General features: G+C 63.9%; 56 protein-coding genes (1 of these 56 running past the window's edge). 39 read left to right on the top strand and 17 right to left on the bottom strand.

Going from position 1 to position 56,311, the window contains the following annotated elements; all coding sequences use genetic code 11:
* Nucleotides 1–80: 80 nt before the first annotated feature.
* On the bottom strand, nt 81–434 hold the full coding sequence (locus BA190_RS05195) for a lysozyme inhibitor LprI family protein (protein WP_068283602.1): 354 nt from the start codon (nt 432–434) through the stop codon (nt 81–83).
* Between the two features lie 89 nt (nt 435–523).
* On the opposite strand from BA190_RS05195, the gene BA190_RS05190 reads away from it, so the two are divergent.
* Together BA190_RS05190 and BA190_RS05185 are read left to right on the top strand one after the other, a co-directional pair.
* Nucleotides 524–1,012: a GFA family protein gene (locus tag BA190_RS05190; protein ID WP_068283598.1), complete on the top strand. Its 489-nt coding sequence runs from the start codon at nt 524–526 to the stop codon at nt 1,010–1,012.
* Between the two features lie 324 nt (nt 1,013–1,336).
* Nucleotides 1,337–2,143: an alpha/beta fold hydrolase gene (locus BA190_RS05185; protein ID WP_068283595.1), complete on the top strand. Its 807-nt coding sequence runs from the start codon at nt 1,337–1,339 to the stop codon at nt 2,141–2,143.
* A 9-nt stretch (nt 2,144–2,152) separates the two neighbouring features.
* On the opposite strand, the gene BA190_RS05180 is transcribed toward BA190_RS05185, so the two are convergent.
* Complete coding sequence (locus BA190_RS05180) at nt 2,153–2,794, bottom strand: alpha/beta family hydrolase (RefSeq protein WP_068283592.1); 642 nt, start codon at nt 2,792–2,794, stop codon at nt 2,153–2,155.
* 555 nt (nt 2,795–3,349) lie between these two features.
* Here BA190_RS05180 and BA190_RS05175 point away from each other — a divergent pair.
* The 5 genes from BA190_RS05175 to BA190_RS05155 all read left to right on the top strand — a co-directional run bounded on the left by BA190_RS05175 (nt 3,350) and on the right by BA190_RS05155 (nt 8,570).
* Nucleotides 3,350–3,694 (top strand): helix-turn-helix transcriptional regulator, encoded by a 345-nt coding sequence (locus tag BA190_RS05175; protein ID WP_068283583.1) that lies wholly within the window; start codon nt 3,350–3,352, stop codon nt 3,692–3,694.
* Nucleotides 3,691–4,167, top strand: a complete 477-nt coding sequence (locus tag BA190_RS05170; protein ID WP_068283580.1) for an SRPBCC family protein — start codon at nt 3,691–3,693, stop codon at nt 4,165–4,167. Before BA190_RS05175 ends, BA190_RS05170 begins: the two co-directional genes overlap by 4 nt.
* A 274-nt stretch (nt 4,168–4,441) precedes the next feature.
* A complete protein-coding gene (locus tag BA190_RS05165) occupies nt 4,442–6,043 on the top strand; it encodes an amidase (RefSeq protein WP_082979464.1) in 1,602 nt (533 codons plus the stop codon).
* 101 nt (nt 6,044–6,144) lie between these two features.
* On the top strand, nt 6,145–6,810 hold the full coding sequence (locus tag BA190_RS05160) for a GntR family transcriptional regulator (RefSeq protein ID WP_068283577.1): 666 nt from the start codon (nt 6,145–6,147) through the stop codon (nt 6,808–6,810).
* 209 nt (nt 6,811–7,019) lie between these two features.
* Nucleotides 7,020–8,570 carry an ankyrin repeat domain-containing protein gene (locus BA190_RS05155; RefSeq protein WP_068283575.1) on the top strand — a complete coding sequence of 517 codons (1,551 nt, stop codon included), beginning with the start codon at nt 7,020–7,022 and terminating at the stop codon, nt 8,568–8,570.
* 5 nt (nt 8,571–8,575) lie between these two features.
* On the opposite strand, the gene BA190_RS05150 is transcribed toward BA190_RS05155, so the two are convergent.
* The gene (locus tag BA190_RS05150; RefSeq protein ID WP_068283572.1) at nt 8,576–9,139 is read right to left on the bottom strand and encodes an SIS domain-containing protein; all 564 of its coding nucleotides are present in this window, start codon (nt 9,137–9,139) and stop codon (nt 8,576–8,578) included.
* 115 nt (nt 9,140–9,254) lie between these two features.
* Here BA190_RS05150 and BA190_RS05145 point away from each other — a divergent pair, with 115 nt between their 5' ends.
* From BA190_RS05145 to BA190_RS05135, 3 genes are read left to right on the top strand one after another with little or no spacing between them, the layout of a single operon-like run.
* A complete protein-coding gene (locus BA190_RS05145) occupies nt 9,255–9,836 on the top strand; it encodes a helix-turn-helix domain-containing protein (RefSeq protein ID WP_156771365.1) in 582 nt (193 codons plus the stop codon).
* On the top strand, nt 9,833–10,360 hold the full coding sequence (locus BA190_RS05140) for a GNAT family N-acetyltransferase (protein ID WP_068283569.1): 528 nt from the start codon (nt 9,833–9,835) through the stop codon (nt 10,358–10,360). Before BA190_RS05145 ends, BA190_RS05140 begins: the two co-directional genes overlap by 4 nt.
* Nucleotides 10,357–10,851 (top strand): GNAT family N-acetyltransferase, encoded by a 495-nt coding sequence (locus BA190_RS05135; protein WP_068283565.1) that lies wholly within the window; start codon nt 10,357–10,359, stop codon nt 10,849–10,851. The genes BA190_RS05140 and BA190_RS05135 overlap by 4 nt, the downstream gene beginning before the upstream one ends.
* Nucleotides 10,852–10,876: 25 nt before the next feature.
* On the opposite strand, the gene aspA is transcribed toward BA190_RS05135, so the two are convergent.
* Together aspA and BA190_RS05125 are read right to left on the bottom strand one after the other, a co-directional pair.
* Nucleotides 10,877–12,295, bottom strand: coding sequence for an aspartate ammonia-lyase (aspA, locus tag BA190_RS05130; protein WP_068283562.1), 1,419 nt, complete (start codon nt 12,293–12,295; stop codon nt 10,877–10,879).
* Between the two features lie 216 nt (nt 12,296–12,511).
* Nucleotides 12,512–13,399, bottom strand: coding sequence for a LysR substrate-binding domain-containing protein (locus BA190_RS05125; RefSeq protein ID WP_068283560.1), 888 nt, complete (start codon nt 13,397–13,399; stop codon nt 12,512–12,514).
* Between the two features lie 155 nt (nt 13,400–13,554).
* Here BA190_RS05125 and BA190_RS05120 point away from each other — a divergent pair, with 155 nt between their 5' ends.
* Nucleotides 13,555–15,030, top strand: a complete 1,476-nt coding sequence (locus tag BA190_RS05120; RefSeq protein WP_156771364.1) for a mechanosensitive ion channel family protein — start codon at nt 13,555–13,557, stop codon at nt 15,028–15,030.
* A 148-nt stretch (nt 15,031–15,178) separates the two neighbouring features.
* Nucleotides 15,179–16,432: an MFS transporter gene (locus BA190_RS05115; protein ID WP_068283553.1), complete on the top strand. Its 1,254-nt coding sequence runs from the start codon at nt 15,179–15,181 to the stop codon at nt 16,430–16,432.
* Nucleotides 16,433–16,684: 252 nt separating this feature from the next.
* Here BA190_RS05115 and dapF read toward each other — a convergent pair whose 3' ends face one another.
* Entirely contained in the window at nt 16,685–17,560 is an 876-nt protein-coding gene (dapF, locus tag BA190_RS05110; RefSeq protein ID WP_068283550.1) for a diaminopimelate epimerase, read from the bottom strand.
* A gap of 127 nt (nt 17,561–17,687) precedes the next feature.
* Here dapF and BA190_RS05105 point away from each other — a divergent pair, with 127 nt between their 5' ends.
* The 10 genes from BA190_RS05105 (at nt 17,688) to BA190_RS35700 (ending at nt 29,491) form a co-directional block, all read left to right on the top strand.
* On the top strand, nt 17,688–18,572 hold the full coding sequence (locus tag BA190_RS05105) for an ABC transporter permease (protein WP_245314559.1): 885 nt from the start codon (nt 17,688–17,690) through the stop codon (nt 18,570–18,572).
* Nucleotides 18,569–19,381 carry an ABC transporter permease gene (locus BA190_RS05100; RefSeq protein WP_068283547.1) on the top strand — a complete coding sequence of 271 codons (813 nt, stop codon included), beginning with the start codon at nt 18,569–18,571 and terminating at the stop codon, nt 19,379–19,381. Before BA190_RS05105 ends, BA190_RS05100 begins: the two co-directional genes overlap by 4 nt.
* A 37-nt stretch (nt 19,382–19,418) precedes the next feature.
* A complete protein-coding gene (locus BA190_RS05095; RefSeq protein ID WP_082979463.1) occupies nt 19,419–20,561 on the top strand; it encodes an extracellular solute-binding protein in 1,143 nt (380 codons plus the stop codon).
* A gap of 351 nt (nt 20,562–20,912) precedes the next feature.
* Nucleotides 20,913–22,001, top strand: coding sequence for an ABC transporter ATP-binding protein (locus BA190_RS05090; RefSeq protein WP_068283544.1), 1,089 nt, complete (start codon nt 20,913–20,915; stop codon nt 21,999–22,001).
* A gap of 66 nt (nt 22,002–22,067) precedes the next feature.
* The gene (locus BA190_RS05085; RefSeq protein ID WP_068283542.1) at nt 22,068–23,309 is read left to right on the top strand and encodes an FAD-binding oxidoreductase; all 1,242 of its coding nucleotides are present in this window, start codon (nt 22,068–22,070) and stop codon (nt 23,307–23,309) included.
* A gap of 114 nt (nt 23,310–23,423) precedes the next feature.
* Complete coding sequence (locus tag BA190_RS05080; protein ID WP_068283538.1) at nt 23,424–24,749, top strand: NAD(P)H-dependent oxidoreductase; 1,326 nt, start codon at nt 23,424–23,426, stop codon at nt 24,747–24,749.
* A gap of 132 nt (nt 24,750–24,881) precedes the next feature.
* Entirely contained in the window at nt 24,882–25,691 is an 810-nt protein-coding gene (locus tag BA190_RS05075; RefSeq protein ID WP_068283536.1) for a YdcF family protein, read from the top strand.
* Nucleotides 25,692–25,701: 10 nt separating this feature from the next.
* Nucleotides 25,702–27,093 (top strand): M17 family metallopeptidase, encoded by a 1,392-nt coding sequence (locus tag BA190_RS05070; protein ID WP_068283533.1) that lies wholly within the window; start codon nt 25,702–25,704, stop codon nt 27,091–27,093.
* Between the two features lie 103 nt (nt 27,094–27,196).
* A complete protein-coding gene (locus BA190_RS05065) occupies nt 27,197–28,633 on the top strand; it encodes an amidase (RefSeq protein WP_068283530.1) in 1,437 nt (478 codons plus the stop codon).
* 126 nt (nt 28,634–28,759) lie between these two features.
* Nucleotides 28,760–29,491, top strand: coding sequence for a class I SAM-dependent methyltransferase (locus BA190_RS35700; RefSeq protein ID WP_162275046.1), 732 nt, complete (start codon nt 28,760–28,762; stop codon nt 29,489–29,491).
* Between the two features lie 131 nt (nt 29,492–29,622).
* On the opposite strand, the gene BA190_RS05060 is transcribed toward BA190_RS35700, so the two are convergent.
* Together BA190_RS05060 and BA190_RS05055 are read right to left on the bottom strand one after the other, a co-directional pair.
* Nucleotides 29,623–30,672 carry a DUF563 domain-containing protein gene (locus BA190_RS05060; RefSeq protein ID WP_082979462.1) on the bottom strand — a complete coding sequence of 350 codons (1,050 nt, stop codon included), beginning with the start codon at nt 30,670–30,672 and terminating at the stop codon, nt 29,623–29,625.
* 84 nt (nt 30,673–30,756) lie between these two features.
* The gene (locus BA190_RS05055) at nt 30,757–31,563 is read right to left on the bottom strand and encodes an ABC transporter permease (RefSeq protein WP_156771362.1); all 807 of its coding nucleotides are present in this window, start codon (nt 31,561–31,563) and stop codon (nt 30,757–30,759) included.
* Nucleotides 31,564–32,060: 497 nt separating this feature from the next.
* Between BA190_RS05055 and BA190_RS05050 the strand changes: the two genes are divergently transcribed.
* From BA190_RS05050 to BA190_RS05040, 3 genes are all read left to right on the top strand, one after another.
* Nucleotides 32,061–32,411, top strand: coding sequence for a MarR family transcriptional regulator (locus BA190_RS05050; RefSeq protein ID WP_068283524.1), 351 nt, complete (start codon nt 32,061–32,063; stop codon nt 32,409–32,411).
* 81 nt (nt 32,412–32,492) lie between these two features.
* On the top strand, nt 32,493–33,344 hold the full coding sequence (locus BA190_RS05045) for an NlpC/P60 family protein (protein WP_068283522.1): 852 nt from the start codon (nt 32,493–32,495) through the stop codon (nt 33,342–33,344).
* Between the two features lie 39 nt (nt 33,345–33,383).
* Nucleotides 33,384–34,433, top strand: a complete 1,050-nt coding sequence (locus tag BA190_RS05040; RefSeq protein ID WP_202908424.1) for a serine hydrolase — start codon at nt 33,384–33,386, stop codon at nt 34,431–34,433.
* A gap of 9 nt (nt 34,434–34,442) precedes the next feature.
* Here BA190_RS05040 and BA190_RS05035 read toward each other — a convergent pair whose 3' ends face one another.
* On the bottom strand, nt 34,443–35,768 hold the full coding sequence (locus BA190_RS05035) for a folylpolyglutamate synthase/dihydrofolate synthase family protein (RefSeq protein ID WP_068283520.1): 1,326 nt from the start codon (nt 35,766–35,768) through the stop codon (nt 34,443–34,445).
* Nucleotides 35,769–36,006: 238 nt separating this feature from the next.
* Nucleotides 36,007–36,885, bottom strand: coding sequence for an acetyl-CoA carboxylase, carboxyltransferase subunit beta (accD, locus tag BA190_RS05030; RefSeq protein WP_068283517.1), 879 nt, complete (start codon nt 36,883–36,885; stop codon nt 36,007–36,009).
* A gap of 246 nt (nt 36,886–37,131) precedes the next feature.
* On the opposite strand from accD, the gene BA190_RS05025 reads away from it, so the two are divergent.
* The 7 genes from BA190_RS05025 (at nt 37,132) to BA190_RS04995 (ending at nt 43,673) form a co-directional block, all read left to right on the top strand.
* On the top strand, nt 37,132–37,893 hold the full coding sequence (locus tag BA190_RS05025; RefSeq protein ID WP_068283513.1) for an SDR family NAD(P)-dependent oxidoreductase: 762 nt from the start codon (nt 37,132–37,134) through the stop codon (nt 37,891–37,893).
* Between the two features lie 142 nt (nt 37,894–38,035).
* Nucleotides 38,036–38,908 (top strand): 2-dehydro-3-deoxygalactonokinase, encoded by an 873-nt coding sequence (locus BA190_RS05020; RefSeq protein ID WP_082979460.1) that lies wholly within the window; start codon nt 38,036–38,038, stop codon nt 38,906–38,908.
* Between the two features lie 36 nt (nt 38,909–38,944).
* A complete protein-coding gene (locus BA190_RS05015) occupies nt 38,945–39,589 on the top strand; it encodes a 2-dehydro-3-deoxy-6-phosphogalactonate aldolase (RefSeq protein WP_068283507.1) in 645 nt (214 codons plus the stop codon).
* A gap of 179 nt (nt 39,590–39,768) precedes the next feature.
* The gene (locus tag BA190_RS05010; protein WP_068283504.1) at nt 39,769–40,671 is read left to right on the top strand and encodes a ribokinase; all 903 of its coding nucleotides are present in this window, start codon (nt 39,769–39,771) and stop codon (nt 40,669–40,671) included.
* 289 nt (nt 40,672–40,960) lie between these two features.
* Entirely contained in the window at nt 40,961–41,443 is a 483-nt protein-coding gene (gene secB, locus BA190_RS05005; protein ID WP_068283502.1) for a protein-export chaperone SecB, read from the top strand.
* 165 nt (nt 41,444–41,608) lie between these two features.
* Nucleotides 41,609–42,625, top strand: a complete 1,017-nt coding sequence (locus BA190_RS05000; RefSeq protein WP_068283499.1) for a hypothetical protein — start codon at nt 41,609–41,611, stop codon at nt 42,623–42,625.
* 121 nt (nt 42,626–42,746) lie between these two features.
* Nucleotides 42,747–43,673 (top strand): DMT family transporter, encoded by a 927-nt coding sequence (locus BA190_RS04995; RefSeq protein ID WP_068283496.1) that lies wholly within the window; start codon nt 42,747–42,749, stop codon nt 43,671–43,673.
* A gap of 32 nt (nt 43,674–43,705) precedes the next feature.
* Here BA190_RS04995 and dnaQ read toward each other — a convergent pair whose 3' ends face one another.
* From dnaQ to BA190_RS04975, 4 genes are all read right to left on the bottom strand, one after another.
* Nucleotides 43,706–44,395, bottom strand: coding sequence for a DNA polymerase III subunit epsilon (dnaQ, locus tag BA190_RS04990; RefSeq protein WP_068283493.1), 690 nt, complete (start codon nt 44,393–44,395; stop codon nt 43,706–43,708).
* Between the two features lie 135 nt (nt 44,396–44,530).
* Nucleotides 44,531–45,121: a dephospho-CoA kinase gene (gene coaE / locus BA190_RS04985; RefSeq protein WP_068283490.1), complete on the bottom strand. Its 591-nt coding sequence runs from the start codon at nt 45,119–45,121 to the stop codon at nt 44,531–44,533.
* 106 nt (nt 45,122–45,227) lie between these two features.
* Nucleotides 45,228–46,061, bottom strand: a complete 834-nt coding sequence (locus BA190_RS04980; protein WP_068283485.1) for a shikimate dehydrogenase — start codon at nt 46,059–46,061, stop codon at nt 45,228–45,230.
* Between the two features lie 18 nt (nt 46,062–46,079).
* Nucleotides 46,080–46,721: a Maf family protein gene (locus tag BA190_RS04975; protein ID WP_068283482.1), complete on the bottom strand. Its 642-nt coding sequence runs from the start codon at nt 46,719–46,721 to the stop codon at nt 46,080–46,082.
* Nucleotides 46,722–46,940: 219 nt separating this feature from the next.
* Between BA190_RS04975 and BA190_RS04970 the strand changes: the two genes are divergently transcribed.
* The 5 genes from BA190_RS04970 to BA190_RS04950 all read left to right on the top strand — a co-directional run bounded on the left by BA190_RS04970 (nt 46,941) and on the right by BA190_RS04950 (nt 52,362).
* Nucleotides 46,941–48,053 (top strand): ABC transporter ATP-binding protein, encoded by a 1,113-nt coding sequence (locus tag BA190_RS04970; protein ID WP_068283479.1) that lies wholly within the window; start codon nt 46,941–46,943, stop codon nt 48,051–48,053.
* A complete protein-coding gene (locus BA190_RS04965) occupies nt 48,053–48,973 on the top strand; it encodes an ABC transporter permease (RefSeq protein ID WP_068283476.1) in 921 nt (306 codons plus the stop codon). The genes BA190_RS04970 and BA190_RS04965 overlap by 1 nt, the downstream gene beginning before the upstream one ends.
* Nucleotides 48,966–49,766 (top strand): ABC transporter permease, encoded by an 801-nt coding sequence (locus BA190_RS04960; RefSeq protein ID WP_068283473.1) that lies wholly within the window; start codon nt 48,966–48,968, stop codon nt 49,764–49,766. The genes BA190_RS04965 and BA190_RS04960 overlap by 8 nt, the downstream gene beginning before the upstream one ends.
* A gap of 109 nt (nt 49,767–49,875) precedes the next feature.
* The gene (locus tag BA190_RS04955) at nt 49,876–50,910 is read left to right on the top strand and encodes an extracellular solute-binding protein (protein ID WP_068283470.1); all 1,035 of its coding nucleotides are present in this window, start codon (nt 49,876–49,878) and stop codon (nt 50,908–50,910) included.
* A gap of 267 nt (nt 50,911–51,177) precedes the next feature.
* Complete coding sequence (locus BA190_RS04950) at nt 51,178–52,362, top strand: serine hydrolase (protein ID WP_068283465.1); 1,185 nt, start codon at nt 51,178–51,180, stop codon at nt 52,360–52,362.
* Here the strand turns inward: BA190_RS04950 and BA190_RS04945 are convergent.
* The gene (locus BA190_RS04945) at nt 52,322–52,819 is read right to left on the bottom strand and encodes a hypothetical protein (RefSeq protein ID WP_068283463.1); all 498 of its coding nucleotides are present in this window, start codon (nt 52,817–52,819) and stop codon (nt 52,322–52,324) included. The two genes, BA190_RS04950 and BA190_RS04945, sit on opposite strands and share 41 nt — an antisense overlap.
* Before the next feature lie 94 nt (nt 52,820–52,913).
* Nucleotides 52,914–53,078, bottom strand: a complete 165-nt coding sequence (locus BA190_RS35695; RefSeq protein WP_156771361.1) for a hypothetical protein — start codon at nt 53,076–53,078, stop codon at nt 52,914–52,916.
* Nucleotides 53,079–53,141: 63 nt separating this feature from the next.
* On the opposite strand from BA190_RS35695, the gene BA190_RS04940 reads away from it, so the two are divergent.
* Both BA190_RS04940 and BA190_RS04935 read left to right on the top strand, forming a co-directional pair.
* On the top strand, nt 53,142–53,921 hold the full coding sequence (locus tag BA190_RS04940; RefSeq protein ID WP_068283459.1) for a transporter substrate-binding domain-containing protein: 780 nt from the start codon (nt 53,142–53,144) through the stop codon (nt 53,919–53,921).
* 36 nt (nt 53,922–53,957) lie between these two features.
* Entirely contained in the window at nt 53,958–54,620 is a 663-nt protein-coding gene (locus tag BA190_RS04935) for a TetR/AcrR family transcriptional regulator (RefSeq protein WP_068283455.1), read from the top strand.
* Nucleotides 54,621–54,631: 11 nt separating this feature from the next.
* Here BA190_RS04935 and BA190_RS04930 read toward each other — a convergent pair whose 3' ends face one another.
* Nucleotides 54,632–56,311, bottom strand: the 3' portion of a protein-coding gene (locus BA190_RS04930) for an FAD-dependent oxidoreductase (RefSeq protein ID WP_068283452.1). 378 nt of this gene lie beyond the right edge of the window; only the last 1,680 of its 2,058 coding nucleotides appear in the window; the start codon falls outside the window, past its right edge — the gene reads right to left on this strand; it ends in the stop codon at nt 54,632–54,634.

The raw sequence follows: 56,311 nt of genomic DNA, 5'->3' as shown, positions 1-56,311 counted from the left end.
GAAGGGATTGCAACGCCAAGGGCAAATGGGGATTCCGGGCCGCCGCAGGCCCCGGTTTACGGGGCCTGCCGGCTCTCCGTCTAGAACGGACCGTGCGAAGCGATGTTGCGAATGACCTCGTCCAGCACGCCGATCCTTTCGCCATAGACCTTGTCGAGGCAGGCGGTGTCGGCGCCGCAAGCCTCGCGCGTCTTGATCCAGGCCTGCTGGGCCTCGCCGATATTGCCGCGCTGGCCCATCGCCACCAGCGACATCGAGACGCCGTACAGCGTCGCCATGCGGGCTTCGGCCTGGCCGAGGGCGTAACTGTCGCAGACGGCCTTTTCGGCCGGCGAGGCCGCCTTGGCGCAATCGAGCGGTGCATACTCGCCAGCCTGCGCGGCGGAGGAGGACAGCAGGGCTGCAGCGGCGATGATGACAAATCTGCCTTTCAAGGGTCATCCTTTCCGGATTGGATGGCGAGGAGGCTCCGGCCGAAAGCCGGCCATCTCGTCCACTGGACCAAAACTATAGGGAAACGCACATGCTGCTGAAAGGATCCTGCCATTGCCGCGCCGTGACATTCAGCGTCGAGGCAATGAGCCCCGCCCCCTTTATGCATTGCCACTGCTCGATCTGCCGCAAGACGGCGGGATCGGGCGGCTATGCCATCAATCTCGGCGCCCACGCCGACAGCCTGAAGGTGGAGGGGCGCGAGCATCTGCGCGTCTATCACGCCGTGTTGCGCGAAGAGGGACAGCCCGACCAGCGCTCGCCCGCCGGGCGGCATTTCTGCGGGGAGTGCGGCAGCGCGCTCTGGCTGTGGGATCCGCGCTGGCCGGAGCTCATCCATCCCCATGCCTCGGCGATCGACACGCCCTTGCCGAAGCCGCCGGAAATCGTGGAGATGATGCTGGCCGATGCCCCCGGCTGGGTCGATGTACCTGACGGTCCGGGCCATCTGCATTTCGACACCTATCCCGAGGAATCGCTGGAGGACTGGCACCGGCGCCACGGCCTGTTGAGCGAATGAAGCAGGCAGGCTGGACAGCGCCGCATGCCTGCGCAAGGGTGCTTGCTGTTTGCAATTGGTCCGGATGTGGTAAACCGACGCCTCGAGCAAAGTACGATTTCCTTGAATCGCACTTTCTCTCTATCTCTTTGTTTTGACGCGTTTTCTTAACCGAAAAGTCTACCAGACTTTCTGGAAAACGCTTTAGAGCAAAGCGCGTTTAGACGGAAACGCCTGTTTGCTCCGGTTCTTTGGTTGGACGTGTCTTTGCGATTCTTGGCGATTCCGCCAAATCGCAAAACGCTCCGGGACCTTCGGATTGCATCGGGACGGAAAGGGACGGCGATGAGCACGCAAGACGATGATCTCAGCCATTTCCACGCCTATGGCGCACCACCGCTGCCGCCGGCCGATGTGGAGGGCTGGCTGGAGCATGACGGCGCCCGCATCTGGCACGCGTCCTATGGCGACGGGCCGCCGGTGGTCCTGCTGCATGGCGGCCTCGGCCATGCCGGCAACTGGGGCTACCAATTGCAGGATCTGCGGGCCGCCGGCTATCGCGTGGTGCTGGTCGACAGCCGCGGCCATGGCCGCAGCACGCGGGACGACCGGCCCTATTCCTATGAACTGATGGCCTCGGACGTGCGGGCGGTGATGGATCGGCTCGGTCTCGACAAGGCCCGCTTCGTCGGCTGGAGCGACGGCGCCTGTGTTGCCCTGGTACTGGCCTCCGAGCACCCGGAACGCGCGGCAGGCGTGTTTTTCTTCGCCTGCAACATGGATCCCAGCGGCACCAAGGCGATGGAGCCCAGCCCGGCGCTCGATCGCTGCTTTGCCCGGCACCGCCAGGACTATGCCTCGCTCTCAGCCACGCCCGATGGATTCGAGCCTTTCGTCGCCGCCGTCAGCGAGATGATGCGCACCCAGCCCAATTACAGCGCGAGCGACCTAGGCGCGATCGATGTGCCGGTCGAAATCGTGCTGGGCGAGCATGACGAGTTCATCCGCCCCGACCATGCCGCCTATCTCGCCCGCACCATTCCCGGTGCGAGGCTGACCATTCTGCCGGGCGTGAGCCACTTCGCACCGCTGCAGCGGCCGGCGCTCTTCAACCGGGCGGTGCTCGACTTTCTTGGAAAGCTGCCGTCCTGATCGGGCAGATCAGGCGGTGAGACGCGAGGCCCACGCCGCGACGGCCGTCGCCATGGTCTTGAGATGGTCGGCGGCCGAAAAGCCGGAAACGGCCTTGCGCGGCCTGAGGTCGTGGTCGCCATCCTCCAGCCACAGGATTTCGATGCGGGGTGACAGGGCGTAGGACGCAACCTCTTCCTTCGTGCCGAAAAGATCGCGCGTCCCCTGGGCGATCAGAGCCGGCGTGCGCAAACCGGCGAGATGCGCCGTACGCAACTGCCCCGGCTTGCCGATGGGATGGAAGGGATAACCGAGGCACAGCAGGCCCGCGATGCGGCCTTTGGCATGGAGGTCGTCGGCGATCATGCTGGCGACCCGGCCACCCATCGATTTGCCGCCGATGACAAGCGGCCTTTCCGCCCCGAAGGCCTCGATGGCAGCGCGATATTCGCCTTCGAGCGTCTCGGCGCGCGGCGGCGGCTTGCGGACGCCCGATTGGCGCCGGGCCGCCATATAGTCGAATTCGAACCGGGCAACGCACAATCCGGCCGCAGCGAGTGCCTCGGCGCTGGCGGACATGGCAGCCGAATCCATCGGTGCACCAGCGCCATGCGCGAGCAAGAGGGTGATCCCTGCATCCTCGGGGCCGTTCGTGAGGAAGCGCAGCGCCATGTCGATACCTGAAGGCTGTTATGGACCGTGGGCGGGTGATGCCGTGCCGAGGGCACGCCCCGTCACCATCAAAGGCCGGCGCGTTGATTCATGCAATTGCGATGGAGGGGTTGGCTTCTGCCTTCAAGAAGGAAAGAAATTCTTGGAATGCGTTCACATTCAGGACACGCGTTCTTCACGCAGCAATTGCCCAAGCAAAGAAGCCATGATCGAGGAAGATAAGCAATATAGGAGGATGCAAACCAACCAGGACATTATTTCCTCCAATTCAGTCTGGTACCAGCCTGCCCAGTTACCAACACGTCGCTTGTTTCGGTTGAGACGGTTAACACATTGATCGATCCGCTTGGGCCCTCGACACGCAACTACCTTCCGTCACTCATACCTTCATATTATCGAGACTGAAGGTCATGGCAATCGTCAATACGCTTGTGCGCTCGATTTCGAGTCACAATTATTATTCAAATTGTTTGAATTGCATATTTGGCAGCCGGGTTCGGAGCCATGGCCGGACGAGGTCCTTGCAGGTCGGACACCGATCTGATACTTAGCCTAATGGCTTATCGTACCGAGCAGCTCGACGAGATCTTCCTGGCCCTGGCGGATCCAACTCGTCGTGCCGTGCTCGGGCGCCTGGGGCAGGGACCGGCCAGCATCAGCGACCTCGCCGAGCCCTTCGACATGGCCCTGCCCTCCTTCATGAAGCATATCCGCATGCTCGAAGGTACCGGCCTGATCAGCACCCGCAAGCACGGACGCGTACGAACCTGCACCATCGAAAAACAGGCTTTTGCCGCCGTCGAGGGCTGGCTGGCCGCGCAACACGCCGTGTGGGAAGGCCGAACCGACAGGCTGGAACGCGTCGTCGCTTCCATGCGCGACAAGGAACAGCCGACATGAGCCGCCGCTTCGATCCCGAACGCGACCTCCAGATCACCCGGATCATCAAGGCTCCGCGGGCCACCGTGTGGCAGGCCTGGACCCAACGCGCCCTTTTCGAGCAATGGTGGGTGCCGGCCCCAGCCCGATGCCGGGTCGTCGAGATGGACCTGTCGCCCGGCGGCGCCTTCGTGACCCGGATCAGCGAGGATGGCGGCGCCTTCCAGCCCCATCTCGACGCCTGCTTCCTGACCGTCGACGATCAGCGGCGCATCGTGTTCACCAATGCGCTCACCGGCGGTTGGCGCCCTGCCGAACAGCCTTTCATCACGGCGATCATCGATTTCGCCGACCACCCGGACGGGACCGACTACAGCGCCCATGTCATGCACAAGAGCAACGCCGATCGCGCTTTGCATGAAAAGATGGGCTTCCATGACGGTTGGGGTACGGTGATTGGGCAGTTGGCGGCACTGGTCGAAGACCGGGGATAACCGCGCCGCCAGGGCAGGCCTTCGGGATCCCCGGCATCAACCCGACATTGCGGCCGCAATTCAGTTGTCCTGCCGCATCATTCACGCCACGCAGCAATCATGCTCTTACGCGTAGCGCGCGCATCGCAAAATCTTGGTTTGCTTACTGCATAAGTAAATGCCATTTATGTATTATTGATTGATATTTTTGTATACAACTTAATTGATAAGAGACACATAGTCTGACAATGTGTGGACACAACCTCATCCAGAAGGTTGATCGAGGAGGTGTCCCATGGCCAGCAAGCAACGCGGCGGCACGTCGCAACCCACGCAGGAGCGTGGCTTCAGCAGACGCGGTTTCCTGAATCTGAGCGCGAAGGGTTTGACCGGCGCGGCATCGGCCGCTCTTGTCGGCCAGGCGGCCCGGCCTGGCCCGGCCCTGGCGAAAACAGCGCCCTCAGACATCGTGATGATGGATGCCATCCCGCTCTCGCAAGCGATCAAGTCGAAATCCATCTCCTGCGTGGAGGTGATGACGGCCTATCTCGATCACATCGACCGCTTCAATCCCACCGTCAACGCCATCGTTTCACGGCAGGAGCGCGGCGACCTCATCAAGCAGGCCGGAGAGCGCGACGCCCAGCTCGCCCGTGGCGACTATGCCGGCTGGATGCATGGCTTCCCGCAGGCGATCAAGGACCTGGCCGACACCAAGGGCATCCGCACCACGCAGGGCTCGCCCCTGTTCAAGGACCGCATTCCCAAGGCCGACGCGATCTTCGTCGACCGCATGAAGCGCGCGGGCAGCATCATCGTCGGCAAGACCAACACGCCGGAGTTCGGGCTGGGATCGCAGACCTACAACCAGGTCTTCGGTACTACCCTGAACGCCTATGATCACAGCAAGACTTCCGGCGGCAGCAGCGGCGGGGCCGCCGTGTCCCTCGCGATGCGCATGCTGCCGGTCGCCGATGGCAGCGACCATGCCGGCTCGCTGCGCAATCCGTCGGCCTTCAACAATGTGCTGGGCTTCCGCACCTCCTTCGGGCGGGTGCCCTCGCCGGGCGCCGACGTGTTCGACGCCGCGCTGGGCGTGAACGGACCGATGGCACGCAATGTCTCGGACCTCGCCCTGCTGCTCGCGGTGCAGTCGGGCTATCACGCTGCCGCACCGCTTTCGCTCCATGAGGATCCCACGCGTTTCACCGAGCCCCTGAAGCGCGATCTCAAGGGCATGCGCATCGCCTGGCTCGGTGATTGTGGCGGCTATCTGCCCTTCGAGCCGGGCGTGCTCGAGCTGTGCAAGACGGCGCTCAAGACCTTCGAAACGCTCGGCTGCACCGTCGAGGAAGCCAGGCCCGATTATCCGATCGAGAATGTCTGGCGCAATTGGCTGCCGCTGCGCGCCTGGCAGACCGGCTCCGGCCTGAAGGTGCTCTATGACGATCCGGCCAAGCGCGCCTTGCTCAAGCCCGAGGCACAATGGGAGATCGAGAACTATCTCAAGCTCAGTGCCGTCCAGCTCTCCGATGCCGCCGCCGCACGCACGCAATGGTATCAAGCGGTCCGCAATTTCATGGAGCGCTACGACTATTTCATCCTGCCGTCGGCGCAGGTGTTCCCCTTCGACGCCACCACGCATTGGCCCAAGGAAGTCAACGGCCGCGCGATGGATACCTATCATCGCTGGATGGAGGTGGTGATCCCGGTGACCATGTCCGGCTGTCCGGCGATGAGCGTGCCTGTCGGCTTCAACGAACGCGGCCTGCCCATGGGCATGCAGCTCGTCGGCCGCAACCATGCCGAGATGTCCGTGCTGCAGCTCGCCTACGCCTATGAGCAGGCCACCGGCTGGCCACAGAACAGGCTGCCGCCGGCGCTCAAGCCGGCATGACGCCAACAGGCGAGGCGGCCGAACCGGCATGCCTCGCCCTTCGCGGCGCCGTGAAGGCAATCACGGCTTGCCGGCATCGGCAGAAGGCGCGATATGGGCCTATGACCGAGCGCCGAGCCACCCAATTGCGGGATTCGATCGAGGACGAGATTGCCACCGGCCAGTTGAAGCCGGGTGAGCGTCTCGACGAAGTGTCCCTTGCCGAGCGTTTCGGCGTGTCGCGCACACCGATCCGAGAAGCGCTCCAGCAACTCGCCGCCGCCGGTCTGGTGGAATTGCGGGCGCGGCGCGGCGCCGTCGTGAGTGCGCCCGACCCCAGCCAGCTCATGGAAATGTTCGAGGTCATGGCCGAATTGGAGGCGATGTGCGGCCGCCTTGCCGCCCGCCGTCTTCTCGCCGAGGACGAAAAAGCACTCGTCGCGGCCTTGGCTGCCTGCCAGGAGGCAGCCGCCAGGGGCGATCCCGACGCCTATTACTATGAGAACGAGATCTTTCACCGCATCATCTATCGCGCCGGCGGCAACACGTTCCTCGCAGGCCAGGCCCTGGCCCTCAACAAGCGCCTGGCGCCCTTCCGCCGCCTGCAACTGCGCGTGCGCAACCGCATGAAGACCTCGCAGGAGGAGCATGAAGCGGTCGTCGCCGCCATCCGCGCGGGCGAAACCCAGCGCGCCGCGGACCATCTGCGCGCCCATGTCGCCATCCAGGGCGAACGCTTCGGCGATCTCATGGCGTCGCTCGGCAAATCCCGCCTCGCCGGAGCATAGCGACCACCGATCTTCCCGAAGAAAGCCGATCGCTGCACGGCTGGTCGGGACTTCCCTCCGGACAAGAAACGCCCTAAGCTCCGCTTCGGCGCTGCGAGACGCCTCCGGACCCGCGGGAAGGGCTCAGCCCCCTCACATACCGAATATCAGGACGACCTGCCCCTGTGCAGCCGATTGCGGGTCTTCGGCTCTGCGCACATGGAGGCACCATGAAGACCCTTCCGGTTTCGCCCGACCTTTCGCACCTCAAGAACCAGGCCAAGCAGCTCCTGCGCGCCGCCCGCAATGGCGAGAGCGAGGCCCTTCGCCATTTTGCCGAAAGCCTGCCCTCGGCCCGCAGCGTCGATCCGGCAAGGCTCGCTGGCCGCGAGCTCGCTCTGCATGACGCCCAGTCCGTCATCGCGCGTGATTACGGCTTCCGGTCCTGGAGCGAGCTCAAGCACTATGTCGAGTGGACGCGCAGCGCCACGGCCGAAAGACTGCGAACCTGGCTCGCCTGGGTGCTGGAGGGCAATGCGGCCCAGCGTCATCTGGCGCACCGCACCCTCACCGAACAGCCGGCCCTGTTCGCGCAGGACCCCTGGCTCGCCTGCATCACCGGTGACGAGGTTCGGCTCAGGGCCCTCATCGCCGAGGATCCTGCCTTCGCGAACCGCAGCGGCGGCCCGCTCGCCATGCCTCCCCTGATCGGCGTCAGCCATTCCGGCCTCATCCGCGAGCCGGGCTTCAAGATGAAGCTGCTCGCCTGCGCCCGCGTGCTGCTCGCCCATGGCGCGGACGTCAACGCGACCTGGACGGACCCGCGCTGGCCGGATTCGCCGCTTTCCGTGCTCTATGGCGCGGCCGGGCGCACCCATGACGAGGCGATGATCCGGCTGCTGATCGAGGCTGGCGCCGATCCCAACGACAACGAATCCCTCTATCATTCCGTCGAAAGTTCCGACGACGTCGGTACCCGCCTGCTGCTCGCGGCCGGCGCGCGCGTCACCGGCACCAATGCGCTGGGCCGCGTGCTCGATTTCGACAAGCTCGACACGCTCCGGCTGCTGCTCGCCCATGGCGGCGATGCCAGGGAACGGTCCTGGATCCACCATGCCATCCTGCGGGGGCGCTCCGCCGCCCATATCCGAACCTTGCTGGATGCCGGCGCCGACCTGCGCGCGACCAGCGATGACGGCATGAGCCTTTATCGCTTTGCCCAGGAGCAGGGCCGCACCGACGTGATCGAGATGCTCAAGGCGCTGGGTGTCGAGGAAGACCTCACGCGGGAAGAGGCCTTCGTCGCGGCCTGCACGAGGGCAGACCGGGCGACCGCGGCTGAAATCCTCGCCAATGAGCCGGACATTTTCGGCCGCCTCAGCGAGAGGCAGTTGCGAACCCTGCCCTTGCTGGCCGGCAATGGTGCGATCGAGGCCGTCCGCGTCATGCTCGCTTTGGGCTGGCCCCGCGAGGTGAAGGAGCATGAATGGTCGGCGACCGCCCTGAACAAGGCGATGTTCCAGGGCGATGCTGCCATGCTGCGGCTGCTCCTGGAGGAGGGAGCCGATTGGCGCACCGAGCACGGCTTCGGCAACAATGTCCTCGGCACGCTTTCCTATGCCAGCCAGGCGGAGGATATCGCCGGCATCGTGCCGCAGGACTATGTCGGCTGTGCGCGGGCCCTGGTCGAGCACGGCGTGCCGCTTTCGGCCTTCGACGGCTATGATTTTTCAGACGCCGTCTCGGCCTTTCTCAAAGATCAGGCCTCGCCGGCGGCCTGACGGCATCACTCCAGATTGGTGTGGCGCGCCCGCATCGTCTCGGCGGTTTCGCCGAGACGATCGCGCAGCTTCAGCACGATGATCTCGAAGACCAGCATCTGCGCCGTCTCGAACAGCGAGCCCATCGGCAGCACCGAAACCCCGCCGCCCCGGTCATCCGCCATAGTCTGGGCCGGAACGGTGAAGACGATGTCGGCGAGCTTGGGCGTGCGCGCCTCGGGCTGGGCCGTGACCACCGCAACCTTGGCTCCGGCCTTGCGGGCGACGCCGATCAAGGCATCGCCGATATTGGAAGCCCCCGGGCCGGACGACACGAAGAGGAGGTCGCCCTGACCGATCGGCGGCACCGTCATGTCGGCGACGACATGGATGTCGAGCCCGAGATGGAACAGGCGCATGGCCAGGCCCCGCATCTGCAGCCCCTCGCGCCCGGCGCCGTAGATGGCGATGCGTCCTGCCGTGGCGAGGGCTTCGATCAAGCCGTCGGCCGCATCGTCAGGGAGGGCCTTCACCACCGCGGCAAGATCATCGAGTGCACGCAGGCTGAGGGCGGGAATGGTCTCCGACATGGCAGGTCCAATTTGTTGCTTAAGAAAACGAACTAGGTTCTAGGCTCATGCCAGCCGATCTGCAACAGGGCTCTGCGAACTTGACTCCACTATAGTGGATAAATATTCTTACATTATGGAATCAAGCGATATCACCATCGATAGGGAGTTGGGCGGTCGCATCAAGGCCCTGCGTGGCCAGATGCATCTGACGATCGATCAGCTCGCTGCTGCCAGCGGGGTCAGCCGCGCCATGATCTCGCGCATCGAGCGCGGCGAGTCGAGCGCCACCGCCCAATTGCTGGCCCGCCTCGCCGGCGGCCTCGGCGTCAGCCTGTCGACCCTGTTCGCCGCCGTGGAACCGGCGGCTTCCCCCCTGGCCCGGCGGGCCGAGCAGTCGCTCTGGCGCGATCCGGCCACCGGCTATCTGCGCCGCTCGGTTTCGCCCGCCACGGCCAATGGCATCCTCGATCTTGTCGAGGTCGAGCTGCCAGCCGGCGCCCTGATCCCCTTCGAACCGCAGGCAACCTCCTTCGACCAGTTGGTCTGGTTGCAATCGGGCAGCCTCGCCATGACGGTCGATGGCGCGGCCTTTCCGTTGGAGCCGGGCGATTGCCTGCATATGCGGCTCGACAAGCTGGTGATGTTCCACAATCCAGGCGATGAGCCGGCGCGCTACTTCGTCATGCTCTGCCCCTCGCGACAGGTTTCCCGATGACCGACCTTACCATCGCCATTGCAACGCCGGAGCAGGCGCAGGCACTCGTGCCCGCTTTGGCAGAGATCCTGATCGACTGCGTCGAGGGGGAAGCCTCCATCGGCTTCATGCTGCCGCTTGCCCGCGAGGAGGCCGAAGCCTTCTGGCGCGGCGTCGCCACACGCGTGGCCGAGGGCAGCACCCTGCTGCATGTCGCCTATCTCGACGGCCAGCCGGTCGGTACCGTGCTGCTCAGCCCGGAAAATCGCGCGAACCAGCCCCATCGCGCCGACGTGCAGAAACTGATGGTGCATCGGCGCGGCCGCAATCTCGGCATCGCCGGCGCGCTGATGGCAGCCCTGGAGGAGAGCGCCCGGGCCGAAGGGCGCATCGTGCTCTGCCTCGACACAGCGACCGGCTCGTCTGCCGAGCGGCTTTATCAAAATCTTGGCTGGCAGAAGGCCGGCGTCATTCCGCGCTATGCGCTCTGGCCACAGGGCGGCTATTGCGACACCACCTTGTTCTGGAAAGATTTGGATCGATGATCATCCGTCCCGCCACCCCTGACGACCTGCCTGATATCCTCGCGATCTACAATGATGCCGTGCTGAACTCGACGGCGATCTGGAACTGGAACACGGTCGACCTCGCCAACCGCCAGGCCTGGTTCGATCTGCGCAGGAGCCAGGGCTATCCCATCCTCGTTGCGGACGCCGAGGGCACGGCGATCGGCTATGCCAGCTATGGCGACTGGCGGCCCTTCGACGGTTATTGCCATACGGTGGAGCACTCGATCTATGTCGCCGGGTCGGCGCGCCGCCGGGGGGCGGGCGCTGCCCTGCTGGATGCCCTGATCGGCACGGCCCGCGATACCGGCAAGCATGTCATGCTGGGCGGCATCGAGGCCGGCAACGAATCCTCACTCGCGTTGCATCGGCGCTTCGGTTTCACCGAGACGGCACGCATGCCCGAAGTCGGCCAGAAATTCGGGCGCTGGCTCGATCTGGTCTTCATGCAGAAGACCCTGAACGGCTGATGCCGAGAGGCATTCACAATCGCGCCTACAGCTTCATCTCGAAGGGCTGCGGTCGGGTGAGGTTTTCCGGCCGCAGCACCGCGTCGAGCTGTTCGCGCGGCATCAGCCCTTTCTCCAGCACGAGCTCGTAGACACCGCGCCCGGTGGCATGGGCTTCCATCGCCACTTCGGTGGCATGGCGGTAGCCGATATAGGGATTGAGGGCGGTAACGATACCGATCGACTGCTCGACGCTGGCACGCAGGCGTTCGCGATTGGCGGTGATGCCGGTGATGCAGTTCTTCTCCAGCGTCAGGCAGGCGGCGCGCAGATGCTCGACACTGCGGAACAGGCTGTAGGCGATGATCGGCTCGAAGGCGTTGAGCTGCAGCTGCCCGGCTTCGGCCGCGAAGGTGATGGTGACGTCATTGCCGATCACCTCGAAGGCAACCTGGTTGACCACCTCCGGGATCACCGGATTGACCTTGCCCGGCATGATCGAGGAGCCGGCCTGGCGTGCCGGCAGGTTGATCTCGTTGAGCCCGGCCCGCGGCCCGCTGGAGAGCAGGCGCAGATCGTTGCAGGTCTTGGAGAGCTTCACGGCGACGCGCTTGAGCACACCGGAAAGCTGCACGAAGGCGCCGCAATCCTGGGTGGCCTCCACCAGGTTGGGCGCGGTGATCAGGTCGATGCCGGTGATCTCGGCCAGGCGCTTGCAGACGATGCCGGCATAGAGCGGGTGGGCGGTGATGCCGGTGCCGATCGCGGTGGCGCCCATGTTGATCTCGCGGATCAGCCCGGCCGCCTCGGCGAGCCGAGCCTCGTCCTCGGCCAGCATCAGCCCATAGGTGCCGAATTCCTGGCCCAGCGTCATCGGCACGGCGTCCTGCAGCTGGGTACGGCCCATCTTAAGGATGTCGGCGAATTCCTCCGCCTTGGCCTCGAAGGCCCGACGCAGCACGCCCATCGCCTCGATCAGCCGGTGAATGCCGAACCAGGCCGCAATCTTGAGCGAAGTCGGATAGACGTCGTTGGTGCTCTGCCCCATATTGACGTGCTCGTTGGGGTGCAGCTGGCCGTACTCGCCGCGCCGATGGCCGAGGAGTTCCAGCGCCCGGTTGGCGATCACCTCATTGGCATTCATGTTGGTGGACGTGCCGGCGCCGCCCTGGATGAGGTCGACCACGAACTGGTCGTGCAGCGCTCCGGCCCTGATCTCCTCGCAGGCCGCCACGATGGCGGCGGTGCGCGCCTCATCGAGCAGGCCAAGCTCGCGATTGGCCAGCGCCGCCGCCTGCTTGATCGAAGCGAGGGCCCGGATCAGGTCCGGGCAGGTCGCGAGGGTCTGGCCGCTGATCGGGAAGTTCTCCACGGCCCGCAAGGTGTGGACGCCGTAATAGGCATCGACGGGCACCTCGCGGTCACCCAAGAGGTCGTGCTCGAGGCGGAAGGCGATCTCGGACAAGGCAGGTTTCCTCCGGCCAAGCGCCAGGGTCTCCCCAGGCGATGGCGAGTTGCAGCGTCGCGCGCAAGCGCGCTGGTGGATCGTGAAATAGCGGGCGGAACGAGGCAGGTCTTGCTTTGCCGGCTCCGTTCCGCCGCGCTGGGAAGGCTCATACGCCCGACCGGAACTCCCCGCCAATGCTATCGCGGCAAAGCCTATTCCAAATCTGCATAACCTTCAGCCGGAAGCCTCCCGCGCCGCGCTCCAGACCCGGTCGACGAAGGGCCGGGAGCGGTCCGCGCTTCGGTAGAGCCGGATATCCATCGGCATTTCCGGCGCGACCACGGCCAGGGATCCCTCGGCGATCTCGTCGGCGACCAGGCTGCGCGGCAGCCAGGCCACGCCATGGCCGTCCAGCGCCATGAACTTCAGGGCCTCGGCCATGGAGCCTTCATTGGTATGGGCAAGATAGGTCGCCGGCGCACCTTCGCGGGCCTGGGCAATGGCGGCCAGCAACCCCAGGAAGGAACCGCGGGAATAATGCAGCAGCGGCACACGCTCGTCGCCGGCCTGCCAGCTGCGGCGTTCGGGCCGTGCCGCCACCGCAACCAGGCTGTCTCGCCCGACGGTGATAAAGGCAAAGCGCTCAGGATCGAGCGGCACCGAGATATTGGGATGATGGAAGGTGAGCAGGAAATCATAGCCGCCTTCCACCAGGGCCTGGATGCAGGTGTGGAAATTCTCCGGCAGCACGCGGCTCGTTACCGGGCCGACCTTGCGCCGGATCTGCGTGAGCCAGCCTGGCAGGAAGGTCAGGCAGAGGGCATGCAGCGCGGTGACGGCCAACACCGGCAGCTTGCTGCCCTCCTGGCGGCTGCGGAACTGCGAACGGGCCAGGGTGAGCAAGCGCACCGTTTCCTCCGCCGTTTCGCGGAACTGCCGGCCATCGGCGGTCAGGGTGATCGGAAAGGTGCTGCGATCCAGCAGTTCGGTGCCCAGCCAGACTTCGAGCGCCCGAATGCGCCGGCTGAAGGCCGATTGGGTGATGTTGCGGTCCGTCGCCGAGCGCGAGAAGCTGCGCGTCTCGGCCAAGCTCAGGAAATCCTCAAGCCATTTCAGTTCCAAGACCGTTCCTTCCTGTGTGACGAGACGGACAGGTGCTGAGAGGCTGGATCGTTTGCCATGTTTGGTTTCGTCTTGGGCCCTGCCGCATTCCCGCTCTGGCATGCAGCGCGGAGTGATGCAATCATGCCGCCCTTTCGTCCTGCTGCGTGGCCCCGGTGTCGCTGCTCTCCGAACTGATCCTCGCCACGGCCCTCGCGGCCGTGATCATCCTCAACTGGCGGATCGGCTGGCAACCGGCCTGGCTGCGAATCGGTGTCGCGGCTGGCCTTTTCTGCCTCTTCACCCTGCTGGTCCTGCGGGTCGGCGGCATGCCGGCAGCACCCGTGCTCGACGCCGACACGCGGATCGCCACCTGGCAGCGCGGCCTGATCGCCCTGTGGTGGCTGCTCGGCGCAAGGCTGGCGGTGGGCATCCTGCCCCTGATCCTCTGGCAGAAGCGCGAATCGAACCAGCCCAAGATCGCTTCGGACCTCCTGGCCGGCCTGACTTATCTCACCGCCGTGCTGGCGATCGTCAATTTCGTGTTCGACCTGCCCGTCCGCGCCCTCCTGGCCACCTCGGGCATCATCGCCGTGGTGCTGGCCCTGGCGCTGCAGAACACGCTGGCCGACGTCTTCGCCGGCATCGCGGTGGGCATCGAGCATCCCTATGTGGTCGGCGACCGCATCGGCATAGACGGTTCCTTCGAGGGCGTGATCGTCCAGATCAACTGGCGTTCCATCCATGTGCGCACCGATGGCAACGACATCGTCACCATTCCCAACAGCCTGATCTCCAAGTCGCGGGTGATCAACCGCAGCCGGCCGAGCACCCGGCGCGACGATTCGGTCCAGGTTGCCTGCGATTCCACGGCCCGGCCGGATCTCGTGCTGGAATATCTGCGCCATGCGGCCCTGCTGACGGCGCAGGTTCTCTCCAGCCCCGCTCCCGGAACCTCGCTGGCTCGGATCGGCGCCCGCACCAACAGCTACGACATCAGCTTTTCAGTCGCGCACACGGACCATCTCGGCAAGGTCAAGAGCGCCCTGCTCGGACAGGTGCTGCGGCAATTCCACTATCACGGCATCCGGCTGGTCAATCCAGGTGCCATGTCGACGCCGATCGGCCCGGTCCAGGTCAATCTCGGTCCGCTGGAAACCCTGCCGCCCGAACAGCTTCTTGCCGATATTCCCCTGTTCCGCGAGCTCTCGCCGAAGCAGCGGGCGGATCTTTCCAGCAAGATGATCAAGCGCCACCTCGAGGCAACGGCGACGCTGGTGTCGCAAGGCGGAACGCTCGCCTCCCTCCTGGTGGTCGCCTCCGGCGTGCTGGAAGCGAGCCGTACCATCCGCGACCACTCGCATGTGGTGGGCCGGCTGGGGCCGGGCGATCATTTCGGCGAGCTGGGCGTGATTACCGGCGCCCCCAATCCAGGCACGATCCTGGCCCTGACCCGTTGCATCGTCTTCGAACTGCGCAAGGAGGATCTCGATCCCGTCCTCGCTGCCGAACCCGGGCTGGCCGAGGCGTTCGAGGCTTCGGTCCGCCGGGGCCAGGCCTTTCTCGCCCGCGACGAGGCGGCCGCTCTCTATGCGCAGCCCGGCCCGCCCGCGCAGTTCCTGGCGCAGATCCGTGCCTTCTTCAAGACGTGACCCCTGGGACCGCAAGCGCCCTGCCGGCACTTGGAAATGGCGCGTTTGCTGAATGGAAGAGCCTGCAAGATGCTGGCGGTCCCGGGAAGGAAGTGGTGAAGCCGAGCACGCCATAGTAAAGGGTCGCAATCCCGCCCGGAATCAGACGATGAACCCCGATTCGCGCCGCCTTCGTTTCGTTTATTTCCTGATCGCCGGATCGGGCCTCGTCAGTGTGGCCCGCGCGATGAGCCTGTCCTTTCTCGCGGTGAAACTGCAGAAATCCTTCGGGCTGGGACCTGCCGCCATTGGTATCCTGCTCGGCACCGGACCGCTTCTGGGTGCCATCGCGGCTCCCTTCGCCGGCTCGCTGTCGGACAGGGTCGGCCGGGTCCTCATGCTGGTGTTGATGCTGTCGCTGACGGCCCTGGCCCTGATCGGCATGGGATTTGCGCAATCGGTCACGGCCTTCTGCGCGGCCCAGATCGTCGCGGCCGTATCGATCGCCGTCTACGAGCCGATATCGCGTGCCTTGATGAGCGATATCTGCCCTCCCGAGCGACGCCTGAAATATTTCTCCTGGCGCTACATGGTTGCGAATGCAGGATGGGCCGTCGGGCCCCTGATCGGCGTTGCCGCCGGGACAGCGCTCAGCGCGATGTTCATCGTGGCCGGATGCATCTACGCGGTCTTCGCCATCGCGCTGCATCTGCTCGGCACACCCGAAACCGTCGATGCCGAAAAGAGCGAAAGCCATCGGCAACCTTCCGTCATCGAGAGCATTCGCTCGGCCGCACGGGATCCGCGGCTCGCCTTCTTCGTTGGCGGCGGCACTCTCCTGCTCGCCGTCTACGGCCAGTGGTCGGCCACCCTTGCTCCCTATCTCGGCGCCACGATGGAAGGCGGCGTCGACATCTTCGCCTATCTCCTCTCCATCAACGGGCTGGTGGTGCTCGTCGGCAATCTGTTCGCGCGCCGCCTGATCGAAAAGGTCGGCGCCCTGCATGCCATGGTGATGGGCTGCGTGCTCATCCTCGCCAGCGAGCTCGGCTTCCTGACCTCGAATGACTTCACCGGCTTCGCCCTCTTCATGGTGCTGTTCACCATCGGCGAGATCCTGGTGGTGCCCTCCGAATATCTCCTGGTGGACGGCATCTGCAATGCCCGCAACCGGGGCAGCTATTTCGGTGCCCACTCCTTCTCGACCATCGGCAATTTCTTCGGCCCGGCACTCGGCGGCCTGATGCTCGGCGCTTTCGGGGGTACCGGCATGTTCCTGACCTTCGCAGCCTTTGCCGCAGCCAGCGCCGTGATGTTCACCATCGGCACGCGCATGCCGCCACCCCGCCCGCGCGTACAAGGCGCCCCGGCGGCCACCGTCATCGAGATTTCAGGCCTCAGCTCGCGCCTGCGCCATGCCTGATGCTTGCGGACAGCGCACATCATAATTCCGACCAAGCCGAATAAAGCACGACAATCCCTCCCCGGTTTCGGGGAGGGTGGCCCGGCAAAGTCGGGTCGGGTGGGGGAGAGTGATGATTCTCGGGCCAAAATTGGCATCGTCGCGCCACACTCCCCCTTCCGTCATTTCTACAAAATGACACCTTCCCCGAAGTCGGGGAAGGATGATCCGCGCCTCATCCTGGGAGAAAGAACAAGCGCGGCCAGCTCTCTCTCAGGCATAGCCGAGGCAGCATATGGCCACCGGCCCGGTCATGATCGCGTAGCCCTCCGGCAGCAATTCGATGGAGAGGGTTCCGCCCGGCAAATGTATGGCGACGTGGTCGCCATCGATGAGACCACGCAGGCGGGCGGCATAGGCGGCGACGCAGGCGCCGGTGCCGCACGCCTGCGTCAGGATGCCCGGCCGCTCCCAGACCTTCAGCCGCAGCGTGGCCGAATCCACCACCTCGGCCATGCCGACATTGACGCCTTCCGGGAACAGCGGATCGTTCTGGATAGCCGGCGCCACGGCCCGGGCATCGACGGCATCGAGGTCCTCGACGAAGAACACCGCATGCGGATTGCCGATATTCAGGGCAAGGCCATCGCGAAGCGGGCCGCTGGTGAGCGGCAGGCGGGTGGTGTCGGCCTCGCGGGCGAGCGGAATCTGTTCCCACCCCATCACGATCGGCCCCAGCGTCACCGCCACGGCCATCGACCCGGCGCGGCGACAAGCCAGCAGGCCACCGCCCGTCTCCAGCACCAGTTCGTCCCGCCCGCTTTCTTCCAGCAGGATATAGGCGACGCAGCGCGTGGCGTTACCGCAAGCCCCGGCCTCACGCCCGTCTATGTTGAAGATGCGCATGCGGGCATAACTGCCCCCGGCCATTCCGGCCGGCGTCGGTGCCTCGATGGTGAGCACCTGCTCCGCCCCCACCCCAGCCTCGACGTCGCACAGCCGCACGATATCCGCCACCGGCAGGGCGCGCGGATGCACGCGCTGGTCGAAGATGACGAAGTGGTTCCTGAGGCCGTGCATCTTGACGAAGGGCTTCAGCCCTTCGAGGCCGGGCGGTACCGCTTGGGCGAGATAGTCTGGCAACAGCATCGGAGCGGGGCCTCATGGCACGGGTGGTAACCACGGCCGGATTTGTATTGTCCGGCAATTGACACATGCCTAGAGAAGATCCACCCTGAACGAAACAAATATTACTTCCAGGGAACAGCGTGGGGACATGATGGCAGGCCAGCAGCTTTCTGCACGCGACCGGCTGCGCCCCTGGTACCTGCTCTCCCCGACCCTGATCGTCCTCACCGTGCTGATGGTGGTGCCCATCGTCATCATGACGGTGTTCAGCTTCTATGAGTTCGTCACGGCAGGGGTGGAGAAACAGGTCTTCACCACCGCGAACTGGCACGAATTCTTCACCGACAGCTTCTACCACCTCTTCCTGTGGAAGACGGTGAAGGTGGCGGCCATCACCGCCATCCTCTGCGCGCTGCTCGGCTATCCGCCGGCCTATTTCATTGCGATGACGCGCACGCGGCACAAATGGCTGCTGCTGCTCCTCCTGATCGTGCCCTTCTGGATCAGCTTCACCATCCGCACCTTCTCCTGGATCCACATTCTGGGCGAGCAGGGCATCATCAATGTGGTGCTGATGAAAATCGGCCTGATCTCAGAGCCGCTGCGCATGCTCTACACCCAGGGCTCGGTGATCATGGGCATGATCCATTTCCTGCTGCCCTACATGATCCTCAACATCTATGTCAGCCTCGAGGGCATCGACCGCAATCTGATCTCGGCAGCGCGCACGCTCGGCTGCACCCAGGGCCAGGCCTTCCGCGAAGTGGTGCTGCCGCTGTCCCTGCCGGGCCTGATGGCGGGCTTGCTGCTCTGCTTCGTGCTGGCGGCAGGCAGCTACGTCACCCCGCAGGTGCTGGGCTCGACCCGCGACGCCTTGTTCGGCAATCTGATCTACGACACCATCATGACGCAGCTGAACTGGCCGCTGGGCTCGACGCTCTCCATCGTGCTGCTGGTGCTGCTCGGCATCGTGGCGGCGATCTACAGCCGCTATATGGGCCTGTCGCGAATCTTCAAGGGGTTGAGCCAATGAGCGACTTGCCCGGCGCGGAAAAGGACTGGTCCTGGCAGGCCGTGAAGGTCTTCACCGTCCTCGTCTACATCTTCATGTTCGCCCCGATCCTGGTGGTGGTGATCCTCTCCTTCAACGATTCGCAATTCGGCGGCTTCCCGATGACCGGTTTCAGCCTGCGTTGGTACAGCAAGCTGATGGAGAACGAGGCGGTGATCCGCGCCTTCAAGACCTCGCTCTGGGTCGCCCTGATCACCGCGGTGGTCTGCACGGTGCTGGGCATCATGGGGGCGATGGCGCTGGTGCGCTACGATTTCCCGGGCAAGCAGTTCATCAACACGCTGCTGATCGCCCCTGCCCTGGTGCCGGAAACGGTGCTCGGCGTCGGCCTGCTGCTCCTGATGCGCTGGGCCCAGCAGCCGCGCACACTGGTGCTGCTGGTGCTCGGCCACATCATGCTGGCGCTGCCCTATGTCATCCTGGTGGTGCAGTCGCGGCTGGTGGGCATCCGCAAGGTCTATGAGGAAGCGGCCCTGTCGCTCGGCGCCAACCGCTTCCACACCTTCCGCGAGATCACCTTGCCGCTGTTGATGCCGGCCGTCATCGCCAGCCTGCTGCTCGTCTTCACCATTTCCTTCGACAATGTCACCGCCAGCCTGTTCTGGCGCCCCTCGGGCGTCGAGACCATGCCGACGCAGATCCTGTCGATGCTGAAGGTTTCCATCAGCCCGGAGATCAACGCCCTCGGCGCCTTGATGATCCTGCTGACCGTGGGTGTGCCGCTGATCGGCGGCGGCCTTGCCCGCTATCTCGCCCGCGGCATTCGCTAGGGCCAGTCATAAAACCACCAGGAGGGGAACCAGACCAATGAAAATGTCGCAGACCAGGCGCCTGGAGCGCCTCAAGGAGCGCTATCTCAATGGCGGCATGAGCCGCCGCACCTTCCTCGGCCTCACCGCGGCAGCGGCGGCCGGGGCCGGCATCAATCTGAAATGGGGCAGCTCGGCGCTCGCCGCCGCCAAGGAGGTGCGCTTCGACGGCTGGGGCGGCAGCGTGCAGGAGGCGATGGATAAATACGCCTTCAAGCCCTACACGGCCAAAACCGGCAACAATGTGGTGCAGGGCACCTTCGGCGACGAGAACGAGATCATCACCAAGGTCAAGACCGCCTCGCCCGGCGAGTTCCAGGTGATCCATTCCTCCGGCGTCGAATATTACAAGCGCTATGTCGATGCCGGGCTGACCACCAAGCTCAACGACGCCAACATCCCCAACATGGCCAACATCATGCAGGTGATGTTCGAGCCGTTCCGCAAGATCTCGCCGGACCTGTCCTGCGTGCCCTACGACTACGGCACCACCGGCATCGCCTACAACACCAAGGTGATCTCCGAGGCCGAGGCCAAGGAGAAGGGCGTCAATCTGCTGTTCGATCCCAAATACAAGGACAAGATCGGCGGCTACGGCAACATGATTACCCGCGTCTGGTACGCGGCGCTTGCCCTGGGGCAGGACCCCAATGCCATCAAGGACATCGATGCCGTCTGGGACAAGGTCCGCGAGCAGCGCGACCTTGCCAAGAAATACTGGTCGTCGGGCGCCGAGTTGATGGACCTGCTCTCCAAGGGCGAGGTGGTGGTGACCGACGCCTGGTCGGGACGCGTCGCCGCCCTGCAGGCCCAGGGCGCGCCGATCGGCTATCTCGATCCGCCCGGCTCCTATGCCTGGATGGAAGATTTGCTGGTGCTCAAGGGCGCCCCGATGGCCGAATGCGAGGAACTGCTCAACTTCATGCTGCAGCCCGAAGTGATGATCGCGGTGGCGGAGGGGCAGAGCTACCCGCCGGCGCTCGATCCCACCAAGGTGAAGCTGACGGACAAGGTCAAGGCGCTGCCAGCCTTCGACCCCACCGGCAAGATGGCCTCGCTGACCTTCGCCGACGCCGCCTATTGGGACAAGCACACGGACGAGTGGACCAAGACCTGGGACCGCATCGCCAAGGGTGCGTAATTTGGGAGAAAGTCCTTCCAGCTTCATAGCTGGTGGATCTGCACGGCTCGGCCGGGACGGTTGAAGCGCGACAATCCCTCCCCGACTTCGGGGAGGGTGGGCCGGCGAAGGCCGGCTCGGGTGGGGTAGAGTGGTACGATCGAGCTTTTTTCGGATCGCTCCTGCTACGCTCCCCCTTCCGCCAGTGCTGCGCACCGGCACCTTCCCCGAAGTCGGGGAAGGATTCCCGCGCTTTATTATTGGACTACCCGTGTGTGGATCGGCCGACCATGGAACGGAAAGATCAAACCCATCTGAATGGACCAGGGGAAGAGCATCCGTATCGCCCCTGTCGAAACGAGAGCGTGACTGATGACCAAGCCGACGGCCGTGGAACTCACCAATGTCAATCTGGCCTATGGCGATTTCGTTGCCGTCAAGGACGTCAACCTCACCATTCGCAAGGGTGACTTCGTCACTTTGCTCGGCCCCTCGGGCTGCGGCAAGACCACGATCCTGCGCTCGATCGCCGGCCTGGTGCAGCCGACGGCCGGCGAGATCGTGGTGGCGGGCAAGCGCATCGACAATGTACCGATTCACAAGCGCAATATCGGCCTGGTCTTCCAGAACTACGCCCTGTTCCCGCACAAGAGCGTGTACGACAATATCGCCTTCGGCCTGAAATATCGCGGTGCCGACAAGGCCACCATCGCCGCCAAGGTCAAGCGCGCCCTCGACATGGTCCGCCTGCCCGGCGTCGAGCGCAAGCTGCCCTCCGAACTTTCCGGCGGCCAGCAGCAGCGTATCGCACTCGCCCGTGCCATCGTGATCGAGCCGGACGTGCTCCTGCTCGACGAACCGCTTTCGGCCCTCGACGCCCACCTGCGCGAGGAAATGCGCACCGAGCTCAAGATCATCCAGCGCGAGATCGGCATTACCTCGATCTTCGTTACCCACGACCAGGAAGAAGCCCTGGCGATGTCCGACCACATCGTGGTGATGAACAAGGGCGTGGTCGAGCAGCAGGGCACGCCCGAGCAAGTCTACAAGCTTCCCGATACCCGTTTTGTCGCCAGCTTCCTCGGTCAGTCGAACCTGATCGAGGGCAGGATCATGGGCGTATCCGAGGGGCGCCTTGCCCTGCATCTCGACAATGGCGTGCAACTGGTCGCCATCGCGCCGGCGAGCGCCCGCGCCGGCACTCGGGCGACGGGCGTGGTGCGTGCCCAGCGCATCCGGCTCGGCCCGCCGGGCGCCAATGCCGGCGAGCTGCGCGCTACCATCGTCGCTGCTTCCTATCTCGGCGGCACTGCGGCCTATGTCCTCGACCTCGATGGCCTGAGGCTGCAGGCCAATGCCACCATCGAGGACAGGGTCTGGCATGACGGCGAGGCCGTCGCGGTGGACATCGCGCCCCAGGACATCTTGCTGCTGGACGAGAATGGGCGCAGGCTCGGCTGACGGCAGGCCGCTCCAACCGAACCGCATTCGATACCAAAGTTCTTTTCAGCACCAATGGGGTTTTCCATGCGTTACGACGTCGTGGTACTCGGCGCCGGCATCGTCGGCACCTCGATCGCCGCACATCTGCAGCAGCGCGGCCGCTCCGTCGCCCTGGTCGACCGACGCGGCCCGGGCGAGGAAACCTCCTACGGCAATAGCGGCGTGGTCGAGCGCTCCGCCTTGCTTCCCGTTGCCTTCCCGCGCAGCCTGTCCGCTCTCGCCGACGTCGTGCTCAAGCGCTATCCCGGCGCCAACTATCATTGGTCGGCCCTGCCGGCCCTGGCCCCCTGGCTGCTTGCCTATTGGCGCAACTCCGCCCCCGACAAGCTTCTGGCCACCGCCCGGATGATGCAGCCCTTGCTCAGCGCCACCGTGGGCGAGCATCGCGCTTTGGCGGCCAAGGCCGGCGCCGACGCCCTGTTCCGTGATACGGGCTGGCTCAAGGTCTATCGCAGCGAGGCGGCGTTCGAAGCCGAAAAGCGGGAATTCCCCCTCGCCGCGGAGTTCGGCTATCGCGTGAAAGCGCTGACGCGCGATGAAGCCTTGGCGCTCGAACCCAATCTTCGGCCCGATTTCACCGCGGCTGTGCATTGGCAGGATCCGCATAGCGTCTCCGATCCCGGCAGCGTCACCAAGGCCTATGCCGGCCATTTCGAGACGATCGGCGGGCGGGTCCTGACCGGGGACGCACGCAGCCTGCGTCCGGGGTCCTCCGGCTGGAGCGTCACCACGGGAGACGGTCCGATCGAGGCGCGCCAGGCCGTCGTCGCGCTCGGCCCCTGGTCGATGGACCTGCTTTCCCCGCTCGGCTACCGCTTCCCGCTCGCGGTGAAGCGCGGCTATCACATGCATTATCGCGCCGAGGGCAATGCCGGCCTCAGCCGCCCGGTCCTGGACGAACAGGGCGGCTTCGTCATCACCCCGATGGCGGGTGGCATCCGCCTGACCACCGGCGCCGAATTCGCGCGGCGCGATGCCCCGAGGACTCCCGTGCAGGTCGATCGCACGGAAAAGCTCGCCCGCAAGCTCTTCCCGCTCGGCGAGCGCGCTGAGGCCAAGCCCTGGATGGGCTCGCGGCCGATCTTCCCGGATTCCCGCCCGATCATCGGCAAGGCACCGCGCCATGACAACCTCTGGCTGGCTTTCGGCCACCAGCATCTCGGCTTCACCCTCGGCCCGGCCACGGGCCGGCTCCTGGCCGAGATGATCACCGGCGAAAAGCCCTTCATCGACCCCTCCGCCTATCGCGCGGAACGCTTCGGCTGACAGAGCGCGCTTCCTGGGATCGCAGGCGTCTGCACCGAAAGCACACAGCCATTTCCCTTTGCAGCGCCACGATTTGGTGGTTAGACGGTGCATGACGAGATTGCGGAGCGCCCGATGAACCCCTCTTTTGCTGCCGATCTGATGGAACGTGCCCGCGACAAGGGCCCCGTTACCGTCGGCCTGGTCGGGGCCGGCCAGATGGGCACCGACCTCATCGTGCAGATCGCGCTGATGCAAGGCATTCGCATCGGTGCGGTCGCGGTGCGCTCGCGCCCGCAGAATGCCATCGCGGCCGCCCTGAGCGCCGGGCACCGGCTGGACGAGCTCGTCGAGGTCGCCAATGCCTCGGCGATCGACCGGGCCATCGAGACCGGGCGCATCGCCATCACCACCGACCTGGAGGCCCTGGCCGCCGCCGGCCGTATCGAGGTGATCATCGATGCCACCGGCCATCCCGAATCCGGGGCCATCGTGGCGGAGGCCGCCATCCGGCACGGCAAGCACATCGTCATGCTCAATGTCGAGGCCGACATCACCATCGGCCGCCATTTCAAGGCCGAGGCGGAGAAGGCCGGCGTGATCTATACCGGTGCCGCGGGGGACGAACCCGCCGCCGCGCTCGAACTGGTCTGTTTCGCCCGCACCCTCGGCATGACGGTGGTCGCCGCCGGCAAGGGCAAGAACAACGCCCTGAATTTCGATGCGGTGCCCGACGACTATGTCGCCGAGGCGACGGCGCGCGACATGAACCCGCGCGTGCTGGTCGAATTCGTCGACGGCTCCAAGACCATGGTGGAGATGGTGGCCCTCGCCAATGCCACCGGCCTCGAGCCGGACAAGCCTGGCCTGCATGGACCGCGCGCCAGCAAGGAAGAACTTGCCGAGGTGCTGATCCCGGTGAGCCATGGTGGCGTGCTCTCCAAGCGCGGCTGCGTCGACTACACCATTGGCAAGGGCGTGGCGCCAGGCGTGTTCTGCGTGGTCGAGCCCAACCATCCGCGCGTGCTCGAGCGCATGACCGACCTGCATGTCGGCAAGGGCCCGTTCTTCACTCTGCACCGGCCTTACCATCTCACCAGCCTGGAGACGCCGCTCACCGCCGCCCGTGCCGTGCTCTACGGCACCGCCGACCTGCAGCCGCTCGACCACCCCGTGGCGGAGACGGCAGCGGTGGCCAAGCGCGACCTACCGCCCGGCACCGTGCTCGGCCGCATCGGCGAATATGACTATCGCGGCTGGTCGATGCGCTGGGCCGATGCAAGGCGGGAGCGGCTGTTGCCGCTGGGCCTGGCCGAGCGTGCCCGCGTCACCAAGCCGATCCGCAAGGGTGAATTGCTCAGCCACGACAATTGCACCGTCGACGACAGCCTGACCATCGTGCGCCTGCGCCGCCAGCTCGATCTCGCCGACCAGCGCTTCCTGAAGGCGGATGCAGCGTAAAGGAGCGCGGACATCTCAGCGACATGAAGGCATGTCGCGATGTCCGCATCTTAGAATCAAACCGGCTCCGAGATGCGGACAAGATGTCCGCGCTCCAAGCGTCGCCAGCCTGCCGCCCTGACATCGCATCTCATGTTCTATTATCTCGCCAAGACCCTGGGCTTCCTGATCCTGCCCTCCAACGCGGCGTTGGTGGTCGGCCTCGTCGGCCTGCTCCTGAGCTTCATCCGCCGCGTGCAGCGCTTCGGCCGCTTCCTAATGGGCTTCGCGCTGCTGGCCTTCGCCGTGATGGGCTGGTCGCCGCTGGGCAATTGGCTGATCCAGCCGCTGGAGGAGCGCTTTCCCCAGGCTGCGATCGCGCCCCAGACCAGGATCGCCGGCATCATCGTGCTGGGCGGCGCGGTGGACACCCACATTTCCACCACGCGGCACGAGACGGCCCTGACCGATTCGGCCGAGCGGATGACGGCCGTCGCCGGCCAGTCGCGCCAGTTCCCTGAGGCCCGCATCATCTTCACCGGCGGCGTCGGCTCGCTGGCCGGCCAGATCTGGGGCGACATCACCGAGGCGGACGCCTCGCGCCAGCTTTTCCGCAGCTTCGGCATCCCCGATGAGCGCATGCTGTTCGAGAACCGTTCGCGCGACACCTATGAGAATGCCATCTTCACCCACGATCTTCTCAAGCCCAAGCCCGGCGAGACCTATCTGCTGGTCACCTCCGGCTACCACATGCCGCGCTCGATGGCCTTGTTTCGCAAGGCGGGCTTCGATGTAATGGCCTATCCCGTCAATTATCGCACGGCGGGTCCGCAGGATGGCGTGCGGCCCTTCTATGCGATGAGTGACGGGCTGCGCCAGGTGAACCTCGCCGTGCGCGAGTGGATCGGCCTGCTGTCCTACTGGCTGAGCGGGCGCATCGACGAGATCTTCCCCGAACCCTGAAAGTCGCACCATGTCCGAGTTCCTGCTTGCCGCCCAAGAAAGCGCATCGATCCAGGCCGTTCCCATCTGGTTCGCCACCAAGGAGACCGCCGGCGCGGTGCTGGGGCGCCTGCCGCAGGTGCAGCGGGACTGGATCGTCGCCAACGGTTTCGAGGCAAGCGCCGGCCGCCACCTCGTTCTGCCGGGGCCTGACGGCAACCTCGCAGGGGTGATCTTCGGCCTCGAGGGCGAATCGGCCCGCCATCGCGACGGCTTCCTGCCCGGCAAGCTCGCCACTGTGCTGCCGGCAGGCACCTATCGCTTCGCCAATGCCAGCCATGACGACCGGCTCGCCGCCCTCGGCTGGGTGTTGAGCCTCTACCGTTTCGGCCGCTACAAGCGCAACGATATCAAGGCCGTACGGCTGATCGCACTCGATGGTATCGATCGCGATGAGATCCTGTCGGTCGCCGAGGCCGTGGCGCTCGGGCGCGATCTCGTCAACACGCCGGCCAATGATCTCGGTCCGGCGGAACTCGCCGAGGCGGCACGCGCCCTGGCCGAAAAGCATGGTGCCTCGTTCCGGGTCGTGGTCGGCGAGGAACTGCTCGCCGAGAATTTCCCGATGATCCATGCCGTCGGCCGCGCCTCCTCGCGCGCGCCCAGGCTGATCGACCTGACGTGGGGCGACGCCGCCCATCCCAAGGTGACGCTGGTCGGCAAGGGGGTGATCTTCGACACTGGCGGCCTCGACATCAAGCCATCGGCCAGCATGCTGCTGATGAAGAAGGACATGGGCGGGGCTGCCTCTGTGCTCGCCTGCGCCAGCATGATCATGGCCGCAGGCCTCAAACTGCGCCTGCGCGTGCTGATCCCGGCCGTCGAGAATTCGATTTCCGGCGATGCCTTCCGGCCCAGCGATATCCTGGCCTCGCGCAAGGGGCTGAGCGTGGAGATCGGCAATACCGACGCCGAGGGCCGCCTCGTGCTCGCCGACGCCCTCACGCTTGCCGACGAGGAAGCGCCCGAACTGATCGTCGACATGGCGACGCTGACGGGCGCCGCCCGCGTCGCCCTCGGCCCTGACCTGCCGCCTTTGTTCTGCCGGAACGAGGCGGTCGCAGCCGATCTCCTCGCCCATGCCGCCGGCGAGAACGACCCGCTCTGGCGCCTGCCGCTCTGGCCCCCCTATGACGCGATGCTCGATTCCAAGGTCGCCGATCTCAACAATGCCCCCGGCGGCGGCTTTGCCGGCTCGATCACCGCGGCCCTCTTCCTCAACCGCTTCGTCGAGAAGGCCGGGGCCTATGTGCATCTCGACATCTTCGCCTGGACACCCTCCGCCAAACCCGGCCGGCCCGAGGGGGCCGAGGTGATGGGCGCCCGCGCGCTCTATGCCTATCTCAAGGCCCGTTTCGGCTGAGGCAACGGCCGATCCAGGCCTGCCGATCGACAAATATCGAGAGCCGGCGGCCCAGCCGGCCCTGAGCATGACAAAACCAGTCCAGCCTCCGGGAATTTGCGCCATGAGCAACGCCGACGACCTGATCCGTCTCACCGCCTGCGAGGTCGTCGAGCGCTTGCGACGGCGCGAAATCAGCCCGCTTGATCTCGTCGAGGCTTCGCTCGCCCGCATCGAGGCTGTCGACGGCAAGGTCAATGCCATGGTCACGCTCTGCCCCGAGCGCGCCCGCGACCAGGCCCGTCGCCTGATGGCGACTGCGCCAAGCGAAGATCCCAGCTGGCTCGGCGGCCTCCCGCTTGCGGTGAAGGACCTCAACGACGTTGCCGGCGTGCGCACGACCTATGGCTCGCAGGTCTATAGGGATCACGTGCCCGAGCGCTCGGACATCATGGTCGAGCGCTTGGAAGCCCGCGGCGGCATCACCATCGGCAAGAGCAACACGCCCGAATTCGGCGCCGGCGCCAATACCTTCAATGCCGTATTCGGCGACACGCTCAACCCCTGGAACACCAGCCTCAATGCCGGCGGCTCCTCGGGCGGGGCAGCCGTGGCGCTCGCCACCGGGCAGGTCTGGCTGGCCACCGGCTCGGATCTCGGCGGCTCGCTGCGCACGCCCGCCAGCTTCTGCTCGGTCGTGGGCCTGCGCCCTTCGCCCGGCCGGGTCGCCAGCGGCCCCGACGGCATCAAGTTCGAGACCCTGCCGGTCAACGGCCCGATGGCGCGCACTGTCGAGGATGTCGCCCTGATGCTCGACGCCATGGCCGGCTGGCATATCGAGGACCCGTTGTCGCTGGAAGAACCGGCCATCGGCTTTCGCGAAAGCGCCCGCCGCCGGCAGGCGCCCAAGCGCGTGGCCTTCTCGCCCGACCTCGGCGTCACCCCGGTCAATCGCGAGACCCGGGCCATCGTCGAGGCCGCTGCAAAGCGGCTGGAAGAGGCCGGCTGCATCGTCGAGGAAGCCTGTCCCGACTTTGCCGGCGTGCCGGAAGCCTTCCAGACGCTGCGCGCCCTGTCCTACGCCGCCGGCATGCGCGAATTGCTCGAGACGCGCCGCAGCGAACTCAAGCCCGACGTGATCTGGAACATCGAGAAAGGCCGTGCCCTCGACGCCGATACGATCGGTGCTGCCATGCTCCGCCGCAGCAAGCTCTATGACGATATCGCCGCCTTCTTCTCGCGCTATGACGTATTGGTCGCCCCGGCTGCCTGCACCCCGCCGCTCGGCATCGAGCAACGCTGGGTCCGCGAAGTGGAGGGCACGGTGTTCGAGAACTATGTCGACTGGCTCAAGATCGCCAGCGTCGTCACCATGACCTCCTGCCCCTCCCTGGCCCTCCCCGCCGGCTTCACGGCCGACGGCCGCCCCGTCGGCGTGCAGCTCATCGGCCGCCCACGCGGCGAGGCAGCGCTACTGGGTGCAGGCGCCACGCTGGAGGAACTGCTGGGGCTGAGCGCGTTGGTGCCGATCGAGCCGCGGATGCCGTTGCTCGCTCACTGATCTAGAAATCTGCCCTGATCGCATCAGCCTCGTCCGAGTTTGCGGCCCGTCATAAGTTCAAAACGTTGCGTCCAACATGAAATGGACCTAGCATACAGGTTAAAAGGGCACCTAGAGGTAGAATTGATGGCCGACTCTTCAAATACCCCTGAAAATAAAAATATTACTTCGCTAGGTGGGAATATATATTTCGAGGTCATGAGTTGGCTACATAGCTATTTGGATCCAAAATCATATTTTGAGATTGGAACGAACAAAGGCCACTCTCTAAACCTTGCTAAGTGCAAATCGCTTGCCGTCGATCCCTATTTTGGTGGGCCAACAGAGCCTGCAGGCAAACGTCCCGTCACGATGTATTTCCAGATGAAAAGCGATGATTTCTTTAAAGAATACGATCCCGTGGCACTGCTAAATACTGAAATTGATTTAGCATTTTTGGACGGCTTACACGAAGCCGAAACATTATTGAGAGATTTCTATAATACGGAAAAATATTGTAAAAAGAATTCGATTATTTGTATTCACGATTGCATTCCCACCAACACGTCAATGCTTACCCGAGCTCACAATGGCTCTTTTTGGACAGGAGACGTATGGAAAGTATTAGCTATACTTAAAGAATATAGACCAGATCTTGATATTTATGTTTTTGATGCCCCGCCCACCGGGCTCGTCTTGTGTACCAACCTTGATCCTCAGACAAAAGTTCTCGAAGAAAACTATTGGAATATTTGGCGTAAATGGTCAAAGATAGATCTGGAATTGTATGGATACGAGAGATTTATTGAAGAATGCGAAATACTGCCGACCTCAAAGCTGCGAACGGCTGAGGAAATGAGGCGATTCTTTTGGCTTTGATTTCTGAATGTCAATGTCAATGAAGATCTGGAACTAAATCTCTTATTTGGGAATCAAAGGTAAGTAACCCTTCCCTCTGGTTCCTTCCCTGCCATGCACCGTCCGAGCCGGAAACTCGCGAGGCATCGCAATTATGCAACGAGCCTCAAAAGCGATTCAGCTACAGCTCGCGTATCTTTACAATGCAACGCATAGCCGGTGTCTGACGTTTTGCCAGCTTCGACTATGAGGTCTGTATAGTAATATTCTGTTCTGCTGTTGAACGCTATATCCAGCAGACCATAGTTCGGATTAACCCGTGCGCCATGCGCTACCATAACCTGGCGGGCCCGACTTTGGGCAAACCCGGCAGAGTGAAAAGCAGACCCAACGGTTCCCAAAATTGTCTTTCTATCTCTAAACAGCACCAACTGATCCTTAAGCGACATGCTTTCAGGATATACAATGTCAACTCCTGCAGCCCTCAATATATTTTCTATCTCTATCTCATTGATGATGCCACTAATTTTATGCGGTAACTTTGTTTTAGAAATATACACCGGATTTTCGACAGGTCGTTCTGGAATTCCTTCAAGGATACGGGAGCCTATTTTAACAAATAGGTCACGCGTCGCTTGTGAATGAACCCAAGCATTCTGCCGGAGACAAGGCAGAGGGATTTCGACGTCGTGATATATTTCAGGTTGAGTACACTGAATGATGTCAGATCGTTCTATGCCAAGCGCGGACAAAAACACCTGCACGAAATGGCGATCGAACCATTGATCCATCGGCCATTGTGCTTGGACGAGTATTTTCCTGCCCGCCAGGCCATGTCGCGCGATCGACCATAGGCGAGGCAGTGTCTCAAACAAGAAATGCCCGTAATAGAGATTGATACGTCCACCGAAAATCACATTGGATGTGCCCCGGTCAATGACGTCGCCCAGAGCACAAGGCATTTGCGGAATTTGGACCAAATCCTCGCTTTGAGGTCCCTTGTAGTCTGTTGCATCGCGAATGATCGCGCCCTGCAGATCGAACACGCCCCATTTACCGAAGGCGACCATCGGTGTGAAGATGGCCTCGGCCACATGGGCAATTGCCGGATCGCCCACTTTTGCTTCGGTTGTGTTCCAGCGAGGGTCATTCCAGAACCCGTCACATGGCTTCAATATTGAGTTTGACAACAGGCTACCCATGTCTTCGCATTTAGAATCGTCGGGGAAAGTCTTGCATCCAAGACCAATTTCAAATTGCAGCGACCTATTTATGATCGACTCACATCAGCGCGTCGAAAGAATGTAGCCCCGAGTGAGGCGCTCCAGGATAAGTCCCAGCCCAAGGGTTACAATACCAAATTCAATCGCATAACTTCGATCAAGCAAGTCCTCACCATAGCCACGGTAGTAGGCGGATCGCATCCATTCGACCACCTGAAGCGCCGGATTGTAGGAAAGCCAGGTGCGGTACGGGTCCGGTACAGAACTCGGCACGAAAGCGACACCGGATGCTGCCCACATTGCAATATTGAACAGTGTGTACCCCGTCATCCACATTTGGTTCATCATCATGATGACACTGTTGAGAACGCCCATCCCCAATCCTAGGATGACCGCCGCGCAGAGAGCAAAAAAGGCCTCTGCTATATCATATGGTACAATGGGAATATCGAAGGCCCAGCCTAGAATGATCATGATAATGGTCACGGTAAAGGCCGATAACATTTCCAACACCGCTACCGCGATTAGGACATCTACCAACTTCACCTCAGGAAGAGCCAGCAACGGTTTGTTTGCAATAAGATCAACCATCATAAAGCGAGCAAGATAAGAAAATACCATAAATGGTATTGATCCTGTTGCGATAAATAGAACAACACTGTCACCAAAAGGTGCGGCCCGATGGCTGATTGACATTATAGCGATCAATATCAGGATATGCGAAACTGGCCATCCAACCGCAAAGATATAGCCTAGACCATGACCGAAAAAACGAGTTCTCATGGTACGCAGGATCAAGGCAGCAAACACATGTCGTTGCCTTCTCATGGCAACAAACAAGCTGGGTGCCTGGTACTGAATGGTACTCACACCGAATACATCCTGAGTCCGCCAGTTGGTCTGTCTTGAGGTTGAAACCGTGCGGGAATTCACCCTGGCTCCCTGTAGCCGCAACCCAAACAGCAACATTCTTTTGCTGGGCCAGCTATATCACGCGCGCTCCTCGTAACCAAACTATGAATTGATTTCCACCCTGGAAAGTTTGTATTTAGCATGACTTTTAGATTATTATCTGGAATCAAGAAGGTATATTTTTAGAAATTTACACATATATCTTCGTACTTTGTATATTATCCTACCGCAAATTTTTTAATTATTTAAATTAATATGAAATAACTGGCTGAATTTCGAAATATGTACCGTCGCCTCCGGTTTAGGTTAGATCTTTTTCTTGATATGATGCTAGTCGGTATAGCTTCTTGCCTTTCTAAGGCACTCGTCTGACATTCCTCAAATTAACCCAATCTGCGTGATTTCACCCCTATCCTGGTCGCTCGAATGCCGGCAACAGGGAGGCACAGACGGCGATGGCGGTGGAGATGCGGCCGGCGCAAGCGTTGCGGCTCTGGCATGACGTCATGCTGACGCTGGTGCGCGATGCCCAGCCTGATCTGTCGAGCCGGCAGCTCGCCATCCTACTCACCGTCTATCTGGAAGCCCCGCCCCATACGGTGCGCGGCCTCGCCAGCAAGCTTGATGTCACCAAGCCGGTGATCACCCGCGCGCTCGACAGCCTGGCCAAGCTCAAGCTCACCGCGAGGCGGCGCGACGAGTTCGATCGGCGCAATGTCATCATCCAGCGCACGGTGGATGGCGCGCTCTATGTCGAGAAGCTCGGCGACATCCTGGTCGCCCTTGGCAAGGACCTTCCGCGCTGACGACCCTGGGAGTGCGAAGATCTTGCGGGACGGTACAGGCTGCTCCATTGAAGACAAGACCCGTTTGAAGGACCTGTTGCATTGGCTGCCCATGATCGTCGCATTACCCCGGCCCGGCCGGACCTTGCCGCCGCCTCGCTGCGCGGCACCGTCACGGCGCCGCGCTATGTCGAGGGCCGCGAGCACCGTGTGATCGAAACGGCGGTGCCGCTGCGGCCCGATCCGGATTTCTCGGCCTCCATCGATACCGAGCTCCTCTTCGGCGAGAGCTTCACCGTCTATGACGAGATGGAAGGCTGGGCCTGGGGCCAGGCCGGCCGGGACGGCTATGTGGGCTGGCTGTCCGCCAATGCGCTGGCGGCGCCGCGCCCGGCCACCCATCGCATCGGCGTGCTGCGCAGCTTCATCTACCCCGTGCCGTCGATCAAGGCGCCGGCGATACTGGCGCTGAGCCATGGTTCCGCCCTTTCTGTGGTCGCCAGCGAGGGGCCGTTCCTTCGCCTCGAGGATTGGGGCTTCGTCTTCGCCGCCCATGCCAGGCCCGCCGATTTCAAACAGGATGACCCGGTCGCGGTCGCCGAACATTTCCTCGGTGTACCCTATCTGTGGGGCGGCAAGTCGAGCCTCGGCCTCGATTGTTCGGCCCTCGTCCAGACGGCACGCCATGCCTGCGGCCTGGCCTGCCCGCGCGACAGCGACATGCAGGAAGGCCAACTGCCGGGCGAGCGGCTCGATCCCGCCGGACCGCTCGCGCAATTGCGGCGCGGCGACCTCCTGTTCTGGAAGGGCCACGTCGCCATGGTCCGCGACGAAAAGACGATGATCCACGCCACCGGCCACACCATGACCGTGATGGTCGAAGGTCTAGCCGACGGCATTGCACGCATCGCCGCGGCGGGCAGCCCGTTGCGCAGTATCGTCAGGCCGGATTGAATCAGGGCGGATGTTTCGCGGTACAGGGAACCAGTCATCATGACCTCGACGGACGCGCCGGTAAGAACCATGGGCGGCAGGCTGACCATGCAGGACAAGCTTGCCGCCGGCATCGCCTCCGGCCTCCTGCGTGACCTGCATGTCGTGCTCGCCAGCCATGGCGGACACATCGTTCTCGAACATTACCAGGCCGGCGTGGACGAGAGCTGGGGCAGGCCGCTCGGCGAGGTCGGCTTCGGGCCGGAGACGCTGCACGACCTGCGCTCGGTCACCAAGAGCATCGTCGGCCTGCTCTACGGCATCGCCCTCGATCGCCAGCTCGTGCCGCCGCCGGACGCGCCGCTGCTGCCGCATTTTCCGGACTATTCCGACCTCATCGCCGCACCCGACCGGCAGGGGCTGCGGATCGAGCATGCCCTTACCATGACGCTCGGGCTCGAATGGGACGAAGGGCGGCCCTATACCGATCCGCTCAACAGCGAGATCGCCATGGAGATGGCGCCGGATCGCTATCGCTTCGTCCTCGACCGGCCCGTCGTTGCGCAGCCCGGCACGCGCTGGATCTATTCGGGCGGCAGCGTCGCCCTGGTTGGCGAGCTGATTCGGCGCGGCACCGGCAAGACCCTGCCTGAATTCGCCAGGGAAACGCTGTTCGAGCCGCTCGGCATCGACAGATTCGAATGGATCGCCGGTGACGACGGCGTCGCGTCGGCGGCTTCGGGCCTGCGCCTGCGCGCTGCCGACCTGCTGCGAATCGGCGAACTCATGCTCGCCGATGGCTTCTGGAAGGGTGACAGGATCGTGTCCCCGGCCTGGATCGAGGCCTCCTTCAAGCCGGCGATACCGACCGGCGACGGGCTGGCCTATGGCCGGCTGTGGTTCATCGGCGCAGATGCGACGACAGCCCTGCCCGGCGGCGAGCATCCCTGGGTCGCCGGCTTCGGCAATGGCGGCCAGCGCCTCTGGCTGATGCCGGATGCCGGTATCGCCGCCGTGATCTATTCGGGCAAATACAATGCGCCCGACGCCTGGGTGACTCCGACGCGCCTCTGGCGCGAGATCATCCTCGCCAATGCGGAAAAAAGCTGAAAGCCGGTCCTATTTCGGCGCCGTGCCGTTGAAGGCGAGGATCTCGCCGGCCAGATAGAGCGAGCCGGTGAGCACAACGCGAGGTGCGACCGGAAAGGCTTCGCTGGCGATCGCCTCCAGCGCGGCCTGAAGGCTGCCATGAGCGCGGGCAGCGAGCCCCGCGTGGCGCGCCGCTTCGGCCACGGCGTCAGGGGCGCGGGCGGCCGCGCTGTGCTCGATCGGCACGGTATGCACCTCACGGGCAAGACCGGCGAAATTGTGCAGAAAACCGTCGGAATCCTTGGTGGTCAGCATGCCCGTCACCAGCACCAGCGGCCGGGGATTGCGTTCCTCCAGCTCGGCGAGAGCCTCGGCCAGCACGCGGCCGCCATCGACATTATGGCTGCCGTCGAGCCAGATCTCGGAGCCTGGCGGCAGCAGGGCGGGGATGGCACCCTGGGCGATGCGCTGCAGGCGGGCGGGCCATTCCACCGCCTGCATCGCCTTCTCGAAATGGGCATCCTCGACGATGAACAGGGTCTGGTTGCGCAGCGTGGCGATGGCAAGGCCGGCATTGCGGTGCTGGTGCCGCCCGGCGAGGCGCGGCAAAGGCAGGTCGAGCAGGCCGCTCTCGTCCTGATAGACCAGGCGGCCATTCTCCTCATGCACGTCGAAATCCTGCCCACCGATCACCAGCGGAGCGCCGACCTTGGCCGCCACGCTTTCGATCACGGCCCTGACAGCGTCGATCTGCGGATAGATCACGGCGGGCGCGCCGCGCTTGAGGATGCCGGCCTTTTCGCGGGCGATGCCCTCGATGTCGTTGCCTAGGAAATCGGCATGGTCATGCGAGATCGAGGTGATCACGCTGAGGAGCGGCTTGTCGATGACGTTGGTGGTGTCCATGCGCCCGCCGAGCCCCACCTCCAGCAGGAGGACGTCGGCCGGATTCTCGGCAAAAAGCTTGAAGGCGGCGGCGGTGGTGATCTCGAAGAAGGTGATCGGCGCGCCGTCATTGGCTTGCTCGCAGGCCTCGAAGGCCTCGATCAGCTTGTCCTCGCTCACCAGGGCGCCAGCGCTCCCCTTGGGACCGGCCAGCCGGATGCGCTCGTGGAAATGTACGAGATGGGGCGAGGTATAGACGTGCACGCCATAGCCGGCGGCTTCCAGCGCCGCGCGCAGGAAGGCGATGGTCGAGCCCTTGCCGTTGGTGCCGGCGACATGGATCACAGGCGGCACCTGCCGCTCGGGATGGCCGAGCTTGGCCAGCAGCCTCTCGATCCGGTCGAGCGAGAGGTCGATCTTTTTCGGATGCAGCGCCATGAAGCGGGAGAGATAGGCGTCGGACTGCGTCATGGGTGTGAGAACCGAAGAATCGAGGAATGAACTACAGGGTTGAACGGGGCACATCCAAGCCGCGTCGGCTTTGGCATTTGCGCTCCAGCCCGTTCCGGAGCCGCCCTTTGGGTAGGCAGCCTGATGAATTCGTCCCGCGGAGAGATGGCTTGCCCGAACCGTCTCGAATGAGCCTCCACGCCGCGACGATCGAAATGGGCGCTGCCGACGTGGCAGCGGCGGATTACAGCCCTTTGTCTCAGGCGGCTTCCGCCGGGATCTCCTTGGGCGGGGTCTTGGTCAGCAGGCGGCAGATGCGCGCCACCGTGGCCTTCATCTCGTTGCGATGCACGACCATGTCGACCATGCCGTGCTCCTGGAGATATTCGGAGCGCTGGAAGCCCTCGGGCAGTTTTTCGCGGATGGTCTGTTCGATGACGCGCGGACCGGCAAAGCCGATCAGGGCTCCCGGTTCGGCCAGTTGCACGTCGCCAAGCATCGCATAGGACGCGGTGATACCGCCGGTGGTCGGGTTGGTCAGCACCACGATATAGGGCTTCCTGGTTTCACGGAACCGCTGGATCGCCACCGTGGTACGTGCCATCTGCATCAGGGACAGGATGCCTTCCTGCATGCGCATCCCGCCGCCGCACGCGAACACCACGAAGGGCACACCACGATCAGCCGCCGTGAGCAGGCCCTTGACCACCGCCTCGCCGGCCGCCATGCCGAGCGAGCCGCCCATGAAGTCGAAATCCTGCACGGCGATCACCGCCGACACGCCGTCGACCGTGCCGGCACCGAGCTTGACCGCATCCGTCATGGCGGTCTTGGTGCGGGCATCCTTCAGGCGGTCGACATAGCGCTTCTCGTCCTTGAACTTGAGCGGGTCCGGTACGACCTCGGGAAGCGCGATGTCTTCCCATTTGCCATCGTCGAACATCAGCTTGAGGCGCTGCGTCGCCGTCATGCGCATGTGATAATTCGAGGCTGGAATGACGTAGTTGTTCTGCTCCAGGTCCTTGTGAAAGACCATCTGCCCGGTCTCCGGATCCTTGATCCAGAGATTCTCGGGCGTGTCGCGGCGCGAGAAGAAGTCCTTGATGCGCGGCGGAACGACGTTGGCGATCCAGTTCATGGGATACCTTTAAAAGCACGGTGCCCGCCCAAGGCGGGTCGGGTCTGCATGTCGATCATTGTTGCCCTACTTAGCCGTTCCGAACGGCTTTGTCAGCGTCTCAGGCGCATGACCGCCATCCGTCTCGCGGGTTTCGGGCGTCAAGTCGAGCCATCCCTCTCGACACACGCTGGACGGCGCATGCGAACCGCGCAATATGTAGGACGAATCCATGTTCAGACCGAGAAACATCAGGGAGTCCCAGGGATGGCGAACGCCATTTATCCAGATCTGAAAGGCCGCACCGTCGTCATCACCGGCGGCGGACAGGGTATCGGCGCCGCCACCGTCAGGCTATTCGCCGACCAGGGCGCCAAGGTCGGTTTCATCGACATCGCCGAAAAGCCGTCCCAGGCCCTGGCGGACGAACTCAACCAAAGTGGCGCCACCGTCCTGTTCAAGAAGGCGGATATCACCGACATCGAGGCTTTGAAGGACGCCATCGCCGACATCAGCGCCACGCTCGGGCCGGTCACCGTGCTGGTCAACAATGCCGCCCATGACCAGCGTCACAAATTCTTCGAGGTGACGCCCGACTATTTCGACGACCGTATCGCCGTCAACCTCAAGCACGCCTTCTTCGCCGCCCAAGCTGCGATCCCCGACATGATCGCTGCCGGCGGCGGCTCCGTCGTCAATCTCGGCTCCGGCTCCTGGCTGATGGGCTCGGAGGATCTGAGCGCCTATGCCACCGCCAAATCGGCGGCCTACGGCCTGACCCGCGTGCTGGCCCGTGAATTCGGCAAGGACAATATCCGCGTCAATTGCGTCATTCCCGGCTGGATCATGACGGAGCGCCAGCTCGCGCTCTGGGTCGACAAGGCGGGCGAGGAAGCGATCGCACGCAACCAGGTGCTCAAGCGCAAGCTCGTACCCGACGATATCGCCAAGGCCGTGCTTTTCCTTGCCTCGGAGCAATCCTCGGGCATGACCAACCAGCAAATCATCGTGGATGGTGGCTGGTATTGAGCCAGCCTTCGTATTCAGCGAGGATCGAGCGCCTCGATCCTCGGCACCGATAAAGGCTCGATGCTCGCCATGGCGCTTGCGCGGCGGCGGACGGGCGCGCATGTAGGCGCGTCGAACCCAACACCAACCGGATTGGATCAGCATGACTTCCGAACTCATTGCCGTGGACTGGGGCACCAGCCGTTTCCGGGCCTATCGCCTCGATAGTGCCGGCAAGGTGCTTGACCGGATCTCGGCCGAGGACGGCATGTCGACAGTCCCGGCCGGTGGTTTCGCGGCCGTGCTGGAGCGCCATTGCGGCGCCTGGATGAAGGCCAGCCCCGATGCTCCGGTGCTGATGGCCGGCATGGTCGGCGCCCGCAATGGCTGGGCGGAGGCCGCCTATGCGACCTGTCCCGCTTCGCCCAAGAGCCTCGCCGAGGCGCTGCTGCGCATCGACGAGCGAATTTCGATCGTTCCCGGTGTGATCGTACACGATGAAACCGGTCCCGACGTCATGCGCGGCGAGGAAACCCTGATCTTCGGCACCGATGTCAGCAACGGCCTGGTCTGCCTGCCCGGTACCCATTCCAAATGGGCACGGGTGGAGGATGGCATCATCACCGGTTTTGCCACCTTCATGACGGGCGAGACTTACGCCCTTTATCGCCAGCACAGCCTGCTTGCCCGCCTCGCCGCCGAACCGGAGGATCTCACCGGCTTCGATGACGGCCTGGAAGCGGCCACCGACGAGCGCGGCCTGCTGAACCGCCTGTTCCAGGCCCGCACCCGTGTGCTGGCCGGCGAGATGAGCGGCGAGAAGGTCGGCCCCTATCTCTCCGGCCTGCTGATCAATGCGGAGATCGAGGGTGCCTTCAAGCGCTATGGCGCCGACCACCTCGTCACGCTGGTCGCTGATGGCGTGCTGGCCAAACGCTATGTTTCGGCGCTGCGGGCCCGCGGCAGTGCGATTGAGATCATCGCGCCCGAACGCGCCTTCCTCGACGGTCTTTCCACCCTGGCCGCGGCTCGCTGACCTCAAGCCCTTCGAACCGACAACAAGGACACAACCATGAGCCTCACCCTCGCCTCCGCCCTGGCCGAGATGCCGCTGGTCGCCATCCTGCGCGGGGTCAAGCCGGACGAGGTCGAAGCCATCGCCGAGGCGATCGTCGCGGCCGGCATCCGTATCCTGGAAGTGCCGCTCAACTCGCCCGATCCTCTTCGTTCCATCGGCCTGCTCGCCCGCGGCCTCGCCGGACGCGCTTTAGTGGGCGCCGGTACCGTGCTCACCGTCAAGGATGTCGCCGGCGTCGCCGAAGCGGGCGGCACGGTGATCGTCTCGCCCAACACCGATGTCGAGGTGATCCGGGCCAGCAAGGCGCGCGGCCTGCTGTCCCTTCCTGGCTTCTTCACACCGACGGAGGCCTTCGCCGCACTGGATGCGGGAGCCGATGCGTTGAAGCTGTTCCCGGCCGAGATGGCCTCGCCCGCCGCCGTCAAGGCCATGCGCGCCGTGCTGCCGCGCAGCACCAAGGTCCTGGTGGTCGGCGGCGTCTCGCCCCAGACCATTCCGCCCTATCTCGCCGTCGGCGTCGACGGCTTCGGCGTGGGTTCGGACCTCTACGCCGCCGGGCGCAGCGCCGCCGAAGTCGGCGAGCGCGCAGTTGCCCTCACGGCCGCCATCCGGGCGCTCAACGGCGAGCGCACGGCCTGAACCTTTCCCAATAGCGTTTTTGCGATTTGACGATGCCACCTAGAATCGCAAAGGCGCGTCGAGCCAAAGAGTTTGAGCAAACAAGCGTTCAGCCATAAACGCGCTTTGCTCTGGAGAGGCCGAGTTGCGCGCCTCGCCTTTCCCGTTATGCTTTCCAAAACAATCGAGGAAACCGCCCTATGATCGTCGTGTTCGGTTCGCTTGGCGTGGACCTGGTCACCAATGTCAGCCATATCCCCCACCCCGGCGAAACCGTGCTGTGCGAAGGTTATTTCATGGTGCCTGGCGGCAAGGGTGCCAACCAGGCGGTGTCGGCGGCACGCGCCGGCTCGAAGACCGCCATCATCGGCTCGCGCGGCAATGACGGCTTCGCCGATCTCGCCCTTTCGGTGATGCGGGAAGCCGGCGTCGACGTTGCGCCGGTGCTGCCGGTCGACAAGCCGACCTGCGTCGCCCTGATCACGGTGGACGAGAAGGCCGAGAACGCCATCGTCGTCGCGTCCGGCGCCAACCAGGCCACGCGCGCCGAGCAGCTCGAGACGTTCGATCTCGCCAAGGGCGACATCGTGCTGCTGCAGCGCGAGATCCGCGATTCCGAAAATTTCGCTGCGATCAAGCATGCCAAGTCGCGCGGCGCCCGCGTCGTCTTCAACGTGGCACCGGCCGGCCCGCTCCCTGAAGATGTTCTCCGGCTGGTCGACGATCTCGTCGTCAACGAGCACGAGGCCCTGGTGGTCGCCAAGGCTGCCGGCATCGAGGCGACCGACCCTGTCGAAGCCGCCCGCGTGATCAGCGAGCGCTTCGGCTGCGCAGGCATCGTCACGCTGGGCGCCGAAGGCGTGGTCGGCTGGAGCAAGGGCGCACGCCACACGGCGCCGGCCCTCAAGGTGACGCCGGTCGACACCACCGCCGCCGGCGACAGTTTCACCGGCGCCTATGCCGCCGCCCTCGACCAGGGCCTCGGTTTCGACGCTGCCCTGGCTCGCGGCGCCGCCAGCGGTTCGCTGGCCTGCACGCGGCCTGGCGCCCAGTCCTCCATCCCGACCAAGGCCGAGATCGACGACGCCCTGCGCCAGTCATAGCCTGAAAATTGGCAAAGCGCGGCGAGTCCCTGTCGGGCGGAAGTTCAAGCTCCCCTTGTCGCCACGGCCCTGGCGTGGTACCCGCGCGCTGGCTCAGCGGCCTGTCACGAACGGACTGCCGCTGGATTGTGATTCCTAGAGTATGGTGTCTCCAAGCTGGAACGCGCCTTGCCCTAGCCCTTTGTTCTGACGCGTCGTTGCCAGGTTCGGCGGCCTTGCCGGACCACAAGACGCTCCGGAGCGCTTTTTCCTTCGGCCCAAGGGCTGCACACCCACTAAGGAACTCGAAATGGCGAACGAACAGCAGAACGGCCCCGAAGAGGCGCAGGAAGTCCAGCCCTCCCTCAACGTGCTGGCGCAATACATCAAGGATCTCTCCTTCGAGAACCCCAACGCACCGCGTTCGCTCGGCAATTTGCAGAACTCGCCGCAGATCCAGCTCACCGTCAACGTCAATGGCAAGCCGCTCGGCGGCCCCGACTATGAAGTCGAGCTTTCGATCGAAGGCGGCGCCGGCGAAGGCGCCAACACCCTGTTCAAGTTCGAGCTGCTCTATGGCGCGGTGATCCGCCTCGCGGGCATTCCCGAAGACAACATCCACGCCATGGTGATGATCGAAGGCCCGCGCCTGCTCTTCCCCTTCGCGCGCCAGATCATCGCCGACTGCACGCGCAATGGCGGTTTCCCGCCCCTGATGATCGATCCGATCGATTTCGTGGCGCTCTATCGCAACCGCCTCGCCCAGAGCCAGCCGACCGTCGGCCAGGCCTGATCGTCGCGGACTGCGAAACTCTCCTGAACAGGGCCGGCGGCGCACACCCGAGGCGCCGCCTGGTATCTTGTGAAACAAGCGCCATTCCCAAGGCGGCGCTATGATCGAATTTCGATCATCCGGTACCTCTCGACAAAGGCAGGACCGGACACAGGAGGAATTGGGTTGGGAACGCGGCGACTGATCGTCGGATGCCTTGCCGCGGCGATGCTCGTTGGCGGCAGCATTTACGCTATCGGCCAGCAACTGCGCAGCTGCGGCCTCATCGATGTCTGGCTCCGCCGCAGCGGCTGCATCGCCGCCCATGAGTTTCCGGCTCTGTTCGACGGCAAAAGCCTCAACAATCCGGCGATGGTCTTCGAGGGCGATAGCGATCGCCTGGCCCTGGCAATGACCGAAACCCAGCCGGCCACCGCTACCGGCGCCATTCCCCAACGCTATACATTGCTTGAAGTATCGGCCGAGTCGGGCACGGTTCTCAACCGCACACCGCTCGGCGGTTTCGAGGAAGGCCGCCTCAACGGTGCCATTCTGCTCGCCTGGAACGGCCGCCATGCCGCGATGGCCGTACCGCAGCAGGGCAAGGCAGCTGCCCCTGCCGCCACTGAACAGGTGGCGGCGACCCTCAAGCTCATGCCCCTGGCGGGCAGCGAAGCCGGCTGGGAAAAGCCGATGGACGACATCCCCGCAAGCCGGTCCGGCTTCGGCCAGTTCGACCCGGACAATCAGCGGTTTCGACTTTTCACCGGTGCATGGACGATCGCGGGGGAAAAGATCGATCGGGGCCAGGTGAATTGGAACAGGGCATTCGGCTCCGGCGACATGCCGGTGAATACGCCCGACGGCACCACGGCGGTGGTCCGCGCCGACAAGGGCGTGATCGAAATCATACAGGCCGACGGCCACAGATCGAGCCACGATCTCGGCATTGCCAAGCAACAGATTTCGACCAGCTGGCTGCTGCTGTCACCGGATGGGCGCAGACTATCCGTGATCCTGCACCCGGTCGGGGCGGATGGTATCCTGCAGGTCTGGGACATCGGGACCGGCCAGCGCCTCGTCAATGCGGTCGTCCCGAGGCTCGCCTCGGAAGCGGCCTGGTCAGCCGATGGTCGCCGGCTTGCGGTGCGCCGCAGTGGCCGCGAGGGGTCGGGCTACGCTTTGTTCGCCATAGACGGCTGATATGAACCTCAGGAAATAGAGACAGGTCGAAACGCATCTTTTCCGGGATCGCAGGAAGCGGGTGGCATCGGCCCGACCAGTGCCGCAGATCTCGGGAAAACTCGCTCTGCGGACATGTCCCATGACGATACCAGTCACACCCAATCGCTCCATGGGCCTCGCCGAATGGGGCCTGCTGCTCGCCCTCTCGCTGCTCTGGGGCGGGTCCTTCTTCTTCACGGGCATCGCAGTGAAGGCCCTGCCGCCGTTCACCATCGTCCTGCTGCGCGTCGGCCTGGCAGCGCTCATCCTGCTGACGGTCTTGCCGTTCCACGGCCATTCCCTGCCGCGTGAGCCCCGCCTTTGGGCCGCTTTTTTCGGCATGGGCCTTCTCAACAACGTCACGCCCTTCTGCCTCATCGTCTGGGGCCAGACCGAGATCGCCTCAGGCCTTGCCGCCATCCTCAACGCCACGACACCGCTATGGACTGTGATCGCCGCCCATCTGCTGACGAGAGAAGAGCGGATGACCGGCCATCGTCTTGTCGGTGTATTCGTCGGGCTTGCCGGGGTGGCGCTGATGGTCGGCCCGGAGGTGCTCGCCGGCCTGGGTTCACAAGTCGCGGCACAGCTGGCCGTGCTCGGCGCTGCCCTCTCCTATGCCCTCGCTGCCATTTTTGGCCGCCGCTTCAAGATACTCGGCGTACCGCCAATGGTTACCGCCACCGGACAGGTCACCGCTTCTGCCCTGATGCTGGCGCCCGTAGCCCTTCTGGTCGACCGGCCCTGGACACTGGCCATGCCGGGCCTGCCGGTCTGGACGGCGATGCTCGGCCTGGCTGCCCTGTCGACGGCACTCGCCTATGTCCTCTATTTCCGCATCCTGACCACGGCAGGCGCCACCAATCTGGCCCTGGTGACCTTTCTCATCCCGATCAGTGCCATCCTGCTCGGCGCGCTCGTGCTTGGAGAAAGGCTCCAACCGCAGCATTTCGTCGGAATGGCCCTGATCGGCCTGGCTTTGATGGCGATCGACGGTCGTCTGTTCAGGCGCTTGCGGGCGGCCTGAGACAAAAGGCCGGTCTCCCGACCGAAGTCCCGTCACCCCGCATATTTCTTCCACAGGGCGTTCTCGCCCAGGCCGGCGATAAAGGCTTCATGGGCGGCCAGTTCCTCGGGCCGGATGCGCGAGGGCAACGCCTTTGGCCGGGGCCTGACCGCGCCGCCGCCCGCGCGAGCGACGATGGCGGCGGACGCCGAAGCAAGGCTGAGCGCTGTCTGGCGTCCGCCGGTCAGCTCGATATAGACTTCGGCCAGGATCTCGGCGTCGAGCAAGGCGCCGTGCTTGACGCGCTTGGAATTGTCGATGCCGTAGCGCTGGCAGAGTTCGTCGAGCGAGGCACGCGCGCCGGGATGCTTGCGCCGCGCCATGGCCAGGGTATCGACCACCCGGTCCATCGCCAGGACCGCCAGGTTGACCCGCTTCAGCTCCGCATTGAGGAATCGCATGTCGAAGCCGGCATTGTGGATGACGAGATGGGCGTCACCAACGAAATCGACGAATTCCTGGGCAAGTTCGGCGAAAAGCGGCTTGTCGGAGAGGAATTCGGCGGAGAGCCCATGCACGTTGAAGGCTTCCACCGGCATGTCGCGTTCGGGATTGAAATATTTGTGCCAGGTCGCGCCGGTTGGATTGCGATCGATCATCTCGACGCAGCCGATCTCGACCAGCCGATGCCCTTCATTGGGATCGAGGCCGGTGGTTTCGGTATCGAGGATGATCTCGCGCATTTAGGGTCCGTCGTCAGCTATGGTGTGGAATTTGATGAGGTCAAAAATAGTCAAATGGGAGGAGAGAGCGTAGCCAAGACTTTCGTCTTGGCAAGCGAAGCGACGCTGCAGATGACCATTTTTCACATCACCGACTCAAGCGGTGGAGGACAGGGCCGCGATTATGGCATCCACCTGACTCTGGGCAAAGTCGAGACCCTTGCTTGAATCGATGATGAAATGGGCGCGGCGACGCTTTTCCACATCCGGCACCTGCCGGGCCAGGATCACGGCGAAGCGTTCCTCGTCCATGCCCGGACGCGCCATCACGCGCTCGCGTTGGATGCGGGCGGGCGCCGAGACCACCGCCACGGCCCGGCAGCGCCGCTCGCCGCCCGTCTCATAGAGCAGGGGAATGTCGAGCACGGCGAGATTCGCGCCTCTGGCCCGGGCAGCGGCCAGGAAATCCTGTTCTGCGGCATGGACGAGCGGATGTACGATCGTCTCGAGGGTGCGCATCGCCTCGGCATTGCCGAATACCTGTCGGCCGAGCTTGGCGCGGTCGATCACCCCGTCCACCGACACCCCCGGAAAGGCCGCCTCCACCGCCTCCACGGCTGGCCCGGCATAGAGACGATGAACCGTGGCATCGGCGTCATGCACCGGCACGCCCCGCGCCCGGAACATCGCTGCCGTCGCCGACTTGCCCATGCCGATCGAGCCGGTCAGGCCAAGGATGAAGGTCATCATCGCCTCCAGGGGGCACGCGCCCCCATCCGCATCGTGATCACACTGGGACGCCAGCAGGGATCGCCAGGAAATCCCAAGCCGGGAAATCCTAACCCCGGAAATCCTACGCTTTCGCCTCGATGTCCGCCAGCACCAGCGCCCGCAATTGCGGCGTCACCTCGGGCCTGGCGCCGAACCAGCGCTCGAAACCGGGAACGGCCTGGTGCAGGAGCATGCCGAGCCCGTCCACCGTGGCAAGCCGGGCCTGCCGGGCCGCTGCGAGCAGCGGCGTCTCCAGCGGTACATAGACGATGTCGGTGACCAGTGCCGATTTCGGCAGGCGCGAGAGATCGAGATCGAGCGGCGGCTGGCCTTTCATGCCGAGTGAGGTGGTATTGACCAGGAGATCGGCCCCTGCAAGGGCGGTCTCGGCCTGGTCCCAGGCCAAAGCCGTGACCTTCGAGCCGAAATGGCGGGCAAGTGCTTCGGCCCGTTCCAGTGTGCGGTTGACCAGCAGGATCTGCTCGGCGCCACGCTGCAGGAGCCCGTAGAGAATGGCCCGAGAAGCGCCGCCAGCCCCCAGCACGACGGCCTGCTTCATCCCGTCGCTCCAGCCCGGAGCCTCCTGGTCGAGATTGGCAAGGAAGCCGGCGACATCGGTATTCATCCCTTTCAGCACGCCATCTTCGTACCAGAGCGTGTTGACCGCTTCGAGATCGCGCGCGACAGGATCGTCCACGCTGGCAAGGCGGAACGCTGCTTCCTTGTGCGGTACGGTTACGTTCCCGCCGGCAAAACCCTGCTCGACCAGGGTCGCGACAAAGGTCTCGAAGGCCGTGGGCTCCACGGCGATGCGCTCATAGCTGCCCTGAATGCCGAGTTCCTTCAGCCAGAACCCGTGGATCAGCGGCGAACGTGAATGGGAGATGGGATAGCCGACGACGAAGGCACGTTTCATGGCAGGTCCTGTAAGGGCTCAGGCGGTCGCAAGGCCGTGCTCGCGCAGCGCGGCGAGCAAAGGCAGCAGGGGGAGGCCGAGAATGGTGAAATAGTCGCCCTCGATCGCCTCGAACAGGGTCACGCCCAGCCCTTCGAGCTGATAGCAGCCGACGCTGCCCAGGATGGCCTCGCCCGCTCGGGCAAGGTAGTCGTCGAGGAAGGCATCGGAGAAATCGCGCATGGTCAGGCGGGCGCTGGCAACGCCGCTCGCGGTGACTTCGCCATTCCGTGCCAGGGCATAGGCCGAATGCAGTTCGTGCCGCCGTCCGCGCAAGGCGAGGAGCTTGTCGCGGGCCTCCGCCAAGGTTGCCACCTTGGAAAAGCGCTGCTCGCCCAAGGCCATGGTTTGATCGGCACCGATCACCACCGCGTCCGGCTCGTCCCGGGAAACGGCAAGGGCTTTCTCGCGGGCAAGGGCTTCGGCAACCCGGTCGGGAGCCAGATTGTCCGTCTGCCAACGACGTTCGAAGCCGCGCTCGTCGATCGATGCCGGGATCGTTTCGATCGCCAGCCCGGCGGCCCGGAGCATCTCGCCGCGAATGGCCGACTTGGAGGCCAGAATGAAGTGCGGCGATGTTTCGCCAATCCTGCCTTCAGCCCGACCGTCAACTTTTTTCATTCGTCTGAAAATCCCGTTTTTCTACCCTGCCTTAGCAGTCCGCCCGGCTTTTGCGTAGGGGAGCGGCCAAAAAAGCCGCGATCCGCCGCAGGGGGCGCCTAAAAATCCTGCACGCCGGACCGTTGCAAACCATCGGATATTGTGATCACATTATCAAAAGCCAAGAAAAATGAACCGAGACGAGCCTGGCTGTAAGCCCAGGCAGATGAGGGGTTGTGCGTGCCGGACGGAACGGTTGTCAATTCAATCGAAGTTCGCGATGTGCGGAAGGTTTTCGGCGCTGGCGACAATGCCTTCGTCGCTCTGGATACGGTGAACGTTTCCATTCGTCAGAATGAGTTCTTCACCCTGCTCGGGCCGTCGGGCTGCGGCAAGACCACGCTGCTGCGCCTGATCGCGGGGTTCGATTTCCCCACGTCCGGGCAGATCCAGCTCTATGGCGAGGACATTGCCGGCCTGCCGCCCTTCAAGCGGCCAGTCAACACGGTGTTCCAGAGCTATGCCCTGTTCCCGCACATGTCGGTGGCCGAGAATATCGGCTTCGGCCTGGAGATGCTGGGCAAACCCAAGGCCGAGATCGGCACGCGGGTCGCCCAGATGCTGCGTCTGGTGCGCATGGAGCATCTGGCCGATCGCAAGACCAGCCAGATCTCGGGCGGCCAGCAGCAGCGCGTCGCCCTCGCCCGTGCCCTGGCGCCCCAACCCAAGGTGTTGCTGCTCGACGAGCCGCTGTCGGCCCTCGACTACAAGCTGCGCAAGGAAATGCAGCTCGAATTGAAGCGCCTGCAGCACGAGACCGGCATCACCTTCATCTTCGTCACCCATGACCAGGAAGAGGCCCTGGCCATGTCGGACCGCATCGCCGTGATGTCGGCGGGGCGGATCCTGCAGGTGGGCGGCCCGCGCGACATCTACGACACGCCGGCCGAGCGCTTCGTCGCCGAGTTCATCGGCGAGACCAATTTCATCGAAACCGATTTCCTCGGCCGCGACGGCGCCCAGGCCCGCGTCAAGCTGCCCTCGGGCCGCGAAATCACGGCCGGCCTCAGCGACGGGCACCAGCCCGCCGACAAGACCTGGCTGGTGGTACGCCCCGAACATGCCCAGCTCACCGCCGCCGAAGGTGCCCTCCTGGCCGGAACGGTGGAGAACGTCGTCTATCTCGGCACCGATACGCATTTTCACCTGCGGCTCGATCACGGCCCCCGCTTCACCGTGCGCCGGCAGAATACTGGGGCTGGAGCCGCGAGCAGCCCAGGACAGGCCTTCGAGCCTGGCCAGCGCGCCGGCGTCACCTTCGCCGAAGGCACAGCCCGGGTGTTGAGGGACTGATGACGGACGCCGCCGAAATCGCAGCCAAGACCCGACAGGACGAAATCCGCAACCGCTGGCTGCTTTCCGCGCCCGCCTTGCTGGTGATCCTGCTCGCCGCCACTGGCCCGCTCCTGATCGTGCTGGTCTATTCCTTCCTCGAGCCCGGCCCCTATGGCGACGTAAAGTGGAAGTTCTCCACCGACGGCTGGGTCTCCGTGTTCTTCGAACGCGACATGTTCGACGACACACTGTCACTGGCCAGCGCCCATCTCACCATCTTCTGGCGTTCGGTGAAGCTCGCACTGATGACCACGGTGGTCACCTTGGCGCTCGGCTTTCCCACCGCCTATTTCATCTCGACGCGGCCGGCCAACCGGCGCGACCTCTGGTTGTTCCTGATCACCATTCCGTTCTGGACCAACCTTCTGATCCGCACCTTCGCCGTGCTGCAGATCATCCGCAACGAAGGCCTGTTCAACACGATGCTGATCAAGCTCGGCGTGATCTCGGCGCCGCTGCAGATCCTCTATACCGATACCGCCATCCTGGCCGGCATGGCCTATGTCTACCTGCCGCTGATGGTGCTGCCGATCTATGCCAGCATGGAGAAGTTCGACTTCCGCCTGGTCGAGGCCGGCTATGACCTCTATGCCAGCCGCTTCCAGGTGCTCCGCCGCATCATCATCCCGCTGACCAAGCCCGGCATCGTCGCCGGCTCCATCCTGGTGTTCATTCCCGCGCTCGGCGCCTATGTCACGCCGAACCTGCTCGGCGGCGGCAAGAACATGATGTTGTCCAACCTGATCGAGCTGCAGTTCGGCCAGGGCCGCAACTGGCCGCTGGGCGCCTCGCTCTCCATCACGGTGATGGCGATCGTGATGGTGGCGCTGCTGGTCTATGTGCGCAACACCGGCGGTTCGGGAGTGAAACATGGCTGAGCCCTTCTCGATCCGCCGCCAGCCCGGCTTCACCACCATCGCGCTCCTCTGCTTCGTGCTGCTCTATCTGCCAATCGTGGTGATGGTGATCTACGCCTTCAACGAATCCTCCTCGGTCTCCACCTGGGGCGGCTTCTCGCTGAAATGGTTCGTGGCGGCCTGGAACAACGACCAGGTGGTCGATGCCACCCTGCGCTCCTTCCAGATCGCCACCATCGCCGCGGTGCTCTCCACCGTCTGCGCCACCATGGCAGCGCTGGCGACCACACGTACCGAAGCCTATCCGGGCCTCACCTTCACCTATTCGGCCATCAACCAGCCGCTGATGGTGCCCGAGATCGTCACCGGCGTGGCGCTGCTGATCTTCTTTTCCCGCATCAAGATCGTCACCGGCTATGACGGCCTGGCCTATCTGATCGCCGCCCACACAGCCTTCTGCGTGCCCTTCGCCTATCTGCCGATCCGCGCCCGCCTGGAGGGCATGGACCTCACCTTGGAGCGCGCCGCCGCCGACCTCTATGCCACGCCGTGGCGGGCCTTCCGGCGCGTGACCCTGCCGCTGCTCTGGCCCGGCATCCTCGCCGGCCTGATGCTGGCCTTCGTCACCTCGCTCGACGACGTGGTGATCACCGAATTCGTCAAGTCCGGCGGCCAGGACACGCTGCCGACCTATATGCTCGGCCAGTTGCGCCGCGGCGTCACACCCGAAGTCAACGCGCTGTCGACGGTCTTCCTGCTGCTGTCCGTCGTCATCGTCACGATTTTCTTCTTCATCAGCAGGAAGAAAGACTGATGTGCCGGATGGAGCGAAGACCGCATCTTCGCCTAGCCGCCGCATCGCCACTCAGGTTGGGGACAATAGAGCTCAAGCCGGTGCCCCGGCTTTGTAACGGGAGACAGAGATGAACTGGAAATCGACGGCCACAGCGGCCGCCCTGGCATTGCTCGCATCCACGAGCCTTGCCAGCGCGGAGGGAGCGCTCAACATCTTCAACTGGGGCAATTACACCAGCCCCGAGATGATCAAGAAGTTCGAGCAGAAATACAACGTCAAGGTCACCATCACCGACTACGATTCCAACGACACGGCGCTCGCCAAGGTGCGCCAGGGCGGCACGGGCTACGACATCGCCATGCCCTCGCAGAACTTCATCCCGATCTGGATCTCCGAAGGCCTCGTGCAGGAAGTCGATCCGTCCAAGATGGAGAACTTCAAGAACGTCGCCAAGGAATGGGCCGATCCGCCCTTCGATCCCGGCCGCAAATATTCCGTGCCATGGGCCTGGGGTACGGTCGGCGTCGTCGTTAACACCGACGTCTACAAGGGTGACATCAACACCTGGGGCATCATCTTCGACACGCCGGCCGAGCTGAAGGGCAAGACCAATGTCGTGCCCGAGATGAACGACGTCATCCATGCCGCCATCCGCTACAATGGCGGTAAGATGTGCGACGGCGACAAGGCGCTGCTCAAGAAGGTGCGCGATACCCTGGTCAAGGCCAAGCCCAACTGGATCGCGATGGAATACAACACCATCGAGAAGATGGGCGCCGGCGACTTCAAGGCCTCCAGCGACTGGAACGGCTCGGCCCTGCGCCAGCGCCTTGGCCACCCGCAGATCCATTACGGCTACCCCAAAGAGGGCGTGCAGCTCTGGAGCGACAACATCGTCGTGCTGAAGGAGGCCAAGAATGTCGAGAACGCCAAGCTCTTCATGAACTTCATGATGGATCCGGAAAACGCGGCGATGAACTCGGCCTTCCACCGCTATGCCAACGGCATCGCAGGCTCGGAAAAATTCATGCCGGCCGACATGAAGGATGCACCTGAGGTGAACGTGCCGGAGGAGGTCATGAAGACCGCCGAATTCTCGCATGCCTGTCCGCCGGAAGTGACCGAGCTCTACAGCAAGATCTGGACCGAGCTGCAGAAATAGGCGCTGTCCGTCCCGATCGGGCAGAATGAAGCGCCTTAGCCTTCTCCCCTTGTGGGAGAAGGTGGACCTGCGCAGCCGGGCCGGATGAGGGGTCGCACCGCCCTCTCAGCAAGGTTGCGTTTCTTCCCTCATCCGCCCCCCCAAGTCTCCTGCTTGAACGCGAGGTCCTGAAAGGACCTCGCTACGGCACCTTCTCCCGCAAGGGGAGAAGGCCGGCTGCACCACACCCCCGATCTCCCATCAATTATTGACGCATCTTCAGCACCCATGCCTCATTCAGCCTTCGAATCCGCCTACGGTTTTTCCCGCAATGCCGTACAGCTTTCCAATTGGCGCCAGGCGCCCTGGAATGTCTGGGCTTTCCGCAACGTTTCCGAACTGGTGCCGACCGCACGCATCGCCGCCAAAGCCGCCAAGCCCGAGACGCCGGACGCCGATCCTTCCGGCCTGCTGCGCGAGACTCTGGCGATCGGCGGTGACAGCCATTCCATTGCCGCCATCCTCGCGCAGACCTCCACCGATGCCCTGGTGGTGATGAAATCGGGCCGCTTCGTCGCCGACTACCATGCCCCGCATTTCACCAGTGCTGACAGACACATCGTCTTCTCGATCTCCAAGTCGCTGACCGCGATCCTGGCCGGCATCGCCGAGGATGAAGGTCGGCTCGATCCCGAGGCGCCCATCGCCGACTATGTGCCCGAAGTCGCCGGTTCGGCCTTTGCCGACGCCAGCGTGCGCCATCTGCTCGACATGCGCGTCAGCCTTTCCTTCGAGGAAGCCTATCTCGATCCCACCGGCGAATTCGCCCGTTATCGGCGCGCCACCTTGTGGAATCCCTCGGCGCCCGGCCAGGATCCCGGTACGCTGCTCGGCTTCATCGCTTCCATGCCCAAGGGCGCCGGCGAGCATGGCGGCCCCTTCTGCTACCGCTCGCCCAATTCCGATCTGCTCGGCATCGTGGTGGAACGGGCTAGTGGCGAGCGCTACGCCGATTACGCCTCCTCTCGCCTGTGGCAAAAGCTCGGCGCCCGCCAGGACGGCATCGTCACCGTCGATGCGGCTGGCACCGCACGGGCTGCAGGCGGCATCAGCATGAGCGCGCGGGATCTCGCCCGTGTCGGCGACATGATGCGCCAGGGCGGCAGTCTCGATGGCACCCGCATCGTCTCGCAGGCCTGGGTCGACGACACCTGCCGGGGTGGCAGCGCCGAGGCCTGGCAGCAGGGCGATTTCGTGCATCTGCTCGGCCAGGGCCGCTACCGCAACAAATGGTATCAGACCGGCTATGCCAACGGCGCCTTCCTGGCCATCGGCATTCACGGCCAGTGGCTCTATGTGAACCCGGCCGCCGAGGTGGTTGTTGTCAAGATGTCGTCGCAGCCCGAGCCGGTGGACGATCCCACCGACAAGCTCAATCTCGAACTATTCGAGGCCTTGGCCACCAGGGTTTGAGCGCGAGGCTGGCGGGCAGCAGCACCGCCACCAGCCAGAATACCAGGCCACACGATGCACCCAGCGCAGCGAAAGCCGTGGCATCCATGGCGGGACCGGGATCCCCCAGAATCTGTGCCGTCCTGACCATCTCGAAATAGGCGGCGACGGCAAAAGCCCCAGCTGCGGCGATGTAAGGCCACGCCGATCTCCAACCGATCAGCTGCGCGGCTCCCTGGGTCAGCAGGGCTGGAAAGACGGCAAACATCGCCGTCAAGACGGCCAGATCCGTGATTGGACAGGGCGGAGCCAAACCCAGCGGAAACGGGTTTTCACCCTGCAGCGCCGCCACACCGACATAGACAGACGCCGCCATGAGGGACGCCAAGGCGATGCCCAGCAGGCTGAAAGCCAACTGAAAAAGAAAAACGAGGGCCGGATGATCGCCTGGCGGCCATAGGGTCCGGTTCTCCGTCATTCACACTCCGCTCGCATTGGCCGATCAAGGCTCCCATTCTATGCCAAGCTGCGGATGAATGAGGCGCCTCCGTCGCCGTGAGGCTCCCGCGAATTCACAGCAAAATCGCGCCCTGCCGGCATCTCGCCCGATGCCCCTCTCCAGCTGCATTCATGCCGGCCGTCAGGAGCATTGCATCCTCACTTCTCTTGTTGTACATTTGTTCAACAAGAAAGAACAGCAGCCGCGTCGAAGGATGCTCGGCACCGGGAACGTCCATACTTGCCGATCATCCGATCCTCCGCGGTCATGCCTGTGCAGCCAGAGAGAACGGAAAGACACCATGCCTCTTCACATCGGGACGCGTTGTATCGCCGCCGCCGCCCTGCTCTACGTCGCCATCACCGGGGCCGAGGCCGCGCCGACCCGCGTCAGCCTCGCCGCCGAACCCTATCCGCCCTTCGCGGCCAAGGATGCTGAGGGGCAATGGGCCGGCTTCGAAGTCGATCTCGCCAAGGCCGTCTGCAAAGCCGCCAAGCTCGATTGCGAGATCGTCCAGACCGCCTGGGACGGCATCATCCCGGCGCTCAATTCAAACAAGATCGACGTGATCTGGGCCTCGATGGGCATCACGCCGGAACGCTCCCAGCAAATCGCCTTCACCATCCCTTATTATACCACCCCGGCCCACTTCGTCGGCGCCAAGGGCGACAGCTTCGACTTCTCGCCCGGCGGACTGAAGGGCAAGACTGTCGGCGTGCAGACGAGCACGGTCTATGCCGATTATATCGCTCGCGCCTATCCCGAAGCCACCGTGAAGACCTACTCGACCCAGGATGCCGCCAATGCCGATCTCGTCGCCGGGCGGCTCGATCTCGGCCTGGCCGACAGCATCGCGCTGGCCGATTTTCTCAAGGGCAAGGACGGCGAATGCTGCGAGGTCAAGAACGTGCCCAGGGACCCGATTTTCGAGGCGGGCATCGCCGGCGGCCTGCGCAAGAGCGATATCGACTTGAAGGCCAGGCTCGATGCAGGCATCACTGCCGTCTACAAAAGCGGTGAGTTCGACAGGCTCGCCAAGAGATATTTTAGCTTCGACATCGGCACGCCGCCCAAGGACTGAGGGCGTCCTGCCGGTGCCGGGAGAAAGCGATCCGGTTTGACCTCAGCCTCGCCTGCACCGTCCCGCCCCGCCAAGCGCGCGCCCCGGTTCAACCGCGAAACTGCGGACGTCCGCCGGCGCCAGCTGATCGAGGCGGCGATACGCGCTCTGGCCAAGGGCGGTATCGCCGCCTTCACCATCGACAGCATCTGCAAGGAAGCCCAGGTCTCGCGTGGCCTGATCAACCATCATTTCGGCAGCCTCGACGATCTCCTGGTCGAGGTCTACCAGTCTTCGCTCTATGAAAACGTCAGCGAGCATATCGCACAGGCCCGCCGGCAGCGTGAAAATCAGGCGCAGCGCTCGCCCGAGGCCGTTCTGTTTGCCCTGGTGCGCTCCAATTTCCAGCCCCGCTCCTTCACCCGCGACAATCTCCTGGTCTGGCTGGCACTCTGGGGCGAGATCGCGGTCAACGACAAGCTGCGCCAGGCCCATCGCCGCCTCTACGAAGCCTATCGGGGCGAGCTGGCTCTTGAAATTGCCGCCATCGCCGCCCATCGCGGCCGTCAGGTCGACGCGGCCGGGCTCGCCCGCAATTTCATCGCCCTGGTCGACGGCCTCTGGCTGGAATGGTGCCTCGATGCCAAGGTGGTGACACCGGCCGAGGCCGAGGAAGCCAGCCTTGGCCTGCTCGAAAGCGCACTCGGCCCCCTGCGATAAGCGCGGAACGTTCAAGCCGGCAGCGGCCGTTCCCGGCGCGGCACGATCTCGGCCGGCGGCCTGTCGAGCTCGCGTGCCCAGCGATGGCCGGCATGCACCGCATCGGCAATCGACGAGGGTGCAAGGCAATCGCCGATGCGCGTGACGGAGCGGATGCCGGCCTCCTGCCATCGCCCCGCCATGTCGGCCAGTTCGCGATAGAGGCCATCCTCCGCCACGCGGCCGGTGACCAGGACGAGGGTGCCGAAATCATGCCGGCGGATCCGGCCGGTATAGGTGCAGGCGAGTTCTGCCACGCCCTCCGCTGCCCTGGCCAGCTTCTGGCCAAGCAGCGGTTCCACGCCAAGCTCCAAGAGCCGCCTGTGGATGAAGAACTGCTCGTCCGTCATCACGGCCCAGCTCGACAACACGGCTGCCGGGGTGGCCAGCCACACCTCGTGGCCTTGCCTGCGGAAGGTCTCGGCCAGCGCACCGCCGACAGCATAATGCTCGTCGTCATAGATCAGCACCGGCCCGCTGACCTTGGCGCCAGCAAAGACATCGTCGGGCGTGAGGATCCGGCCGGTGCCGAGTTCCGCCGCCTCTTCGCCAAGGCTGCCGATGCCATCGCGCCGCCAGTGGCTGCCGGTGGCAAGCACGACATGCTCGGCCTCAAGCGCCAGGATATCCTCGGCGCCCAGCGAGCTCTCGGGAAAGATCTCGATCTCGGAGAGCTTACCGATCATATGCAGGCGGTAGTCGCGCACGCGGGCCCAGCTGGCGAGCCCCGGAAGGGTGGATTCGCGATTGATGCGCCCGCCGAGCCGGCGTTCGGCTTCCGCCAGCATCACGCGATGGCCGCGACGCCCTAGCGTGAGGGCGCATTCGAGGCCCGCCGGGCCGCTTCCTACCACCAGCACGCGGGACGGCCCCGCAGCTGCCGTTTCGATGCGCTCGGGATGCCACCCACGCCGCCATTCCTCGCCGATGGTGGGATTTTGCGTGCAGCGCAGCGGCACGGCCTCGTTGTTGGCCGAGCGGCAGATATTGCAGCCGATGCATTCGCGGATCTCGTCCTCCCGCCCTTCGTCGATCTTCCTGGGCAGGAAGGGATCGGCGATCGAGGGGCGGGCCGCACCAATGAAATCCTGAATGCCGCGCCGGACCTGGCTCACCATGCTGTCGGGCGAGGTGAAACGCCCGACGCTCACCACCGGCTTGCTGGTAACGGCCTTGACGAAGGCGACATGCTCTTCCTGGAAGCCTTCGTTACTGAAGCGGGCGGAGCGGGAGTCATTGCCGAGCGAACCGGAGACGTTGACGTCCCATAGATCCGGCAGCTCCGCCAGCATGGCGAGGATTTCCCGGCCTTCCCCTTGCGAGGTGATGCCGCGAGGCCCATGCAATTCGTCGACCGACAGGCGCACGGCAACCGCGCAGCGATCGCCGACGGCCTCGTGCATGTCCTCGATCAGTTCCCGCAGCAGCCTGGTGCGATTGGCGAGGCTGCCGCCATATTCGTCGCCGCGCAGATTGAGGCGGGGCGACAGGAACTGGAAGGGCAGATAGTCATGACCGGCATAGCAGTAGACGATGTCGAAGCCGGCACGTTTTGCCCGCAGGGCGGCGTCGCGATGCCAGGTCCGGAACGCCTTGATATCGGCCTTGTCCATGGCGCGCGCGCTGCCAGGCTGGGGAATCAGGGCCGGACG

Origin of the sequence: Labrys sp. WJW (assembly GCF_001676615.1) — a bacterium.
Lineage (GTDB): Bacteria > Pseudomonadota > Alphaproteobacteria > Rhizobiales > Labraceae > Labrys > Labrys sedimenti.
Note: the sequence above shows the minus strand (reverse complement) of the source record. Positions and strands in the feature narration are given on the sequence as shown.

Bases quoted from the DNA above. Each gene is read 5' to 3' on its own strand.
- BA190_RS05190 (WP_068283598.1), top strand. From the start codon at position 524: ATGCTGCTGAAAGGATCCTGCCATTGCCGCGCCGTGACATTCAGCGTC.
- BA190_RS05185 (WP_068283595.1), top strand. From the start codon at position 1,337: ATGAGCACGCAAGACGATGATCTCAGCCATTTCCACGCCTATGGCGCA.
- BA190_RS05180 (WP_068283592.1), bottom strand. From the start codon at position 2,794: ATGGCGCTGCGCTTCCTCACGAACGGCCCCGAGGATGCAGGGATCACC.
- BA190_RS05175 (WP_068283583.1), top strand. From the start codon at position 3,350: ATGGCTTATCGTACCGAGCAGCTCGACGAGATCTTCCTGGCCCTGGCG.
- BA190_RS05170 (WP_068283580.1), top strand. From the start codon at position 3,691: ATGAGCCGCCGCTTCGATCCCGAACGCGACCTCCAGATCACCCGGATC.
- BA190_RS05165 (WP_082979464.1), top strand. From the start codon at position 4,442: ATGGCCAGCAAGCAACGCGGCGGCACGTCGCAACCCACGCAGGAGCGT.
- BA190_RS05160 (WP_068283577.1), top strand. From the start codon at position 6,145: ATGACCGAGCGCCGAGCCACCCAATTGCGGGATTCGATCGAGGACGAG.
- BA190_RS05155 (WP_068283575.1), top strand. From the start codon at position 7,020: ATGAAGACCCTTCCGGTTTCGCCCGACCTTTCGCACCTCAAGAACCAG.
- BA190_RS05150 (WP_068283572.1), bottom strand. From the start codon at position 9,139: ATGTCGGAGACCATTCCCGCCCTCAGCCTGCGTGCACTCGATGATCTT.
- BA190_RS05145 (WP_156771365.1), top strand. From the start codon at position 9,255: ATGGAATCAAGCGATATCACCATCGATAGGGAGTTGGGCGGTCGCATC.
- BA190_RS05140 (WP_068283569.1), top strand. From the start codon at position 9,833: ATGACCGACCTTACCATCGCCATTGCAACGCCGGAGCAGGCGCAGGCA.
- BA190_RS05135 (WP_068283565.1), top strand. From the start codon at position 10,357: ATGATCATCCGTCCCGCCACCCCTGACGACCTGCCTGATATCCTCGCG.
- BA190_RS05115 (WP_068283553.1), top strand. From the start codon at position 15,179: ATGAACCCCGATTCGCGCCGCCTTCGTTTCGTTTATTTCCTGATCGCC.
- dapF (WP_068283550.1), bottom strand. From the start codon at position 17,560: ATGCTGTTGCCAGACTATCTCGCCCAAGCGGTACCGCCCGGCCTCGAA.
- BA190_RS05105 (WP_245314559.1), top strand. From the start codon at position 17,688: ATGATGGCAGGCCAGCAGCTTTCTGCACGCGACCGGCTGCGCCCCTGG.
- BA190_RS05100 (WP_068283547.1), top strand. From the start codon at position 18,569: ATGAGCGACTTGCCCGGCGCGGAAAAGGACTGGTCCTGGCAGGCCGTG.
- BA190_RS05095 (WP_082979463.1), top strand. From the start codon at position 19,419: ATGAAAATGTCGCAGACCAGGCGCCTGGAGCGCCTCAAGGAGCGCTAT.
- BA190_RS05090 (WP_068283544.1), top strand. From the start codon at position 20,913: ATGACCAAGCCGACGGCCGTGGAACTCACCAATGTCAATCTGGCCTAT.
- BA190_RS05085 (WP_068283542.1), top strand. From the start codon at position 22,068: ATGCGTTACGACGTCGTGGTACTCGGCGCCGGCATCGTCGGCACCTCG.
- BA190_RS05080 (WP_068283538.1), top strand. From the start codon at position 23,424: ATGAACCCCTCTTTTGCTGCCGATCTGATGGAACGTGCCCGCGACAAG.
- BA190_RS05075 (WP_068283536.1), top strand. From the start codon at position 24,882: ATGTTCTATTATCTCGCCAAGACCCTGGGCTTCCTGATCCTGCCCTCC.
- BA190_RS05070 (WP_068283533.1), top strand. From the start codon at position 25,702: ATGTCCGAGTTCCTGCTTGCCGCCCAAGAAAGCGCATCGATCCAGGCC.
- BA190_RS05065 (WP_068283530.1), top strand. From the start codon at position 27,197: ATGAGCAACGCCGACGACCTGATCCGTCTCACCGCCTGCGAGGTCGTC.
- BA190_RS35700 (WP_162275046.1), top strand. From the start codon at position 28,760: ATGGCCGACTCTTCAAATACCCCTGAAAATAAAAATATTACTTCGCTA.
- BA190_RS05060 (WP_082979462.1), bottom strand. From the start codon at position 30,672: ATGGGTAGCCTGTTGTCAAACTCAATATTGAAGCCATGTGACGGGTTC.
- BA190_RS05050 (WP_068283524.1), top strand. From the start codon at position 32,061: ATGGCGGTGGAGATGCGGCCGGCGCAAGCGTTGCGGCTCTGGCATGAC.
- BA190_RS05040 (WP_202908424.1), top strand. From the start codon at position 33,384: ATGACCTCGACGGACGCGCCGGTAAGAACCATGGGCGGCAGGCTGACC.
- BA190_RS05035 (WP_068283520.1), bottom strand. From the start codon at position 35,768: ATGACGCAGTCCGACGCCTATCTCTCCCGCTTCATGGCGCTGCATCCG.
- accD (WP_068283517.1), bottom strand. From the start codon at position 36,885: ATGAACTGGATCGCCAACGTCGTTCCGCCGCGCATCAAGGACTTCTTC.
- BA190_RS05025 (WP_068283513.1), top strand. From the start codon at position 37,132: ATGGCGAACGCCATTTATCCAGATCTGAAAGGCCGCACCGTCGTCATC.
- BA190_RS05020 (WP_082979460.1), top strand. From the start codon at position 38,036: ATGACTTCCGAACTCATTGCCGTGGACTGGGGCACCAGCCGTTTCCGG.
- BA190_RS05015 (WP_068283507.1), top strand. From the start codon at position 38,945: ATGAGCCTCACCCTCGCCTCCGCCCTGGCCGAGATGCCGCTGGTCGCC.
- BA190_RS05010 (WP_068283504.1), top strand. From the start codon at position 39,769: ATGATCGTCGTGTTCGGTTCGCTTGGCGTGGACCTGGTCACCAATGTC.
- secB (WP_068283502.1), top strand. From the start codon at position 40,961: ATGGCGAACGAACAGCAGAACGGCCCCGAAGAGGCGCAGGAAGTCCAG.
- BA190_RS04995 (WP_068283496.1), top strand. From the start codon at position 42,747: ATGACGATACCAGTCACACCCAATCGCTCCATGGGCCTCGCCGAATGG.
- dnaQ (WP_068283493.1), bottom strand. From the start codon at position 44,395: ATGCGCGAGATCATCCTCGATACCGAAACCACCGGCCTCGATCCCAAT.
- coaE (WP_068283490.1), bottom strand. From the start codon at position 45,121: ATGACCTTCATCCTTGGCCTGACCGGCTCGATCGGCATGGGCAAGTCG.
- BA190_RS04980 (WP_068283485.1), bottom strand. From the start codon at position 46,061: ATGAAACGTGCCTTCGTCGTCGGCTATCCCATCTCCCATTCACGTTCG.
- BA190_RS04975 (WP_068283482.1), bottom strand. From the start codon at position 46,721: ATGAAAAAAGTTGACGGTCGGGCTGAAGGCAGGATTGGCGAAACATCG.
- BA190_RS04965 (WP_068283476.1), top strand. From the start codon at position 48,053: ATGACGGACGCCGCCGAAATCGCAGCCAAGACCCGACAGGACGAAATC.
- BA190_RS04960 (WP_068283473.1), top strand. From the start codon at position 48,966: ATGGCTGAGCCCTTCTCGATCCGCCGCCAGCCCGGCTTCACCACCATC.
- BA190_RS04955 (WP_068283470.1), top strand. From the start codon at position 49,876: ATGAACTGGAAATCGACGGCCACAGCGGCCGCCCTGGCATTGCTCGCA.
- BA190_RS04950 (WP_068283465.1), top strand. From the start codon at position 51,178: ATGCCTCATTCAGCCTTCGAATCCGCCTACGGTTTTTCCCGCAATGCC.
- BA190_RS04945 (WP_068283463.1), bottom strand. From the start codon at position 52,819: ATGACGGAGAACCGGACCCTATGGCCGCCAGGCGATCATCCGGCCCTC.
- BA190_RS35695 (WP_156771361.1), bottom strand. From the start codon at position 53,078: ATGGACGTTCCCGGTGCCGAGCATCCTTCGACGCGGCTGCTGTTCTTT.
- BA190_RS04940 (WP_068283459.1), top strand. From the start codon at position 53,142: ATGCCTCTTCACATCGGGACGCGTTGTATCGCCGCCGCCGCCCTGCTC.